Source organism: Neobacillus vireti, from assembly GCF_036962465.1.
Lineage (GTDB): Bacteria > Bacillota > Bacilli > Bacillales > Cytobacillaceae > Neobacillus > Neobacillus vireti_B.
This window is the reverse complement of sequence record NZ_JBALNF010000042.1, coordinates 2,753-54,162: the sequence shown is the minus strand read 5'-3', so window position 1 is coordinate 54,162 and position 51,410 is coordinate 2,753. Positions and strand designations below refer to the sequence as shown.

Genomic DNA, 51,410 nt, shown 5'->3' with positions numbered 1-51,410 from the left:
GAGGAGGAGGAGGAGGAGGAGTAACTAGTCAGGATGTGGGAGGCTACCTCCAATATGACTTTTGCCAATTATTCTTAAAGGTTAGAAAAATAGAGTCATTCTTTAAAGAAAACAAGAAATCCACCCAGTGACTCGTTATTAGGTAACTTTACAGGGTGGCAGTTTTAGTTTAAGCCCGCTCCCTCATTCGGTCGGGGAGATTTTGGATCGACTGGACGACTAAATCTAATTTTGACTCAATGCGATATAACAGATAAAGGGACACGACAATCGGAAATCCCACTTCACTTATGAGGGGAATGATTTGTTCCACCATACTCATCTCCTTTCTAATGAGACTGTTGAATAAAGAAGAGGCCGGCTTCAATGCGAATCCGGCCTCCCGTTATTAGGCAAGTTCATAATCTGTTACGTCACGGTTGATCACCCTAGCTCCTTTTGAAGCCACTAATTTGCCGCTTCCAGTTGTGAAAACATTCGCAGCAATAATTTGTGCCATCGATAACTTAACCACTTCCTCATCAATCGGCTCCTTTGGATTATCAACCGAGATGCGGGCTGTCTTACCGTACTCCGTTCCAAATTGCAATTCCAACGTCTTTGCCATACTACTCACCTCCTTTTCCTCGTACAATAGTTATTAATGGTGTTAACAGTATACTCGGTATCCTTGGTGTCATTAGTGAAATTAGTGTCATTAGTAAAAATGGTGACAGGCACTGAACGTGGACACTGTCTATCTCAGGCGGACACCTCGTTCTGCCTTCAAGTTACTCCGCAACGAAGGCTTAGCCTAGGATTTCGAGGTTGTCGGTGCGTTCTACACTGTTTAGTGGGTCTTTGCATAGTGCTGAGATGGCTTGTGCTGCTTGATATAGCTGGTCGACGGTTGACTCCTTTTTGATGTTGTTGAATGTTCTTGATTTAAGGATAGGGTTTCCTTCATTATCGATGCCTCCATCAAATACCAAGCGTAATTTTGTTCCTTCTAGTAATGCTTCTGCCATGTTTATCACCTCCTTTCGCCTTATATATATAGATTTAGAGGCCAAAAGGACAGGCCGGGATAAAAAAAGATTAGATCGTTTGGCCCCTCACTGCCTGTTTCTAAAGCTGCTTAGTAGGGTTTAAGGACTATGTTTACCATGAAATTCCTGCTAGAATAATAGATATCTTCCATATTTGGTAATTTAGTTAAGGAAAAATTAATTTTTAATTGTTTAATTAATTAATAAAGAGAAAGATAAGGAGTGGGTCAATTGAATCGTTTGAAATTTAAATTCATCTCATCAGCGATTGCTTTTGGGATCATCAGTGCGGTCAGTTTTCTATTACCTGCTGCCTCTTATGCGCAGTCAACACTGAACGTACCGCTTATCTCGCAATTACCTGAATTGAAAAATGGCTGTGAGGTTACGAGCTTAACCATGCTGCTTCGGTACAAAGGAATTAATGTAACCAAAATGGGATTAGCCAATCAAGTGAAAAAGGACCCGACACCTTACCGAGCTTCTGGAAGCACGATTTACTGGGGAAATCCCAATACCGGCTTTGTTGGGGACATTACCGGGCGAAAGATCGGTTATTCTGTCTATCATGGCCCCATTTATCAATTAGCCAATCGATATACCAATGCCATTGATCTTACTGGAAAATCATTCGATGTGATTTTAAAACAATTGAGTAAAGGCAAACCGGTCTGGGTCATTTCAACTAGTACCTTCAACACGGTCCCGAGCAGTCAGTGGAAAACCATCCAAACACCAACAGGGCCAATACGAATGACCTTTCATGAGCATAGTGTCCTGCTTACTGGTTATGATTCAAACTATGTCTACTTTAATGATCCACTTGCTATTATTAAAAACCGCAGGATATCCCGAACCTCCTTCATTAGAGGCTGGGAGCAATTTGGCAGACAGGCGATAACCTACGGATCCTCAAAAGGTTACCTCGATAAACCTGGTCAAGGTATATCCATCAATGAAACTTACAATCTATCAGGCTGGTTTTTAGATGAGAGTGATGTGTCAAAAATTGAAGTAGTAGTCGATGGAAAAGTAATCGGCCAAGCCTCCTATGGTGACGCAAGAGCGGATGTGAAAAAGGCTTATCCTGATTACAACAATGGAAATGCTGGATTCCATTATGGATTGGACACAAAGAAATTGAGTAATGGGACACATACGATTACGGTTAAGGAAACAGGGAAAAATGGCTGGACGGATACATTGTCTGTAAGGGTTGTCACGGTTTCCAACGCAAAAGGAGCTTTAGAAACTCCGGTAACAAAGGAACTAACTAAGGGACAATATAACGTAAAAGGATGGTATTTGGACCAAAGCCATGTTGCCAAGATTGAAGTACTGGTAGACGGGAAAGTAGTTGGTCTAGCTTCCTATGGCGATATAAGAGCAGATATAAAAAAGGCCTATCCTACATACAACAATGCCAATGCCGGTTATCATTATCTTCTCAATACAACAAAATTAGCCGATGGAGTCCATTCTATTACGGTTAGGGAAACAGGAAGAAACCGTTTGGTTTCCATATTACCGACAAAAACCTTCACGATTTCGAATGTCAGAGGATATCTTGATCAGCCGGCAGCCAATACTACGATCAGTGGAAGCAAAACGATATCAGGCTGGTTTTTAGATGAAAACATCGTCTCCACCCTTGAGGTTCTAATGGACGGGAAAGTCGTCGGCCGGGCGGATTACGGAGATGTAAGAGCAGATGTGAAAAAACTGTATCCAGAATTTAATAATGGGAATGCCGGCTACCATTTTGTGCTGAACACGTTAGGATTTAGTAACGGCAAACATACGATAACCATAAGGGAAACGGGAAAAACCGGCAAAGTCAAGACGCTGCCGGGAAGAGTTTTCACGATCTCTAACTAAAAAGAAGGAGACAGAGGCGAAATGGCCTCTGTTTCTTTTTAAAATATTTAGTACAACGCAAGACTTGCCCGCAGTTTCTTAAGGGCACTCAGTTTCCACTGTTTCACAGCCGAAACTGAAACCTTTTCCCGTGCTGCCATTTCCTTAACAGACAAATCCTCTACAAAGGCAGCCACAACCCATTTGGTTTCCTTTTTCGTTAAACCTTCACAATAAGATAACAGCTGCTCCCGTTCCAGCGGAATATCGGAGTAATCGCCTTCGACTACTTCCCAATATTCTTCATTCGGATACACGTTTCCGGCCTCATACCGACTGCTCTTTGTCAGCTCAAGTAATAACTTCCCTTTGATATAGCTGTAAGCATAATTCGTAAAGCTTCCCTTTTGGGGGTCAAATCCTAGTTGTGCTTCCCAGAGTGCAATTAACGCTGTCTGATGGAATTCATCTTTGTTACGGTAAATCGAAAGAGAGTGTAAGATTCGATGAATCATAGGTGTGTATTGTTCTACTAATTCCTCAAAGTTATCCACTACAAAAACCTCTCGAGGACCCGCGCACGTTCCAATCAAATTCCTAGGTAGCTTTACCATATCGAGAAATGAGGTTTACGGCGAATTCCACAATTACCAATTTTAAGGGAAATAGAAGCTTATCCGATTGTTTTGGCTATTAAAATGAAATATTTGGAGCCGCTTTTGGGTAAATTCAGTCGAATTTACTATGATTTGATTGTTTAATTTTATTATTTTAAAAAATAATCTCCGTTTTTGTTATAAGGAGCAAATTCGCATCTATATACCAATTTTTTACAATTGTGTTGTAAGATAGAGGCGAGGTGATTTTTATGTTAACAAAAATGGAAGGTGCTTTAGTGGGGTTCGCCATCGGTGATGCTTTAGGCGGCACCACAGAATTTTTAACGAAAGAGGAAATACAAACGCAATATGGGCAATTACAAGAAATCAGCGGCGGCGGAGTTTGGAGCCTGGAAAAAGGGGAGACCACGGATGATACGGCCATGACAATCGCAGTTGCCAAAGGGATCTTGAAGAATCCCAGAGACCCAATCGAGGCAATCGGTAATGAGTTTTTAAAATGGTATCGTTCACATCCAAAGGACATAGGCATTATTGTGCGGACTGTGTTGGGTTCATTTAACGGAAACTGGTTTGAGACGGCTAAAAAGGCTCACTTTGAGTATCTTGACGAATTGTCAGCGGGAAACGGTACTTTAATGCGCTGTTTACCAGCAGCTTTAGCTTATAAGGACCTAGATGAAATCGAAGCTGTGACGAGAAAACAATCAAAAATGACGCATTATGATTCGAAGGCAGATGATGCTTGCTTCCTATACAACCGAATCGCTTACCGTGTTCTTCAGGGGGCAGAGTTAAAAGAAACGATTAGTGCAGAGGTAAAAGGAACAATCTATGAATCTGTCCTCAATGGTCAAAGGCCAACGTGCCTTCCTAGTGGTTATGTCGTGGATACCATGAACTGGGTCCTCTATTGGCTGTTACACGCTGAAACTTTTACAGATGTCGTAGTGGGAGCGGCAAATGAAGGTCATGATAGTGACACAGTGGCTGCGATTGCTGGGGGTCTCGCGGGAATGGCCTGTGGATTCGAGGGTCTGCCGCGTAAGTATGTTGATGTATTACTTCAAAAAGAGGAATTAATTGAATTGGCTCGTGAATTAAAGAATCTTAGGACGAGATAATAGAGGGGGCGGACCATGATTACCATTATGAAGATGTTTGAGCATTTGAATTGGGCAAATCAACAAATCCTTGAGGCGCTGAAAACTATAGGGGACCGGAACCACCAGTCTAAACGATTCTTCTCCCATCTCCTGCTTGCGGAAGAGGTATGGTTTAATCGTCTTCAAGGTTTAGACAGCAATCCTCAGGCAATCTGGACAGAGCTTACGATTGAGGAGTGTTCCAACCTGGTGAAAAAAAATAAACTAGGCTTTGCAGGATTTCTTGCAGGTTTGACTGAGACGACCTTGGAAGATTTAATCATGTATAAGAATAGTACCGGACAGAAGTTTTCAACGTCAGTCGGAGATATCCTTACGCATGTAGCACTTCACGGTCAGTACCACCGAGGCCAAATTAATCGGCAGCTGCGAGAAGACGGATTCGAACCGGTAAATGTGGATTTTATTACGTTTGTCCGCTAAGGTGGGGCGCGAAGGCATTTCTATTGGACAGTTTGCGAGGGGGACTTGAATATTTAGTCTATTAGAAGGTGGCTATTTGACAGTATGACTAGTCACCTTCGTAATTTGTCCAATAGAATCCGTCTAAAGGACAAAACGCGAAGAAGCCCGGCGAGTATTGTCTAATAGAGTCCGTCTAATGGACAAATAACGCAGGAGACAGGGGGATTTTGTTCAATAGAATCCGTCTAAAGGACAAAACACGAAGGAGACCGCCGGATCCTGTCCAATAGAGATGGTCTAATGGACAAATCATGCAGTAGGCAGGAGGATTTTGTCCAATAGAATCCGTCTAAAGGACAAAACGTGAAGAAGCCCGGCGGGTAGTGTCTAATAGAGTCCGTCTAATGGACAAATAACGCAGGAGACAGGAGGATTTTGTTCAATAGAGTCCGTCTAATGGACAAATAACGCAGGAGACAGGAGGATTTTGTCCAATAGAGTCCGTCTAAAGGACAAAACGCGAAGAAGCCCGGCGAGTAGTGTCCAGTAGAACCGGTCTAAAGGACAAAACGCGAAGAAGCCCGCCGGGTACTGTCCAATAGAGCTCATCTAATTAGACAACTCATGTAGCTGACCCACGGGTTATATTCAATAACATATTTTTTGTCAAAAAACGCCCCCAAAAAGTGACATTTCAAACAGTAAAAACGTGGATCATTCGCTATGATAAAGATGTATCTCCACATTCCGCTGAAGGGAGCCCTCTATGAGAAATCAAGGCAAGCACTCCGATTTAAAGACTTTTATCCGATCCTTTAAGTCCATTCTGTTAAATCTGCCATTTCCCTGTTACATTCTCGACCTAGAAGGCACCATTGTCCTTTCAAATGAGGCTGCTATACGTCTCACCGGGTACCCAAGAGAAACAGAGTTCAAAAGAAATTTCATCTCTCAACTAGACGATGATTACATTGAACAAGCCATTCACCATCTTAAAAGTGTTCTTTCAGGAGAACAAATGCAGCTGCAACTTTCCATTCGTCATAAAAATGGCTCCAGTATCCCTGTCCAAATCCTGTCCATTCCACTTGAAATCGGTGGGGGGATCCAAGGAATTCTCGGCTTTATGTTCGAACAGCCTGAACAAATGGAATGGATTCCTGCAACAGCTAACACCCCTCGATGGGAAAAAATCCTTAATGACATGAACATCTGTTTATGGTCAGTCGATGCCAGAACAATGAAAACCGTGGCGATATCCTCAGCTTGCCAACCTATTTTAGGTTATACCAAGCAGGAATTAACTGAAAATACCTGCTTGTGGGAGGATATCCTCCATCCAAGTGATAAAAACCAAGTCCTGCAACAGCTGCAGTCCATCGAAAGTGGCCGCTCTGCCAAACTAGAATACAGGATTCGTACACAGTATGGTGGCTATAAGTGGATCTCAGATTATATTACCCCCGTTCATGATGTCCTCACAAATAGCCTTATCCGTTATGACCGAGTCATTGTGGATATCGACCATCGAAAAAAGACCGAAGAAGAGCTGGAGTATATTGCCTTTCACGATTCCCTAACAAGGCTTCCGAACCGAAGAAAAATGGATTTGGAGCTACAAAAAGCCTTGATTGAGGCGACCGAAAAGAATCATTTTGTCGGGATTTTATTTATCGATTTGGACCGCTTTAAAGACATCAATGATTCATTGGGACACAAAATGGGTGATAAATTTATTCAAATGATGGCCGGAAGGTTAAAGGAAAATCTACGGTCGGATGATATCCTCTCGCGTCAGGGCGGGGACGAGTTTGTCATTTTATTAAAAAATCTTCCCAATAGCCAGGCAATAGATGAAATGGCTGCGCGAATCAGCAGTGTCATGGCCCAGCCCATTAAGATACTGGACCAAGAATACCGGCTTAGTGTCAGCATTGGGACCAGTATTTTTCCTGACCATGGTCAAGAAGCGGACGTGCTCATGATGCGGGCCGATCATGCCATGTATCTGGCAAAGGAAAATAAAACAGGAATCCAGCAATATCAAACGGGCATGTCCAAAAGTCTTTCAAGAAAAATGCTGCTCGAGCAATATCTTCACCAGGCAATCGAACATCAGGAGTTGTATTTAGAGTACCAGCCGATTATGGATGTCAATACGAACGAGATTATTGGTTTGGAGGCACTGCTGCGCTGGGCACATCCGACATTGGGAAATATTCCTCCAGGGGAATTTATCCAAATCGCGGAGGAATCGGACCTTATCATAAAGCTAAGTAATTGGGTGTTATATACCGCCTGCAGCCAACGGCGGCGTTGGATGGATCAGGGCTTAGCTCCATTTTATATTTCGATTAATGTTCCAGCCCGGCAAATTCATCAAGATAATTTCATTGAAACCATTAAACGTGCGTTAAAACAGTACAAGTTACCAGCAGATTTTTTAAAAATAGAAATTACGGAACGGACCGCAATGACGAACGTTAAGAAAACCTTGAAGACGATGAGAGAGTTACAGGAATTTGGGGTTGATATCATTTTAGATGATTTCGGCATCGGTTATTCTTCGATTAGTTACTTGGTTCAGTACCCGTTTAATACAATCAAGATTGATAAATCCTTTATCCAAGACCTTAACCATAATTCCAGTCAAAAGTCGGTTTGCCGCTCTTTGGTGGCAATGGGGAAGAACCTCGGGATGAATGTGGTGGCAGAAGGGGTGGAGGAGCTCGAGCAATACGATTACTTATGCAGCATTGGCTGTCATAAAATGCAAGGTTACTATTTAGTAAACCAATTTCGATGGAGTTGGTTGAGAATTTTACTAGACAAATCTACACCGTATAATGTTTTTTTAAATAGAAATACCTGCTGAAGAGGAGTAGGTATTTTTGTTTTAACTTAAAAAATATTCTTGTATTGTCATTTTTCTGGGATTATTATAAAGCATGATTATGCGAAACTATTAAAATGATTCTGGCAGGGAGACGTTTACTATGCGAAGTTATCTCATTTTGGGGATGTGCGCCTTATTCTTAGTTCAATATTTTGCAGAGCTCAATTGGCTTCAGTTCGTCGTCGTCGGACTTTCGATATTGGCATTCTTGGGCAGTGCCTTTAAAGCAGACCGGTTTCCGCGCTGGCTTGGCATCATCATGATGACGGCGGGAATCGTTATCGAATGGCATAAAGGAACGGGGGTCCAGGGAATTAGTGACGGTATTTTTCTAATTCTGCCATTACTTTGTTTGTTGACACTTGCACCGCTTCTATCGGTTCCTTTAAGGCTGAGTGGACACTTTGGGTCCATTGCTGCTTTATTAAGAAACCTCATGCATCAGCCGAGAAAGTTATACGCAGGTATTACCGGGACTCTTTTTTTATTAGCGCCGGTCCTCAACTTAGGTTCGGTCCGAATATTAAATGAGTTTATGGAGGAAATTAAGCTGCCATCCACCATGTCAGCCAAAAGTTACCTAGTCGGCTTTTCAACAGCCGTCATGTGGTCACCCTATTTTGCATCGGTTTCATTGGTCCTTCACTACTTGAATATTCCCTTTGAAGAGTACATTCTCTATGGAATAGGCTTGTCGGTCTTGTCACTAGTGGTTGGAAATGTGTTGTTTGCTCTGTGGGAAAAAGGGAATCCGCTGTCTGACAGGTCGGCAACAAAGGCTCCGCTTGAAAAAGAGCATCGCCGGCAGATGATTAAGCTTGTTCTATTTGTTGTCATTTTAATGAGTGCCTGCTTGGTGGTGGAGAAGTTCACTCATTGGTCAATGATCGTTATCGTCTGTTTGATGTCAATCCTAGTCCCTTTAGGATATGGAGTAGTGTCGAAAGATTGGAAGCGAATGGCTGCTCCATTAGTGGACCTTCGCGACCGCACCGTACCGATGTTGAATAATGAAATCATGCTGTTCATGAGTGCGGGGATGCTGGCGTTTGCGATAAAAGGGACGAGCGCCGCGAATGGGGTTAGTACACTCCTTGTCCACTTGGCGGACCGGTCGTTTATCTTGTTTGCACTCGCCGTGATGCTGATTGTTTTAAGTATCACCTATATGGGGATCCACCAAATTGCGGCCGTGGGTGCGCTTGCTATGCAATTGAATCCTGCCGAGATTGGGATAAGTAATATTGGCTTGGCCTTATTGCTCCTGCTTACCTGGTCGATTTCCACCGCCCTTAGTCCTTTTTCAGGATTAAATCTGATGGTCAGCCGTTTTGCTGGGATTTCAGGAGTCCAAACAGGCCTCCGCGCCAATGGACTGCATTTGTCCATCCTTGCACTGATTGGAATTGCGATTATCTCCTATATCGGATAAAAAAAACAGCCTCTATGGCTGTTTTTGCATTTTATAAAGAATATACCCTGTGAAAAGCTGGAACAAATCCATAAAGTTTTTCGGATTTTTATTGGTCAAGACTTCAATTCTTTGTAATCGATAGGCCAAGCTGTTCCGGTGAATATGAAGTTCCTTCGAAATGGCATTCATGTCACCCGAATTTTTTATATAACAAATCAAGGTCTCAATCAGCTCTTGCCCTTTAGGATTTTCAGCGTGTTCCTTATAAAAATCAGTGATTTCGTTAAAAGAGATATCTTTATTTGTAAGGTAATCAATGAATTTTAGCTCCTGATAATGGCAAATGGTCTGTGGAAGATCCATCCGCTCTACAATTTCAATCGCACGACGGGCCTCATGCACGGACTTAGACACAATCGTATAGTTACTGCCAAGTCCCACTCTAACTTCATTCGGCGAATGGCCGGCTTCAATTCTTTTGATTAGATCGCTCTCACTTGGAACCACATAAAGAATGCTGTCTTGGTTGAGTCTAAAGGAAAATTCCTGTTCTAGCAGATAAGGTTCCTTATGGTGGCGTCCCTTCACGACAATTGCTTTTCGCTCTAGATCAAGATTAATGCCAAGCGCCTCACCGCTGCTCTTTATCGCGGTATCATATTCCTCACAACGGAATACCCATTGATATAAAAATTCCTCTTTCATCTGCTCTTGAATACGTCGTTCCCTAAAAAGAAATTCCTGGTTGATTAATAGATCGGCAGTAACTCTGACTAACTCCGCAAACGGTCCGACAATATTAGGATCACCACTGATTCCAATAACGCCCATAATTTTATTGCGAAAATGGATGGGCATATTGACACCTGGCTGGGAGCCCTCCTCTGATTGATAAATCGAAACAATTGTTCCCTGCTCAATCGCGGATATTGCTCCCTGATGGTAGGTGCCAATCCGTTTCGGGTCTCCGCTCCCAATAATTAAACCAATCTCATCCATGATGTTTACATTATAGGGAATAACATTCATTACTTTATCGGCGATTTCCTGTGCTAGGGCTTGATACATTTTCATCCGATTTCCCTCCGGTCCTTGTCTGTCTTTAAAATAGTAAAAAGAGTATTTGTTTATTTGCCCAAAAAAGTATACTTATTATTAGCGATTTGAATGATGATTTATTTGTAAGACAATTATACAATAAAAATGTAAACGGTTACTAAAAAATGAATAAAAAAGGTTTACTACGTTTGGTAAAATCGTCACTAATTAGTCACTTGACTAATATTCATTCATATTTCTTACACATTTAAAAGGGATTTTGGTCAAATGACTAAAAACATCTAGAAAAAATTTATCAAATTGAACGAAGCTATTTTCAGCGAAACCGTTTACGATAGGTATGTGAAATGATTCACGAGTGCAAAATATGTAAATCAACACATATCATTAATTTGTCATACCATTCACATACTTGTTTACAGAATATAGGTTATTATGATTACGAGGTTTAAAATATGTTTAACGTAATAAATAATAATCTTTTATAAAAACAAAGTATGTGAATAGATTCACAATGAATCATTTTTCAGATCTTCTTGTCCAAAAGCAAGAGTCTAAACAGCTGGGAGGAGTTAAAAAATGTTTAAGCCAAAAGGGGTCATCCCCGCATTAGTCACACCATTAGATAAAAACGGTCAATTGATGGAAGAGGCATTACGAAAAGTCATCGACTACACCATTGCAGGCGGTGTCCACGGATTATTTATTCTAGGGTCGAGCGGTGAAATTTACGGTTTAACCCCTGAGCAGAAGCGCCGTGTCGTGGAAGTAACAGTGGATCACACGGCTGGAAGGGTTCCTGTTTATTGTGGGGCTAGTGAAATCACCACGAGAGACTGTATCCAAACAGCTCAAATGGTTGAGGAAATTGGCGGTGTTGCAGCACTATCTGTCCTTACTCCGTATTTTATGTCACCAACGCAAACTGAGTTAGCGGATCACTTTAAGGCGATTGCCAAGTCTACGAATCTACCGATCATCCTTTACGGGAACGAAGCCCGTACCCAAGTAAAAATTGATGTGAAGACTTGCGAAGAGCTTAGTAAGGTTGACAACATTATCGGAATAAAAGACTCAAGCGGAGATTTTACAAAAACGGCTGAGTACTTGCGAGTAACTCCGCGTGAATCATTCTCTGTTTTACTAGGACGCGACACACTCATTTATGCAGGTCTATGTCATGGTGCAACTGGTGCCATCGCTAGCACAGGAAATATCGCTCCGAAATTAGTAGCAGATATTTACAATACGTTTGTTGCTGGCGACTATCAGAAATCACTAGAACTGCAATTTAAACTTGCTCCATTACGCTTAGCGGTGGACAAAGCAACATTCCCAGTTGTATTAAAAGAAGGTTTAAGAATGGTAGGAATTGATGTGGGCTATGCATTTGGGCCTGCAGCGGAGATGAATCCGGAGAGCAGAAAGCTTTTGGAAAATGTTTTAAAAGATTTAGAACTTTACCAAACCTATTAATTTCCTAAGGGAAAGGAAGAAATAACATGCCATTATTGTATGTTGCCTTAGCAGTTATCCTTTTACTCGTTTTAATGATTCCGCTAAAAATGAACGGTTTCATTGCACTTCTCTTAACTTCTATATTTGTCGGTTTGCTTGTCGGAATGCCACTGGATAAAATTTGGGAAACCATTGGTGATGGTCTTGGAGGTCAGCTGGGCGGGACGGCTCTTATTGTTGGCATCGGGGCTATGCTTGGAACCGTTATGGCTGATGCGGGAGCCGCACAGCGAATTGCAACTAGTTTAGTAGACAAAATGGGAATTAAACGGATTCAAGCTGCAATCTTAATCGCTGCATTTGTTCTTGGGATTACGATGTTTTTCGAAGTCGCTTTTGTCTTGTTGATTCCGCTTGTATTTGTTATTGCTCGTCAAACAAAGTTAAACCTATTATGGGTTGCTTTACCAATGTCAATCGGTTTATCAACATGCCATAGCTTTCTTCCGCCGCATCCGGGACCTGCAGCAGTTGTTGGCGTCTTCCATGCCGACATGGGATTAACCCTTTTATACGGCTTGATTATTGCGATCCCAGCAGCTACTTTTATCGCCTATACCTGGACTAGATTTCCATTTATTAAAAAGATTAACCCAATCATTCCAGATGGGCTTATTACGAACAAAACGTTTAAAGAAGAAGAAATGCCATCCTTTGGATCAAGTATTTTCGTTGCCCTTATTCCAGTGGTACTAATGGCTGCTGATGCGATTTGTACCTTATTTTTACCAGAAGGTAACGGTTTTAGGCACGTTATGGATTTCTTCGGTTCATCTGAAATGGCTTTATTACTTGCTCTCTTAATCTCTATGTGGCTGCTAGGACCTAGAATTGGCCGCCCACTTAAAGATGTTATGCAGTCTTGCTCCAATGCGGTTAAGCCAATGGCCATGATCATTTTGGTTATTGGTGCAGGCGGTGCCTTTAAGCAAGTACTTGTTGACGGTGGAATTGCTGACTACATCAAAGATATAACATCAGGCTGGAACATGTCTCCAATCATCCTAGCTTGGATCATTGCGGCTCTCTTACGGGTTGCTCTTGGTTCTGCAACAGTTGCGGTAATGACTGCTTCTGGAGTGGTACTACCGATTGCGCAAAGCTCAGGAATTAGCATGGAATTAATGACACTTGCCGTTACATGCGGAAGTATTGCTTTCTCTCACGTAACCGACCCAGGGTTCTGGATGTTTAAGGAATACCTCAATTTATCGGTTCCTGAGGCTATTAAAATAAGAACAACCTATACAACCGCACTTGCCATCATTGGTTTAATCGGTGTATTAATTCTCAATATGTTTGTAGGATAAAAACTTCTTTTGAGTCAACCGGGCAGTAAACAGGTATGTGTACCAATTAAGTTGAGTTTGCTGCCCGCCATGGTGTCAAAAATAAAAAAACTTCAGCGACCGTCTAGCTGCTGGTCGCTGAAGCTAGACAAATCTCATCTTATAAGGATAGTACAATTTTGTACTCTCTTTAAATAAAAAAATTTGTAGGAGTGTTGTAGAAATGAAGAAAATTGGATTTATTGGACTAGGAATTATGGGTAAGCCGATGAGCAAAAACTTAATCAAAGCGGGCTATCAGTTAATCGTTAGTGATTTTAATAAAGATGCAGTGCAAGAACTTGAACAACTAGGTGCAGAAATAGAAACAACGCCAAAAGCAATCGCTGAAAAAGCAGATATCGTTATTACGATGCTTCCAAACTCTCCAAACGTTAAAGCTGTTGCACTCGGAGAAAACGGACTGATTGAAGGTGCACATGAAGGATTAATCTATGTGGACATGAGCTCAATCGCACCTGCAGCTTCACAAGAAGTGTATCGTGCATTAGTAGAAAAAGGTGTTGAAATGTTAGATGCGCCTGTTAGCGGCGGCGAACCAAAAGCGATTGATGGCACGATCTCTGTTATGGTTGGCGGTAAGAAAGAAGTTTTTGAGGAAGTTCAAGATGTATTAGCAGCAATGGCTGGATCCGTAGTCCATGTTGGTGACATCGGTGCAGGTAACGTCACAAAGCTTGCCAATCAAGTAATCGTTGCCTTAAATATTGCGGCTGTATCAGAAGCATTCGTCTTAGCGCAAAAAGCTGGTGTAAACCCAGAAGCTGTATACCAGGCAATCCGCGGCGGTTTAGCAGGAAGCACGGTTCTAGATGCAAAAGCACCGATGATGCTGGACCGCAACTTCGACCCAGGGTTCCGAATTAACTTACACATTAAAGATTTAACAAACGCAATGGAAACAAGCCATGAGTTCGGTGCTCCAGCTCCATTAACTGCGGCAGTGTTAGAGATGATGTATGCTTTGAAGGTTGATGGACATGAATTTGAAGATCACAGCAGTCTATTAAAATACTATGAAAAATTAGCTAACGTTGAGATTTCTCGTTAATTATTTTTGAAAAAAGAATAGAGAACGCAGCATCATGAAGCCCTGCGTTCTCTCCTAAAAGGAGATCATCCCCATGAACACAGTTGAGAAAGTTATTAACGCTACTCCAGTTGTAACAGAAATGGAAGTCTATCCAGTTGCTGGCCGTGACAGTATGCTATTAAACCTTAGCGGCGCACACGGAGCTTATTTTACAAGAAATATTGTCATCTTAAAGGACAGTAATGGAAATGTCGGCGTTGGGGAAGTGCCAGGCGGCGAAAGTATCCGCAAAACGCTTGAAGATGCACGAGAAATAGTAGTTGGTTCATCAATTGGTAATTATAATAATATCTTAAATAAGGTACGACAAGAATTTGCGGGCCGCGATTCAGCTGGCCGCGGTTTGCAAACATTTGATTTACGGATTACGATCCATGCTGTTACGGCTATTGAAGCAGCATTACTTGATCTTTTAGGAAAGCATTTAAATGTTCCAGTTGCTGCACTTTTAGGCGAAGGCCAGCAGCGTGACAAAGTAAAAACGCTTGGTTACTTGTTCTATGTTGGCGATCGCAATCGCACAGATCTTCCATATTACAGCAATCCTGATTCTGAAGTGGAATGGTACCGAATCCGCCACGAGGAAGCCTTAACTCCGGAAGCAGTGGTCCGTCTTGCCGAAGCATCACAAGCGCTTTATGGCTTTAAAGACTTTAAGCTAAAAGGCGGCGTCTTAGAAGGTAAAGAAGAAATCAAAGCGATTAAAGCATTAAAAGAAAGATTCCCTGATGCAAGAATCACTCTTGATCCAAACGGTGCCTGGTCATTAAAAGAAGCAGTGGAGCTTTGCAAAGATATGCATGGAATTCTAACCTATGCAGAAGATCCATGCGGCGCAGAAAATGGTTTCTCTGGCCGTGAAGTAATGGCTGAATTCAGAAGACAAACAGGTCTTCCAACCGCAACTAATATGATTGCGACTGACTGGCGTCAAATGGGTCACACGATTTCCCTGCAATCAGTGGATATTCCGCTTGCAGATCCGCATTTCTGGACGATGCAAGGTTCTGTCCGTGTCGCACAAATGTGTAATGATTGGGGTTTAACTTGGGGGTCACACTCCAATAACCACTTTGATATTTCACTAGCGATGTTTACCCACGTGGCTGCGGCTGCTCCTGGTGAAATTACGGCGATTGATACTCACTGGATTTGGCAGGAAGGCATTGAGCGTTTAACGAAGGATCCATTCCAAATTGTCGATGGCCACTTGGCGATCCCTGATAAGCCAGGATTGGGTGTGGAAGTAGATATGGAGCAAATCATGAAGGCTCATGAATTATACAACAATATGGGATTAAACTCTCGTGATGATGCTGTTGGTATGCAGTTCTACATTCCAGGCTGGAAGTTTGATAACAAGCGCCCTTGCTTGGTTCGTTAATTAATATACTAGTATAGTCAAAACTATAGAGGGTGACGTTGTTGTCACCCTTCTCCTATTAAATACATTATTTTTTTCAATTAACCGTAAAGGACAGATCGTTATGAAGTTTGTGCTAGCGCCTGATTCATTTAAAGAAAGTATGACGGCGAAAAATGCTGCCCTTGCAATGGAAAAAGGAATTAGGAAAGTTTTTCCTGATGCAGAATGTGTGATTGTTCCCATGGCTGACGGCGGGGAAGGCACAGTCGATTCTCTCGTCAGTATGACGAATGGAGAAATAATTAAGACTGAGGTGCTCGGGCCTCTCGGCAAAAAGGTCATCGCAGAATACGGTCTCTTAGGTGAGGGGCAAACTGCTGTTATTGAGATGGCAAGTGCCAGCGGATTGGAATTACTTAAACCTGACGAGCGCAATCCTTTGTTAACCACCACTTATGGAACCGGACAATTAATTAAGCATGCATTAGACAAAGGTGTCAGCCGGTTTCTAATTGGAATTGGCGGGAGTGCGACAAATGATGGTGGAGCAGGCATGCTTCAAGCACTTGGTATTTCGTTTAAAGATGAAAACGGCGAAGAGCTGCCACTTGGCGGCGGTGCTTTGGGCCGCCTGCATACGATTGATTTAAGCGGCTTGGATGAAAGAATGAAAGGTGTCAAAATCGATGTGGCCTGTGATGTTACCAATCCGTTAATCGGCGAAAACGGAGCTTCTGCTATTTTTGGACCGCAAAAGGGAGCAACTCCGGAAGTGGTAACGGTGCTTGATAATAATTTAGCTCATTACGCTGAAGTGATGAAAGCGCAGCTGAATAAGGATATAGCCCATATGGAGGGTGCCGGAGCAGCCGGTGGACTTGGTGCCGGGTTGATGGCTTTTTTGAATGCTCAGTTGCGAAAGGGTATTGACCTTGTGATAGAGTATACCGGCCTTGAGGAGCGCATCCAAGGTGCGGATTATGTGTTTACAGGGGAAGGCAGTATTGATGGCCAAACGCTTTTTGGTAAAACACCATTTGGTGTAGCGACGATTGCCCAAAAGTATTCTATCCCTGTGATTGCGTTTGCCGGCCGGGTTGGCAAAGGTGTGGAGCCTTTGTATGAGAACGGATTTACGGCTATTATTGGCATTTTAACCGGAGTGACCTCTTTGGAGGACGCGTTGGAATCTGGAGAAACAAATATTGAGTTTGCAGCAGAAAATATCTGCCGTATATTAAGGGTATAACCAAAGTGGATGCTGCCAAGTTTTCTTGGCAGCTATTTTAGTTGGAATTAGATGTCTGGCTGCATGCAGCGCCAAGGGTCTCGGTAGGTATAAGCTTATCCAATACACTTGAACCTTTTTTCATTTAAGGTAATAATGGAAGAGATTACAAATTAGATTGTGACTCGAGGAGCCTGGAGATGAAAGATTCTTCTAAAAAAATAAATATTGAATACGTTCAACGAAATACGTTATCAAAGCAGGTGATGGAAAGTATTGTCCAGCTATTAATTAGCGGCCAGCTAAAACCAGGGGATAAGCTTCCCACGGAAATGGAGTTATTGGAGATTTTAGATGTCAGCCGGCCGGTGCTGCGTGAGGCGCTTAGTTCGCTGGAATCATTAGGTGTGATCACACGGAAAACACGTGAGGGAACATTCTTTAATAATAAGATTAGCAGTCATCCCTTTTCCGTTATGCTAGCGTTAGCACATGATAACCTGCAGGCAATGGTAGAGGCACGGATGGCATTGGAATTGGGGCTAATCACGATGGCAGCTGAGAAGATTAGTGAGGAAGAGCTGGTAAGATTAAAGGAGACGATTGATTATATTGAGAATAGTCAAGATGGGGAATACGGGGAAGCCGATATTGAATTTCACCGCATTATTGCTTTGAGTGCGGATAACCCAATTGTTGAAGGGATGATTGATTCCTTAATTGTGACACTGGTAAAGATTAACAATGAAATCAAGGTGCGAGAACCAGAGCGGACGGTCCGCCATCATACCGCAATCTATCAAGCACTCGCCGCCGGAGATCCATTCGAAGCCTTCCACCAAATGTACCTCCACCTCGATTACGTCCGCCAAAAAGTCATAAAAGACACTAAAAAGTAGAAAGACTAAAGGTGACAGGCACCATGTGAATAATTCACATGGTGCCTGTCACCTTTAGTTATATTGGCACGGTAATTTAATTGAATACTTATTTCTTCTCCATCAGCCACTTAGTAACGACTCTCGATTCCTCATCTGTTAAAAGATGCCCTGGCATTTTATCGGATCCCTCAGTGATCATCTTAAATAATTCATCTTCCGAGTATTTACTGCTCATATTTAAAATAGGCGGTCCCACAGCGCCTTTTAAATTGCCTCCATGACAGGCTGAGCACTTATTTCCATATAGTGTCTCTCCATCCAAGGCTTCCTTTTTATCGGCAGCATGGGATGAACAGCCTGCTAACAATAAAAGCGATAGTATTGCTACTGTCCAGAGTTGCTTCATCATCTTAAACCTCCCTCATCATCATTAGAAAAATACGGCTCCTAACATGATTATAAAGTGTATAAAGATGGAAATAGGGTTTAAAAGATGAAAGTTTTCGGACAGTTGAAGGACCGCTAAGAGATACCGAGCTCTTCGACTGGTTGCACTTCTGATTCATGTACCAGCTGTACATTAAATCTGCTGTCCTTCTCTCTAATTTCCCAATAGCCGGAACTATATTTATAGATTACAATAAAAAGTTTCCCGTCATAACGCACCTGTTCTGTCTTCATTTCACAATCACCCTTATCTATTAGTTGAGTGATACTATTTATATTCCATCATTCGCTAAAGTATGACGACATCCTTCGGAAAATAGCAGGTAGAGTTGACAATTAACCATAAACATAGTCAAAAACGGAATATTGGTGTCAGGCACCATGTGAAGAACTGAGCATTCAAAATTAATAGATTTGGTAATTTTCCCAAGTTCGCCAAATTCCGAGGGACTTCGTTAAGGATTAAAAGTATTATCGAGCCCTTTACTATTATCCTAACAATTATCACCATGATGAGCATAAAAAGTGTCGATATTTGATGATGAAAACTATTTCCATGTATTCGCTTACAACTAGTAAACTTAATTCACAGGTAGTTTTAATATAAGGGGTTATCGAAAATGAAGAATGAGGATCTATTTTTACAAATTGAAAATCTACGATTAAAAATGATAACAGTAGGGCTGTCAAAAGGCTTTACCTCCGCCGAAACGGTAAGACTTAGTGAAAGACTTGATCGATTAATCAACCTGCAAATGGGTTTAATAGAAGAACTAACCGCATAAGTTTTAACATTCATGAAGTTTTTTTCCCAACATCATAGCAAGTCATAAAAAAGGTCAATCGTATTTTCTAGTAAAGGCATGTAACTAAAATGGTAGAGGGCCAGGCCCTCTTATTTTTTTTGCTCTCATTTCTAAAAGAGATGAGAGTAATTTCACAATAAAAGGTTTCAAATAAACAAAACGCCCAGTTTGCGACCACACATGCAAACTGGGCGTTTTCATCTTTTTTAATAGTATGGGTAACCGCCATATCCGTATCCATAGCCAGGATAGCCGCCGGTTAGGGCACCGGCCGTTAACCCGCCAAGGAATCCGCCAACAAATGGTGAACCGAAACCACCGTAGCCTCCATATCCATATCCATAACCAGGATAACCACCGTGAAAATATCCATGATGATGGTGATATCCTCCAGGGTAACCGCCATGGAACCCTCCATGATAGCCGCCGTATCCTCCAAACATACGCATACATCTCCCTTTTTCTGTAATCAGCAGCAAGAATAGTTTCTTACTACCTGTAATGTATGCAGGATAGATGTCCAGTGAATGGGCGAGGATCAGCCCAGCCGCAAAAAAACAGGGCGCTTGCGCTGTTCTATTTTTGTTGCTGCAGCTTGCCATGTAATCGATTTAATTGCTCCATGAGCTGCTTATACTCATCAAACTCAATATTACAGGCCTCAATTTTTCCGCTTACCTTTTTGGTAATAGCCTGCTTTTCCTCGAATGCCTTCTTTTCTAAAAAAATATATACCTTTCTTTCATCTTCAGTGGAACGCTCCTTCCGCAGCCAGCCGTTCCCCTCCATTCTTGCAATCATCGGCGTTAAGGTTCCGGTCCCAAGCGTTAATTTTTCGCCTAAGTCTTTAACTGTAACACCATCATTTTCCCACAAGGCTAATAGAACTAAATACTGTGGGTAGGTTAACCCGAAGGGTTGAAGAACAGCCGTATACAGTTTGGTAAATTCACTGGCCGTTTCGTAGATGGCAAAACAGAGTTGATTATTTAACGTAAAAAAGTCTTTCAAATGATCACCTTTATGAAAATAATTTTTGGACATTCTGCTCCATTCGGCGTGGATCGACCGTTGGGGCATAGCGCTCGACGACCTGTCCATTAGCATCGACAAGAAACTTTGTGAAATTCCACTTAATATTCCTCGAAAGAAGTCCTTTTTTCTGATCTTTTAAAAAAGTAAATAAAGGATCTGCCTTCTCTCCGTTCACATCAATTTTGGCAAACATCGGAAAGGTTACACCATAGTTTACTTGGCAAAATTGAGTGGTTTCGTCAATATCGGCAAATTCCTGATTGTTAAATTGATCGCAAGGAAAACCTAAAACCATAAGACCCTGATCCTTATACTTTTCATATAATTCCTGAAGACCCTTAAACTGCGGTGTAAACCCGCATTTACTCGCTGTATTGACAATAATTAACGGTTTTCCTTCATATTCCTTCAATGATTTCATTTCCCCATTGGTCCTCGCTACACTAAAATCATAAACGGTTGTCATGTTCGTTCCTCCCCATTTTATCAAAAATAAATCGTGTACGACTCAATCGTACGCGATTAAATTGATTTTAGCAACTATTTTCGCCTGCGTTGTTTCGACTTTCTGATTTTCATGATTTTCGTGGAGGGCTGTTTACGGATCCATTTGATAAAACTAGCCAGCTTTTCATCCGCTCTAAGTTCCGGTAATGTAGTAATCCGGGCAGCAATTTCCTCATTCGTATAGAGGGCATGAATTTGTTTGTGACAGGGAATACAAAGATTCGCGGTTTCTCCGAAAGTGCCGCCCATTTCTTTTGGAAGCAGGTGATGGACAGTTGTTTCTACCTCTTGTCGTCCACAAAGTTCACAAGTCCCCATAGTTTTATCCCTCCTGTAATTTTGGTACTATTATTTACAAGAACGTAATTCAAGATTCCAGTTTGGCTGGGAGGGAGCATTTTATGCGTTATTTATTTTTATTGATCATTGCGATACCGGCAGCGGATATTGGATTACTGATTTTATTCGGGAAATCCATCGGCTTTTGGCCTACTTTGCTGTTGATTATTTTAACAGGTGTCCTTGGTGCTTATTTAGCGAAAAGGGAAGGGCTGCAAACGATTCGGAAGGTCCAGGAGCAGCTAAGCCGCGGTCAGCTTCCAGGGGATGCGGTATTAGATGGGATTTGCATTTTAATCGGCGGAACTTTCTTATTAACACCAGGGTTTGTTACCGACATTATCGGCTTTTTAATGCTTTTTCCACCGACAAGGAAGTTATTTAAGGCTTTAATTCTATATTTATTCAAAAAGAGGATTAATAGAGGTAATCGGAAAATCATCAAATAAAAAAAGGTTGTATCCCCTGGATTGTGGACAGGGATACAACCTTTTTATTATTTCACAGCTGTTTTAGGAACAAAACCAGTTAATTTTCCATAACTGATTCGATACCATCCGCCGCTTGTTGAAAGAATCGTAACCGTTTGGTTTTTCTTTATGACGCCAATTATTTTTGCTTTTGACGAAGCAGAAGTACGCACATGTAATAAGGAAACAATCACTTTAGCTGTTTTCAGCTTTTTAACTTCAAATGAAGCAGCAGCTGAAGACTTGTTATTACTTGGATCTACAGCATTGATTCCAACTGTATATTTGCCGTTCGCATAGGGAGCCGTGCTGTATGGCAGAGTTAATGTGCCAGCTTTTGTTAAGGCGTCCTTTTTCAAATAAGTGAGGATTTTTCCTTTGCTGTCTTTTACATATACGGTTAATTTCGCAGTCTCATTTGAAGTAAAAATGAGTGTACCTTTATTACTGGTGTTATTGACACTAACTTTTATGCCGGTTAGTTTTGGAGCAGTTGTATCTTTTACTGGAACGATCTTCTTCACGTCAAAAGATGGCAGTGTTGAGGCCTGGTTATTGGACACATCGATCGCGATAATCCCAACAAAATATTTGCCATTTGCTAAAGGAGAAGTACTGTATTCCTTTGTAATCGTGCCACGTTCCGTTAAAACGCTTTGAGCTAAATAGCTCAAAATCTTCCCATTACTATCTTTAATATAGACGGTAATTTTAGCTTTCTCATCCGTATTAAAAGAAATAGCTGCTTTATTTTTTACATTATCGACACTAACTTTCACACTGCTTATCTTTGGTGCGATTGTGTCAGCTGTTGGATTTTCCACTACAGTTGGCAAAGCATCACTTGGTGGAGTTCCCACTCCAGGCGGGGACCCGGCATCACTTGGTGGAGTTTCCAGTACAGGTATGGTCGCAGCATCACCTGACGGAACGGCCCATTGCGGCCTTTCCGTGTATTCTTTCGATAAAGTTGTGCCATCATAATAAAACGCGAGGATTTCATTATATTTCTGGCCCGCATCTGCCCGGTTTTTCGCACCCCATTGGCTTAAGCCAACGCCATGACCATCACCGAGGCCTGAAACGGTGGTCATTTCGGTTGTTTCGGTTATAGTTGTTACCAAATAACTTAACATGGTCCGAATGCCAACCATAGCTCGTATCTGAGAAGCAGGTACATTTTTGTACTCCAGTTTTTGCGGTGTGAATAGACCACTCGGATCTACTTTATCTTTTGTTAAAAATTCAATCGTTATATTCCCTTTTGATACACGGCCGCCCGAGGTCGGTGTCGTCAAGGACAAGACAGGAATCGCCGTAATCTTGATGTCTTTCCCTGCGTATCCGTGTGTCAGCATCCAAGTTTTAATCGAGGACGTTAACGAAGTATCGGCTTCTTTCATTTGGTCCCAAACGATTATGGATGGATTAATTTGTTGCTTTTTGACTGAAAACGTCCAAGGGGTTTTAGCGTCAAATTCATCTGTTTTGATGGTCAAATAGGCAACAGGTGATGTTCCCCATACATTTGTATTTGACTCGGTTTTCCCGCCATTGCTCGCAGAGAAAACAGCACTGATCAATCGGCCGTTTGATTTTAATACTTCACCCTTCGTCTCGTCTACAGCTGCGGTACTGTTTGGGTGCCAAGCATAACCGCCGTAAACTTGATAATTGATCGTGTCATCTATCACTTTATTTAAATAGGATAGGGCATATGTTCTCGCTGCTACTGCCTGGGATTTTAATGCTTCTTTATTCCAGCTGGCCATCATTTCAAAAGGTACAACACCTTTTACATAATCCTCCATAAAAACGTCATTGATCGGCCGAACATATTTTCCATTCTCGGGGATAAAATGAAAGGAACCTAAATAGGCACGTTTGTTAATCGTTAAATAGTTCATTTCCGCTAGAGGGACTAGATTTAACGAATCTGTTTGGAAAAGCAAGGTTGAACCTTCTACTAATGAAATTTTACTATTATCGAATTTTACAAGATAAGACTTCCCGCTTGTTAACTGAATGTTCGCCTCTTCAACCAGATAATCCCCTGTAGGCGTAATGGTTAATTGTGACTGATTTCCAATATAATTAACCAGTTTAACCTGCATCTTTGGTTCCAAGGTAGCTGCGGATGTACCGGTAATAGAAAGATTTACTAGTAAGAAAAAGGAAATAAAACTTACTAAAACTTTCTTCAATTATTCTCCTCCGTCCATGAAAATATACTCACAAAAAAATAATACTTTATCAGATTAATAGTTTACAATGGGGATTTTTGGGAGATACACACAATAGATCAACCTGGCATAAATTGAATTAGGAAATTTAACAGAAAAGGATGTTCAACTATGTCATTCATTCCGCCAGTCAGTATTAATATCGTGAGCGGAGGGGTCGTGCAATTTGGTGGCGCGGTGTTTGTTTCTCCAAAAGGCTCAGCTAAAACCGCACAGGGCTCAGGTGGTAACAATACGGGTGCACAAGTAATCACCATAAGCGGATTTAATTCCACCAATACAGCTGTAACTGACGTCATTGACCAGCCAATTGTTCAGGATGCCTAATGTAACCGCAAAAGAGGCTGTCATGAATGTATGACAGCCTCTTTTTTTCATCTATTAATATTCAACGAGTTTCATGCTATGGAAATAATTTAGCAATGTGGATGATCCTATTTATTGCTATATTAAGTATAAATATATTAAAATAAACTATTTATATTCTATTCATAATGGAGAAATAGTCGTATATTAAATCTATACTATCTAAGGTTTTTGGGGGGAGCAGCTTGGCAGTCAGCTTGGGGTTATCACTAATCATTCTTCTGTCGATTGTAGCGTTTAAAATTACCATAGTGGTTGCCAAAAATGTAACCAAACGGAAACAAACAGAACATGAATTAATCACAGAAATGAATAGCCTCCAAGAGAAAATTAAGATGAGTGAACAACGGTATAAATCACTGTTTGATTACCATTCCGATGCGGTTTATTCGCTGGACTTAGCGGGAAGATTTACGAGTGCAAATGTTGTTTGCGAAACCCTATCAGGTTATAGCCCGCAAGAACTGCTTGATAAGAATTTTTCGGAACTCATCTATGAAGAGGATTTGGCTGAAACCATCCGAATTTTCCATTTAACCATTCAGGATGGAGGAAGCCAGCAAAATAATCGATTCCGGCTGAAGCGGAAAAATGGAGAGAACATTCATCTGGATACTACGACGATTCCGATTATAGTCGATGGACAAACTGTCGGTATGTATGGAATTGCGAAAGATATCACCGAGCAAATCAAGAATCAAGAGATGATACAGCATTTGGCTTATCATGATTATTTGACCGGTCTTCCTAATCGAAACATGTTAGAGGCTCTTCTAGCAAACGAGACGATTAAGATTGAAGAGGTTGCAATCCTATTTATTGACCTTGACCGCTTCAAGATTATTAACGATACATTAGGTCATTCCATGGGTGACTTACTCTTAAAAAAGGTCGCTGAACGGATAAAATCATCCCTTGGGGAAAAGGATCTCATTTTTCGGCAGGGCGGAGATGAGTTTATCGTCATTTTAAAAGAGGCTGACCGGGACCGAGCGGGTGCGGCAGCTAATCAAATCCTCGAAGCCTTGTCCACACCGTTTAAATTGAACACGACGGAAGTGTATACTTCTCCGAGCATCGGTATCAGTTTATCACAGGAGGATGGCGAAACCGTTGCTACACTGATTAAGCATGCGGACTTTGCGATGTATCAGGCAAAGAAGGCCGGGAAGAAGACGTATCGTTTTTATTCTTGTATCAAGTATGAAGGTGATTTTGATCCATTAACATTGGAAATGGAACTTCATAAAGCCATTAAGCAAAATGAACTGTTCCTTCATTATCAGCCCAAAGTGAATTTACTAACAGGGAAAATATTCGGAGCTGAAGCTTTACTACGATGGAATCACTCCAAAAGAGGAATGGTCTCGCCGGAAAAGTTTATCCCAATAGCAGAAGAATCGGGTCTAATCATTCCAATTGGGGAATGGGTAATCAGGCAAGCGTGCAGTCAGAATAAAGAGTGGCAGGAGAACGGATTACCGCCGATGGTTATCTCTGTTAATCTATCTGCTCGTCAGTTCTCTCATGCAGGCATTGTAGCGACAGTTGAAAAAATTCTGCGCGAAACCGGTTTGGAGCCGCATTATTTAGAGCTTGAGATTACCGAAAGTATGACGATTAATATTGAACATACGATTTCTACTCTTCATGAATTGAAGAAGCTGGGTGTTCTGATTAGCATTGATGATTTTGGAACAGGCTTTAGTTCTTTGAATTATTTAAAACAGTTTCCTGTTGATACTTTAAAGATTGACCAGTCTTTCGTAAGGGAATTAAAACATAATCATGATGTCACGATTGTCAAAACGATTATATCAATGGCACACCATCTTCAATTAAAAGTAGTGGCTGAGGGGATAGAAACAAGGGAACAATTAGTCTTTTTACAGCAGCATCTTTGTGATGAGGGACAAGGATATTTCTTTAGTAAAGCTGTTCCTCCTGAAGAGTTAATTGAAGGTTGGACAAGGATGGAGCGGCTCGTCGTGGAGTTCGGTATTTCACAGGACGTCAAAGAACAAATATGGGAAGAAGAATCCTCCCGCATTGCCAGACAGGAATTACAGGATACACTAAGCCGTCAGAAGGGATTAACATTGAAGTTTAAACAAATTGATGGCCAGTTTATTCATACGTGGTGTGAAGGCAGTCTCCTCTATAGGCTTGGTTTAACGCAGGATAGAATTGTAGGAAAACGATTAGATGAAATCATTCCGCTGAAAGATGCTACAGAAAAAGCTGAAATTTACAAAAAAGCATGGGATGGCGAAGAGAATTTAACCTATGAAGCAGAAATCAACGGTGTTCATTATTTAGCTGCATTAAGTCCGATAAAAAGAATCGGAAAGGTGGTCGAGGTGATTGTTTCCTGCATTGACATCACACCGTTAAAAGAGACTGAAAAGGCACTGCGTGAAAGTAGTGAATTGTATCGATTAATGGCAGAAAATATGACGGATTTGATTACTATCTTTGATTTAACAGGAAGAGTAATCTATGCTTCCCCGTCTCATAGCACCATTCTCGGACTTCCACCTAGTTATTATGAGGGCAGGACATTCGTTTCTGATTTAGCGCCTGGGGATCAAGCTGATTTTCCTGCCATAATAAATGAAATCTTAGTGAGAAAGCAGCCATACCATCTTGAATTTAACATGTCCTACAAGAATGGTGGTTATAAGTTATTTAAGGCCATGTTAACCCCTATAATGAATGATGATAGGGAAGTAAAGCATATTATGGGTGTGGCAAGGGACATTACTAATAGGAATCAGGCAGAGACAATTGGCATGGGAGAATGAAAATGACTTCCATTCTGAGAATCATCAGCATTAAAAAAAGGACGCACCTAAGCGTCCTTTTTCAATCCAATCATTTAATTAGTAAAATTACTTTCCTTGACGACTTCAGGGATTATTTTTTCCTGTTTTTTTGTCAAAAAGAAAAAGACGCCAACTAATACGAGCAGTCCGCCGACAATTTGCCAGCCTGCCAGGTTTTCATCCAGTAAGAAGAACGCTAAAATGGTCGCACCGACAGGCTCTCCTAAAATACTCATCGATATCGTTGTTGCATTTACATAGTTTAATAGCCAGTTATTGATGACGTGACTTACAGTCGGTACGGATGCGAGTAATAGAAAAATCCCCCATTCCTTAGCGGGATATCCGGTTACGGCCACACCTGCCGAAAGATTATAGATGGTCAGTACAATCGCTGCGGATAGGAAAACGCAAAAACTATAGAGCCAATGAGAGACCTTTTTAACAGTCGATTGACCTATTAACAAGTAACCCACGACGGATATCACACTCAAAAATGAGAGAATATCCCCCATAATCGCCCCTTTACTCAGAGCCAAATCACCCCAGCCAATCATCATCGCCCCTATGATGGCAATACCCATGGTCATGAGGGCAGAAAGGGTGGTGCGTTCTTTATACAAAAAGAATCCCCCCGCCAATGAAACAATCGGCTGCAGCGCTAGAATAATGGTAGAACTTGCGACGGTCGTCAACTTTAACGAACCGAACCAGAGAACAAAGTGAAACGCTAAAAAGAGGCCGGAAAAAAATAAAAAATACCAATCTCGTTTAACGATCTTTTTAAATTCAAGCCGCTTTTTCCAAACGATTGGCAACATCAAGATGCTGGCAAACCACATCCGGTACATACTAAGGATAGAGGCCGGTGCGTCTGACCATTTCACAAAAATAGCCGAAAACGAAATCGCAATGATGGAAATCGTCAGCGGCAGGGCAATTGATCTAGAACCTTCCTGTTTCATGTCTTCCTCCTATGATGCGTAACGTAACAAATGTCAAACTCCTTTCTATTATACTCGTGATTTTTTTCTGTCTCAACGTCTTTCCAAAATGTAACCAAATCATAGACAGGTTAAGTCAGTTCACCGGTTTCCGTAACGATTTTAATTTTTTAAAGGTACTATTTATATATAGGTAAAACAATAGATAAATACATAAGGTGAGTAGATAAACGGGGTAGGAGAAGCAGAAATTCCAACTATAATACTTAAACATATTAAATTTCAGACTAATCCATTCAACCATCATGGCAATCAATGACCAGGCGAGAATGTACCAGAATATTTGCAGACCCCGAATGGCCCACTTATCAAAGAAATAAACAAAAAAATAACCAAACGGCGGGTATATGAACCAGCCAATCCAATCAAACCACTCATATTTTCCATAGTCATTAATATCATACATATTATAACTGATCCCCGCTAAAACGTGGTCCGTTACCTGAACATAGGCCATCCCGAAAAAAAGAATTAGCAATGTTATCGTGAAAGGGAATCTCTTAGGAAGTTTTAAAATCATGAAATAAGTTAGGAGAAATGAAATGATAATAAACCATTCATTTTGGTCGAATTTTTTCGGTAGTAATAACATTAGTGATCCAACTCCTTCAGGACTAATTTGCGGAACAGATAATGAAGGAAGAAGGTAATCATATAGATACAGAGCCATTGAAGTAAATCAAGCGACCAGTTCCAGTTTTTATAGGTGAGCACTTGTAAGTACTTTAATCCATTTTCCAGTCCGACGATTGAAAAAACTGCTAAGAGTATCAGTAGAACTTTTGCAAACCCAGCTTTAACTTTCCTGAGATGGTCTAAACTGCAGGCAATGATTAACGGATATAATACGATAAACGAAAGGTAAAAGGTGAAACGGTCCGAGCTTGTTTTTCCCAAAACAATTCTGTCTAAATTTAACATGACCAAATCCATCACATTACTGTCTAAGTACATAACTACAAGGAAAATCATCGTCAGTTCTAACGTATTTAATATTTTGGGCCTAACCGTGCAATAAATAATGGCGAATAAACTAATGGTTGAATAAATGGTAAAAGACATGCTGCCTCCCTTTTATCCGACATTATTATTTATTATGTCCCACAAAGTTAGAATCATTTGCATAAATTGTTATTTATTCATCTTTTCATGCATAATAATCACATGGACACTTAAAGGAAGATGTGATCATATGAAATTTAAATATCTTGTCATAACCCTTTTTTTAATTGCTCAAAGCTGTTCCATTAGCTCAAAAATGGGTGTAAGGCATACTAGTGCCGAGACCCAGAAAGTTCAAGAAAAGATTCATGCTTATCTACTTTCCAAACATGTCAATGGGAGCATTGCTGTAGTGAAGAAAAAAAAGCTGATTTTTAACGAGGGTATTGGTTTAGCCAATCGAGCTGCTGGGAGAGTAAACCTGCCTTCGACGACTTTTCCGATTGGATCCATCAGTAAGGTGATTGTAGCAGCCTGTATTTTGCAGCTTCAGGAAAAGGGAAAGCTGAGCACGGAGGATGCCATCTCAACGTTTATACCTAACTTTCCAAATGGCAGCCGTATTAAACTAATTCATTTATTAAACCATACGTCGGGAATAGAAGAGAATCTATTCTTCCATGGAAAATCAAAAGATATGCTGAAAGGGATCAGCGTTAAATTTCCTGCAGGTAAGAAGTGGGACTACAATGATATCAATTATTTCGTGTTAGGACTAGTCGTTGAAAAGGCATCAGGAGAATCATTACATAACTATATACAAAAGAATATCTTTGACAAAGCCTCGATGAAGCATTCCGGATTTATGACGCAAAGCAGGCCGGTGCCCTATACTTCGAAAGGATATATACAGACGGGAAATTATGCGCTTCCAGTCAATACACTGAATTTGTCCAAGCTATTTGGTTGTGGGGATATTTATTCCACGGCTTTGGATCTATGCTTGTTTGATGAAGCATTACTAAGCGGGAAGCTCCTATCTAAACGGAGTTTACAGGAAATGCTGACGCCTGGATCTCCATCAAAGTATGGAGAGGGTGTCTACATTTACGACAATCAGGTTTTTAGCAGGGGCGTAGTTGGCGGGTGGGAAACGCTGCATATATTTTTTAAGGATCAAACGATCATGGCGATTTTGCTGAATGTTCGTGATAAGGACATCAATATTCATCAGCTTTCAAGTGATATAAAGAATATCATTCACTAAAACCATTAGGCTGCATTGTTTGCTGAATTTCCGGAGAGGGAAAAATAGCTTTAAAAATTTAAGTTAATGGGGCATAGCTGCCCCCATTTTTTTGTATTTATTTGACAAAATTTTTGGTAATATAGATGTAGTTTGTAAGAAGATAGTGATTTAGAAGGTTTTTAGAAAGCCGAACGAGGGAGAGATTATATGGCAGTGTTAGTAACTGGCGGAGCTGGATATATCGGCAGCCATACGTGTATAGAACTGTTAAATGCCGGACATGAAATTATTATCGTTGACAACTATTCAAACAGTAAACCGGAATCCTTAGAAAGAGTAAAAGAGCTTTCAGGTAAGGATTTTGCTTTTTATGAGGTTGATTTGCTTGACCGGGTTGGCCTTGAGAAAGTCTTTGCGGAAAATCAAATTGAAGCGGTCATTCACTTTGCAGGTTTAAAGGCGGTGGGTGAATCGGTATCGATCCCACTTCATTATTACCATAATAATATCACCGGAACACTGATTCTCTGCGAGGTCATGAATCAATATGGGGTCAAAAATCTTGTGTTTAGTTCCTCAGCAACCGTATACGGAATGCCGGAGCGGGTGCCAATTTCGGAGGATTTTCCGCTAGGGGCAACCAACCCATATGGCCGAACTAAGCTGATGATTGAAGAGATTTTACGAGACTTATATGTGTCTGACCCTGAATGGAGTATTGCGTTATTGCGCTATTTCAACCCGATTGGGGCCCACGTTAGCGGTAGAATCGGTGAAGACCCGAACGGAATTCCTAACAACTTAATGCCGTTCATTACTCAGATAGCAGTCGGGAAGTTAAAGCAATTGCAAGTGTTTGGCAGTGATTACCCAACCGTCGATGGGACAGGGGTCCGCGATTATATTCATGTCGTCGATTTAGCAATCGGCCATTTAAAGGCACTTGAAAAAATTCTGCCTGCAACAGGTGTTGAAGCTTATAATCTTGGAACGGGTACCGGTTATAGTGTACTTGAAATAGTCGCTGCATTTGAAAAGGCAGCCGATGTAACCATTCCATATAAAATTGTGGACCGCAGACCAGGGGATGTAGCTGTTTGTTACGCTGACGCCTCTAAAGCAAAAAATGAGCTTGGCTGGACAGCTTCTAAGGGAATTGCGGAAATGTGTGAAGATTCCTGGAGATGGCAGAAAAATAATCCGAACGGGTATGAGGACTAACACTAACTAGGGACGGAGTTAGCAAGCGGGGAGATTTTTATGTTAATAAAAATTGATGATTTAACCGGACCCGAAGTGGCGGAATTGATTAGGGAACATCTACATGGAATGACATTGAATTCACCGCCTGAGAGTATTCATGCGCTGGGGTTAGAAAAGCTGCGTCAACCGGAAATCACATTTTGGAGTGCTTGGGAAGATCAGGCGCTGCTTGGATGCGGGGCCCTGAAAGAATTGGATCATAAGCATGGCGAGGTAAAATCGATGAGGACATCTTCAAAGCATTTACGAAAAGGTGTTGCTAGAGCAATGCTTCAGCACATTATCGAGGAAGCGAAGCGGCGCGGTTATCGGCGTTTGAGTTTGGAAACAGGATCGATGGATGCTTTTCTGCCTGCCAGAAGATTGTATGCTATGTTTGGCTTCCAATACTGTGAGCCGTTTGCAGATTATACTGAAGACCCTAATAGCGTTTTTATGATGTTAGAATTATAGAAAAAGGCAAGCTCGTCCAAAATATTTGGGCGAGTTTGCTTTTTTTATGTTTCCAAGCTTATTCAGTAAACCAAATGGATATTACACCGTATAAGAGGTAAAAATACGAATGAATTGAAAATATAAACATTCTCTTAAATAGGAGCGATTATTCCAACAGTTGGGGGTTTGTAATGAAACAAAAATGGAAAATGTATATATTGCTAATTCTACCTTGGATATCCTTATTTAAGTTTGGAAAATCTTCATTCATTCGGTACCTGCCTACTATTGTTTTTAGTGACTTGATGATAGCGTTAATAAGCGAGCTATCCCGGGAATTGAAATGGTGGAAAGTAAAAAATCCTATTTTTCCAAAGCTGGCAACAGATGTATCATTCGTATTTGGTCCATTTACAATCCTAAACTTATGGATATTCAAATTAACGTACAAAAGATTCTGGCTATATTTGTTGACTAATCTTTTTGCTGACTACTTATTTGCATATCCATTAACAACGATTGCAGAAAAAATAGGAGTTTACAAAATGGTAAGAATGAGCCGCAAACAGCTTTTCTTTCTTAGTGTTGTGGTTGCCATTATTAATTACTTGTATCAATTCTTTATGGTTGAACCTTTAAGAAAAGAAAAAACGGTATTGAAAGTTCCTCATAATAAATAAAAAAAGATGGCATGTGGATTTACACGCCATCTTTTTATGTCTTGAATGGTCCGGAAAACGGACCCAGCTTTTCCTTATTCTACTTCTACCTTGTTCGCATGTATATCAGCAGCATATACGCCCTTTGACTCAATAAATCGCTGAATTCGTTTGAGTGCTTCCTGAAGTTGTTCCATGGAAGCGGCGTAACTGCAGCGAATATAGCCTTCACCGCTTTCCCCAAAAACATCACCTGGAACAACGGCTACTTTTTCCTGCATTAACAGTTCCTCGGCAAATTGTGCTGAACTTAGGCCTGTTGCGCGAATGGATGGGAATACGTAAAATGCGCCGCCAGGAGTGTGGCAATCGAGACCCATTTTGTTCAGGGTCTGCACCATATAATTTCGTCTGCGGCGATAACTGTTCCTCATCGAGATCACTTCATCATACGTATTTCGAAGGGCTTCAATTGCGCCATGCTGCAGCATATGCGGTGCACACATTGTGGTATATTGATGAAGTTTTAACATAACTTCCACAAATTCGACTGGTCCAGCGAGGAAACCTAATCTCCAGCCTGTCATCGCAAACCCTTTGGAAAAACCATTTATTAAAATCGTCCGTTCATACATGCCATCGATTGCGGCAACACTACAAAATTCTTCATCATAGGAAAGCTCGGCATAAATTTCATCCGATACCACGAGTAAGTCGTGCTTCTTGATAATATTGGCGATTTCAATTAGTTCACTTTTTGTTAGCATACTGCCAGTAGGATTGTTTGGCGAGCACAGTAAGATCGCTTTTGTTCTTGGTGTAATCGCCGCTTCGATTTGTTCCGGTGTAACTTTAAAGCCGTTTACTGGTGAAGTGGAAACCGGAACGGGTTTCCCTCCAGCAATCGCCACTAATGGACCGTAGGAGACGAAGGCAGGCTCAACAATTAAAACTTCATCGCCCTGGTTTAAAATAGCACGGAAGGCGAGGTCGATGCCCTGGCTTGCTCCGATCGTAACAATTACTTGGTCTTTCGGATTATACTGTACCCCGAATCTTGTAATTAAGTAGTTGGTTATTTCTTCTCGTAACTCGAAGAGACCTGCGTTCGCTGTGTAAGACGTGTAGCCTTGCTCGAGTGAAAGAATGGTCGCTTCCCGAATGCTCCATGGGGTGGTGAAGTCTGGTTCACCGACCCCTAATGAAATGACCCCTTCCATGCTGGCAGCAAGGTCGAAAAACTTTCGTATCCCTGAGGGCTGCAGTTCTTTGGCTGTTTGGGAAAGATAGTGGGCAGGTTCGTGCCTCATGGTGTAACCACCATCCTGCGGTCTTTATCATCATTTTCACTTTTAAAAATAACGCCATCATGTTTGTATTTTTTTAACATGAAATGGGTGGTCGTCGAGATGACGTTTTCGATGGTTGATAGTTTTTCGGAAACGAAATTGGCAATTTGGTGCATGGATTTACCTTCAACAGTGATTGAAAGGTCGTAGGCACCGGACATGAGGTATAGGGATGATACCTCAGGGAAACGGCCGATTCGCTGTGCTACCTCATCAAAGCCTACGCCGCGTTTTGGCGTTACTTTTACATCAATCATCGCGATGACGTTTTCTTGCCCTTCCACTTTGCTCCAGTCGATTAAGGTTGGGTAGCTGATGATGATTTGCGATTGTTCTAATTTTTCTATCGTCGCTTTCACCGTTTCTTCACTGCACATGGCCATTAAGGCGATGGATTCTATGGGTAATTTGTGATTTTCTTCAATGATTTTTAAGATTTCAATTTCCTCACTGCTAAGATGCATGTGGATGTCCTCCTATTTCTTTAAACATTAATTGTAGGCTTGCTTGAACACCTGATAAAGGGGTTTGCACTGTCTAGCTCCAGCGCCTAGCCCCTCGAGGTCATAAGCTTATCCAGTTGCGGCTCCTTGGGACTGAAAGTCATAAGCCACCCCCTGACCAAGGCGCTTCCGCTTTTCTCGCTTATTCATGATTTTAATCCTATTTGCGAAGTCTGTCACGTGAAGTTGAAAAATATTTTGTATTTTTCTGAAAGAAAGGGGTTATGAGGTAAGGAATAGTTTTTTATAAAAATCGAAATTTTCTAAGGCAAATTTATCATTTTTCTAATGTAAACGTCATCATGGGAAATCAGTAAAATCTTACGTCAAAATTGGAGTATAATAGGAAATAGATTATCGCAACAGGAGTCGTGAATAGTGGAAAAACAAACTAGCAAATATAGATGGGTCGTTTTTGCCTCGGTCTTATTTACCTATTTTTTAATCGTCAGTCAGCGGACAGCACCGGGATTAATTTCAGACCAGTTAATGAAGGATTTCAATTTGACGGCAGCCACGATTGGATTGCTGACAAGCATACAATTTCTAGCCTATGCAGGCTTTCAAATTCCAATTGGCATTTTGTCTGACCGGTACGGGCCCAATTTCTTCCTTATTATTGGTGCCTTATTGAATGGGATCGGTACCTTAATTTACAGTATCGCGCCGAATGCGTTTTTTCTCCTATTGGGGAGATTATTGGCGGGATTAGGGGATGCGACCATTTGGGTAAACCTTGTCTTAATTTTAAGCCAATGGTTTAAAGTAAGAGAATTCGTCGGCTTACTCGGCATTGCCGGAATGGCCGGAAGCTTTGGGTTTCTGCTCGCAACCGTTCCTTTTTCCGCATGGATCTCGTTGTCAGGCTGGCGCATGCCATTTTTTATAACCGGAATTGTTTTAGTTTTAAGCGCTGTGCTATTATATGTTGTCCTTGAGAAAAAATCTAAGCAATTATTTAAAAATGATGCTGTAAAAGTGAAACAAAAGAAACCGCGCGAAAAAACCATCGTCGTGCTGAAGCGGATTTTTTCAAGCCGTCAGGCATGGGCTGCCTTCTTCTGTCATTTTGGATTAGTGGGCACCTACGTTGGATTTATTGGTTCATGGGCGGTTCCTTATGGGATGCATGTATATGATATGACCCGTTCAGAGTCAAGTCAGCTCATTATGATTGGTTTAATTGGCGCTTTAGTGGGGGCACCGCTGACAAGCTGGATCTCAAGCCGAATTGATTCGATTAAGCTTCCGTTTATCGTGGTCCATGTGATGGCGTTTGTCAGCTGGCTGTTGTTATTTTACAGCGGAAAGCCGCCTTACTATATGCTCGTCATTCTCTTTTTACTGATTGGTTATGGAAATGGCTCCAGCTCGTTAACATTTGCGGTCGTTCGAAAGTCGTTTGATATTAAGGAAGTCGGTGTCGTTTCGGGCTTTGCCAATACAGGGGGCTTTTTAAGTGCGGTACTCCTGCCGAGTATTTTTGGTAAAGTATTAGATCATTTTCATGCATCGTCCGCAAGTGTCGGGTATCATTATGGATTTCTGATTCCCGTTACTTTCTCACTTCTTGGGTTAATCGGTGGAATGATCATAAAAGAGGAACGACAAGAAGCAAAAAAGCCAAGTGAAATTACAGCATAAAAAGAGTCCGGATTTCTTAAGATGAAATCCGGACTCTTTTTTTACGTCTAGCCTTGGTCAAGGCGCTTACGTTTGGATTTAATGCTGCAAAAATGCCAACTGAATAAAGAACAAGACGGCAAATACATAAAGTAAGGGATGAATTTCGCGCCATTTCCCTTTCACCAATTTTAAAATTGGAAAACTAATAAAGCCTAGAGCTATCCCGGTCGAGATACTGGAGGTCAGCGGCATGGCTAAAACGGTGATGAAGGCAGGAAAGGCTTCATCTAATTCACTCCAATTAATTTTCGCGATACTGCCCATCATTAAACTCCCGACAATGATCAGCGCGGGTGCCGTAATGGCAGCAATCCCTGACACGGCGCTCACAAGCGGGCCAAAGAAAGCGGAAAGGACAAACAAGGCAGCAACCGTTACAGAGGTTAAACCCGTACGGCCGCCTGCCGCTACACCAGAAGTCGATTCAATAAAAGCAGTGGTCGGGCTTGTTCCAAAAATCGACCCAACCATGGTCGCAATCGAATCAGAGAGCAAGGCCTGTCTGGCACGCGGAAGCTTATCCCCCTTCATTAACCCTGCTTGATTCGCTACCCCGATCATCGTACCGGTGGTATCGAAAATCGTCACTAGGATAAACGAAAAGACAACAGCATAAAGACTGTGGTGAATGACATCGCCAAATGCAGTAAACGGATTTCCAATCATCAATCCTTTTGGAAGGGATGGAAGGGACATCAATCCTTTTTCGAAGGAAAGCTGACCAGTAAAGAAAGCAATTACTCCAGTGACAATCATCCCGAAAAATAATGCCCCATTGACTCTAAGGACCATTAAGATCAACGTAACCGCCAGCCCGATAATTGCTAAAACAGCTGAAGGGGAATGAAGGTCACCCAAACCCACCAAATTAGATGGATGAGCTGTAATGATCTTGGTTTCACGCAGGCCGATAAAGGCGATAAATAAACCAATCCCCGCGGTAATTCCGTGTTTTAAATTATCTGGAATGGCCTCAATCAATTTTTCCCGAAACGGTGTTAACGACAAGATGACAAAAATAATTCCAGCTACGAAAACGGCAGCGAAGGCTGTCTGGTAACTAATTCCCTGATGGCCGCCAACGACAGAATAAGCAAAGTAGGCGTTCAATCCCATTCCCGGGGCGATAGCAATTGGATAATTGGCAAACAATCCCATCCAAAGGGTTCCGACTAAAGCAGCGATGATGGTGGCCGAAAAGACTTGTTCAAAAGGGACGCCAGCATCTGCAAGGATGACAGGATTGACGACTACGATGTAGACCATCGTGAAAAAGGTCGTTATTCCAGCTATTAATTCTGTTTTTGTATTCGTATGATTTTCTTTCAGTCTAAACATAAGGGATCCTCCAAAATACGAACGATTTTTAACAACTTTACTATAATATTCGTTTTTTAGACGACAATCAATAGGTAATCTATATTTTTTCCTATTTTTCCTCAAGCTACGCAAGGTTAGGGACATAAAAAATTCAAAATTGGCAAAAGAAAAGCCCTTCATCATGGGAATAAAGGACATTTGTTCAAAAAAATTATTCTGCATTAATGGAGGTATGAGTACTACCGGTCCGCTTAGCTCGTCTAAACGAGCTAAAGCATTATCTGTCCTTGATAGACGACCCAAACAAGAATGAAAAACCAAAGACGGTAGCCAAGGGCCTTGATTGACGACCTAAACAGGAATGAAAAACCAAAGACGGTAGCCAAGCGCCTTGATAGACGACCCAGACAGGAATGTAAGACCAAAGACGGCAGCCAAGCGCCTTGATAGACGAACCAGACAGGATTGAAAGACCAAAGACGGTAGCCAAGGGCCTTGATTGACGACACAAACAGGAATGAAAAATCAAAGACGGCAGCCAAGCGCCTTGATAATGCCAAGATCGGCTAAAGGCCGGTGATTTTTTGTAAAGTATAGCAACAAGAATAATAGGCTGCTTATAAACCAATAAAGATACTCTTTTTGCGGATAGACCATTTCATGGTTCCTTCCTCCTGAGGTAACAAGTTCACATTTCGTACCATTATGTTACGTTTCCTAACTTAAGTCTTTATTAATTTTTAAGAGTGACTGTTTTAGCGAAAATTCAGAATATAAAAATTGGTTAAAAATATTAATTGACGCATGGGGGCAGAATGTTATATATTTTATCATATTGATGTTAGGAAATATAACATGGAGGTGTTTCCATGAAGAAAATAGAGGCAATCATCAGACCTGAAAGGCTGACGGAGACGATTAAGGGGCTAAAAAGTATCGGAATCACAGGTTTTACCGTTTCGCAGGTCGTGGGACGCGGCAAACAAAAGGATACAAAAGGTGTGTATCGCGGGAAAAATTACCAGGTCACGCTGCATCCTAAAGTGAAATTAGAAATTATTCTTTCCGATTATTTAGTGGAATCAACAATTCAGACGGTTGTAAAAGCGGCACAGACCGGTGAGGAAGGCGATGGGAAAATCTATGTCTATCCTATTCTTGAAGCCTATAACATTCGGACGGGAACATTTGACGATGATATTGACGATTTAGTAAACCGAGGGGAGGGACTTTAATGGTACTCACGTATATCAATACAGTTTGGGTGGTTCTTGCGGCGGCAATGGTATTGTTTATGGAGGGTGGTTTCAGCTTACTTGAAGCCGGTTTTGTACGGACGAAAAATGCCGTTAATGTGACAATGAAAATCTTTGTGGATTTAACGATTGGAGCTTTAGCGTTTTGGATGGTTGGTTTTGCGGTAATGTTCGGTAAGGATGCCTTTGGAATGATTGGAACAAACTTGTTTGGCAGCCCGGAAAAAATGACGCTCGCAGTCCATTTGCCAAGTGTTGCCTTTGTTCTTTTTCAAATAGGCTTTGCGGTCGCGAGTCTTTCGATTATTTCAGGCGCAGTTGCAGAACGAATGAATTTTAAAGCTTATGTAGTGACAGCCGCAATCATTTGTATGGTAGTCTATCCGCTGTCCGGCCACTGGATTTGGAATCGTGATGGCTGGTTAGCGAATCTTGGCTTTAAAGATTTCTCCGGCTCGGCAGCCATTCATGCGCTAGGCGGCTTTTCTGCTTTGGCGATGGCGAAATGGCTCGGGCCAAGGAAGGGCAGGTTTAATTCCGATGGCAGTGTGAATGTATTTGCCCCAAGTAACATTCCATTAGCATCAGCAGGGGCCTTCATCCTTTGGTTTGGCTGGTTTGCCTTTAATGCCGGAAGTACATTGGATGCATCTAATCCGGCACTGGCAACGATCGCGATTAATACGATGCTTGCTGGAGCGAGCGGCGGTGCGGCTGCCTTATTTTTAACGATGAAAAAGTTCGGTACCGCTGACCCGAGTATGACCATTAACGGAGTGTTGTCCGGATTAGTAGCCATTACTGCCGGCTGTGCGACTGTTTCCGAGTGGTCCGCTGTCATCATTGGCGCGGTAAGCGGGCTATTAGTGATTTATGCCACACTTTTGGTCGACTATTTAAAGGTGGATGATCCAGTCGGTGCTGTGGCTGTTCATGGGTTCGGCGGGGTTTTTGGAACGCTTGCGGTTGGGTTGTTTGATCAGACGGACGGTTTATTAACCACTGGTCATGTGTCACTCCTTCTTGTTCAGTTGTTGGGCGCGGTTGTTGTAATGGCATGGGGACTGCTGGGCGGGACGTTGATAGCAAAGGTTTGCGAAAAGACTGTCGGTTTCCGCGCCACCGAGCGTGAGGAAGAAGAGGGCTTGGATATGTCGTATCATGGTATTCCGGCATATAACGAATTGGAGCGGTTCACGGATTTGCCGACGAGCTTGTATAATTTTGAAGAAACGACAGGAATTACGGTGGCACCGCCCTCTAGTAATAAAGTAAAAACAGGCAATTCATTCTGAGTAAAAGCTGGATTCATATGGAATCCGGCTTTTTTTGTGTGTGGAATGAATTGGTAAATTACCTTTAGAAGCTGTTTTTTAAGAATAATGTTATAATAATGAAGGTTTTTAATTCTAGCTAAGGGGAAATGAATATGATTCTCGTCGTTGGCGGAGCTGGTTATATTGGTAGCCATCTCGTTAAGGAATTAGTAGAAAAAGAGGATGTTGTCGTGTTGGACAACCTATCAACAGGCCATCGTGAGGCTGTTGATAAGCGAGCCATCTTTATAAAAGGGGACCTCGGTAATGAAGACGACCTGCAAATGGTGTTTAGAAGTTATCCGATTAAAGCCGTTATGCACTTTGCGGCCTATAGCTTGGTCGGAGAGTCTGTTATTGATCCATTAAAATACTATGAAAATAATGTGGCGTCTACCTTAACATTGCTGAAAGTCATGATTAAATTTAAAGTGAAAAACTTTATTTTCTCTTCTACAGCTGCTACATATGGAATTCCAGATGTGGAATTGATTGATGAAGAGAGTAAGACTGCTCCTATTAATCCATATGGACAATCCAAGCTGATGGTTGAGCAGATGCTGGCTGATTTTTCAAAATCCTATGGGCTAAACTATGTAGTGCTTCGTTATTTTAACGCGGCGGGTGCCCATCAATCAGCGGCTATTGGTGAAAGTCATGACCCAGAAACTCATTTAATTCCGATTATTCTGCAGCAGCTATTAGGTACTCGGGAAAAAATTTCTGTGTTTGGATCGGATTACGATACGGCTGATGGAACATGCATCCGTGATTATATTCATGTAACCGATTTGGCGCAGGCGCATATTCTTGCCTTAGAAGCTTTATTGTCAGGGGAGAAGTCCACTGAGACGTATAATTTAGGCAATGGACTTGGTTATTCTGTTAAAGAAGTGATTGAGACATGTGAACGAGTAACGGGGATCAAAGCAAACGTGGAAATGGACGAGCGTCGTCCGGGAGACCCTGCTAGATTAGTAGCTTCGTCAAAGAAAATTTACACTGAGTTAGGCTGGAAAGCAGAGCGCAGTCTTGAAAAAATTATTGCCGATGCTTGGAATTGGCATCAAAATCAATTATATTAATTTTTAATGAAAAGCAATGCAGCTTCAGAGGTGCATTGCTTTTATTTTATATCCTTTCTAACGGACTGCATTTCAGATATTGGAAGATGTCTGGTTATTGATGGTCATAGTGGTTTAGGTTACACTTAAGGAAAATGGCTGCAGGTTGGAAAAGGTGGGTCAGTATGGATGAAATCGTGGAAAAAAATGAAGAGCAATTCTCTAAAATGGACAGGCTGAAAGAACGCCTTAATATGACCCTCGCTTTCTGCAACAGGTATCATATGTCAGCGGCTGTTTGCTACCTTCGAATCCATATTCCACCGGAATTGTTAATCTCTAAAAATCATGGGGCTGAGTCTGTCCTGCTGCGAAAAATGGTCGCTAGGCTAAAAAATTCGATTCGTGAGCTTGATACCGTTATAAAAGTAAATGATGCTGATTTTGCGATCTTCCTGCTCGATATCACCGAGTATGACTGCAAGGTCATCTGTGAGCGGATTATTCGTATTGTCTCCGAACAATATACTGTAGACTTTCATCAGATGTCGGTTGGCAGTAATATGGGAATCTGTATGTATCCATATGGAGCCGCAGAAGTCGATGATTTAATGTCGTTTGCAAAGGTACAAATGTATGAGGCCGAAAGGGGAGGAGAAAATACCTTTTCTTTTTACAAAGGTAGTTTTGACCCAACGGCCTATCGGCAAATGTTAATTGAGAATGATCTCCCCTATGCCCTAAAGAAAGGTCAGCTTTATGTTCAATACCAGCCTCAGTATAGTTTGGCTGATAAAAAAATAACCGGCATCGAGGCATTAATTCGTTGGAACCACCCGAGTTTAGGGATGATTACCCCGGGAGAATTTATTGACCATACGGAACTAGCTGGTATAGTCAATGGTTTGTTTTATTGGGTTTTTGAGGAATGCTGCAAAAATATTGCTAGTGGCACAGACCAACTGTTGAAATATTCGATTAACCTGTCAGTAAATCAACTGTTACTAGATAACTTTTTAAGAGAAACGTCCACTATTCTTACCAGATATTCAATCCCGGCGGCGCAGATTACATTGGAAATTACCGAGAATATTGAAATTTACACGGTAAAACACGTGAATGAAACATTGTTTGCGCTAAAAGAAATGGGGTTCACAATTGCCTTGGATGATTTTGGGAATGGCTATTTTTCATTTTCCGATTTCCTCAAGCTTCCGGTAGACTATATAAAACTTGACCGTAATTTTGTCTCAAGTTTAATGAAAAATAAAAAGCATATCGGCGTGATTTCCCCTATTATTCAGATGGCCCACAATCTGGGGCTGCAGGTTATTATTGAAGGAATTGAGGAGCAGGCTCAGTTTTTTGAATGGGCAGGGTTGGGGTGTGATTTAATTCAAGGCTATTTTATCAGCAGGCCGATCCCATTTGAGGAATTGACTCATTCTATTATAGAGATTGAGCGAAGGATTGCGGAAGGCTATTGTTAAAAGGTCTGTGACAGGCTGAATATGATTCCGAGGACACGGTCGGAGTGGGTAGGGCGTACAATGAAGAATCAGACGGAGTAGTTTTGAGGTAAATGTCTTCGGATTGTTTATACCAATAAAATGGATGCTGTTGAATTTAACATGGTATAATGGTTTATAGTTATTGTCATTCATTGGGGAAAGATAAAAATATTGTCACAATTTTACATATGAGTGAAAATTGAAGGAGAGATCGTCTGTGAAAAAGGTTCGTAAAGCAATTATCCCGGCGGCTGGGCTGGGGACACGATTTTTACCAGCGACTAAAGCAATGCCGAAGGAAATGCTGCCGATTGTGGATAAGCCGACCATTCAATATATTGTTGAAGAGGCAATTGCTTCAGGGATTGAGGATATTATTATTGTTACCGGTAAAGGGAAACGTGCGATTGAGGACCACTTTGATTTCGCCCCTGAGCTTGAGAAAAACTTAATGGAAAAAGAAAAATGGGATTTATTAAGCAAAGTAAACTATACCTCCAATCTTGCGGATATTCATTATATTCGTCAGAAGGAGCCGAAAGGGTTAGGTCATGCCGTCTGGTGTGCCAGAAACTTTATTGGCGATGAACCCTTTGCGGTTTTGTTAGGTGATGATATTGTCCAAAGTGATACACCTTGTTTAAAACAGCTCATTGATCAGTATGAAGCGACTTTCTCCTCCATTATTGGAGTTCAGCATGTTCCTGAGAATGAGACACATCGTTATGGGATCGTTGATCCGATGGAACCAGAGGGAAGACGCTATCAGGTTAAACATTTCGTTGAAAAGCCAGCGCCAGGAACGGCGCCATCTAATCTAGCGATTATGGGAAGATATATTTTAACACCTGAAATCTTTATGTTCCTTGATTCTCAAGAGACAGGTGCTGGCGGTGAAATCCAGCTAACAGATGCCATCCATAAGCTCAACCAGATCCAACGCGTATTTGCATATGATTTCGAAGGAAAACGATTTGATGTCGGCGAAAAAATCGGCTTCGTCAAAACAACCATCGAATTTGCACTGCAACAAGAAGAACTCAACGAAGAACTGATTCAATTCCTAAAAGAACTCATCAAAGAAAACGAAAACCAACAGAAAATCAACATCCAAGAAGTGTAAATGGTGTCATTTAGTGGTGCCATTAAATGGTGTCATTAAAGGTGTCAGGCACCATCAGTGTACATTTGTCCGCGCCTGGTGGACATAAAAATCTGAATAGGCCGGGGCTTAGTTAGGGGTGTTCCCTTGCAGCCGCGGCTTTTTGATTTTGATGGGTCCAGTGGGGTTGTCTGGGGAAACACCTAATTGCTCATGAAACATAGAATGTATAATGAACAATTAGGAGGTTTCCCTATGTTTCCTTTTACCAATTATTACGATGCCGTCTTTAGACAGACGAATACCTTGATTCAAGAAATTGAACAAGCAATTAATGGTGAATATAGTGCGATAGAATGTTATGCGAGGTTGGCCAATTTGGCTTCGAGTAAGAAAGAGCGGGAGCGGATCTTGGAGATTCGTGAGGATGAAGTCAGACATTATCAGCAGTTTGTTCATATCTATCAACGATTAACGGGAAGGCCGCCTCAGCCGAAAATTCTAGAAGAATGTCCTAATAGTTATAAAAAAGGCTTAAAGTTTGCGATTGAGGATGAGCAGAAAACAGTGGATTTTTATATGGAAATAGCCGATAAAGCCACTGACCCGATGGTTCAAGGGGCGTTCAGAAGAGCGGCGCTAGATGAGCAAAATCATGCTGTTTGGTTTTTGTATTTTTTTTCAAAAGAGAAATCATAAAGGAAGTGCCCCCAGTTAACTTTTATTGGGGGCCTTTTTGTGACTTGTTTGCTTAACAGGACAGGCTGGTTCTAGTCTCCGCTTTCCCCAGCGGAATTGTGGCTCTCGTAGGAATGGTCATGTGTGGAGGGTGATTCGGGATAGTGGTCATAATCGTCATGATGACTACTTTGGGCATTTTTGTTTAGACTGGGAAAAATTAGGAAGGCTAGGATAATTAAGATGGTACCAAAGAACTCCTGTGTACCGAATATAAGGTAGACTCCGTACACAAGGAGGAGTACACCAATTATTCGCTGAAGCATTCTGACAATTTTCAGAGACATTCCTCCTTTGTTGTAAATCGTGTGAGTAACTTCCGCTGCCTTATAAATAAATATTATGACGCAGGACCTTTTATACATTTATCGTGAAATCCAGCTTGACCGTCTTTCTCGGCCAAAAGCGCCCTTAAATTTGAACCATGCTATCTTTAGGGATACCCGACCAACTTTGAACATTTTGTTACCATCCTAATTAATAGAGGGCTTGGATGGAAAATATTTGTATAATGGAAAAGAGAGAAAAGGTGCCAGAGAAAAGGTGCCTGTCACCGATTAAGGTATTTTCATCATGCAAATTGACGAAAAGGTGCCTGTCACCGAAAGCACTATTTTCATCTTGGATTTATATTTATTAAGGATAAGGGAGTGATTGTATTGGTTCGAAGTGTGCGTTTGTGGTTTGCGGGTGCGAAGTATCATGTGACGAGCAGAGGGAACCGAAAGAGTTCGCTGTTTTTTGAGGAGGAAGATTACGAGAGATATCTGGAACTTGTCGCAGAGACACAAGTGCGTTACCCTTTTCATCTCCATACCTACTGCTTGATGACCAACCATACCCACCTCCAGTTGGAAACCCTTGAAACCCCTCTAAGCATCATTATGAAAAACCTCAATATGAAGTACGCCAAATATTTTAACAAAAAGTATGAATTTACTGGTCATGTGTATGAAAAACGTTATGGTGCAGAGCTTCTCAACTCTCGGGAGTATGAGATTGACGTCAGTAAATATATTCATCTAAACCCGGTAGAGGCCGGGATTGTTTCATCCCCCGAAGATTATTCCTGGAGCAGCTATCGAAGCTATGTTTATGGCGAAGTTCATCCACTTATTGACCCCAAACCGATTCTTTCTTACTTTCCCGATCCTCCAGCCCAAAATTACCAACAATACATGAATGCTTCGGCCGATGATAAATTTTTCTGGGAAGACGGCAAACTTCTAAAGCAGGAAGGGGAATGGTTCCGGTGTGGGCTCGAGTAACGAGTCAGTGGAAGGATGCTTCCGGCAGTGGTGGCTGCTCGAAAGTTAGGAATTCTGAGATTATATCTCCCTTTAGATGCCCTATTCCCCGAGCTAGAAGATTATGCTTCAAAAGAGTACTCTGTACCGGAATCCACGGTGTTTTTTTGACGTGTGAATCTTTTCGAACCTGTCAAATAAGATATTAGGATAATTTATGTCCGAAATGACTTAAGAATTTTTTATTTCATGGCATTGGAGAAGGGTAATTAAAAAAAGTACAGAATTATTATGTGTATAAATAAACAGGGAATGATTTGATGGAAAAACAAATCATAGAAATAAAAAAGAGTAAACAAGATATTCTGGAAGAGATCAAAAAGCTTTTCCGAATTAATCCATTAACTGAGGTAATTGTTTTCGTTGTAACTGCATGTATTTTAGGAACAATTTTTCATGTGATTAAAGATTTTGGAATGCAACTGACCTCAGATTTTATGAGTGCCTTTATCAATTTGTTCTTTGCGTGGAATTTGGGATTTGGCCTTTTTCAAGGGGGGTGGCGATTATACAACTCTAGAAAAGTAAACAAAGTGCTTATCCCAAAACTTGAGCAGTTTATTGGGGAAAGTGAAGAGAAGAGCTATGCTGAGATTGAAGCAGAAGTTTATGAAATGGTGAAAGTTGGATATGCGGAGTACACAGAGAAATATAATAAACTTCAAAGAATTTACTGGACAAGTTTCAAACTAAGTTTTGCTTTACCACTTATTGCACTCGTTATTTGGTTTGTTCTTCAGTAGTTTTAGTGTAACTTAGACAAAACAAATATTAGGGTACTATTCAAATGCTGTAATGCAAATGTATACATTTCATTTTGTGGATGATTAGATAATAAAAAAGATGGTGGATTTATGGCTTTATTCTTATATAAATTCAATAAGCGTATATTTAAAAGTAGAATAAAGCCTTTTGTGATTATACAGCTAATCCTTCTAGTGGCTTATCTAATTATAAGTATTTATTCTTTAAAAAATCATGAAGTAAATTATTTCTATGAAGGACTTAGTCAGATTATTTTAGCTGTCTTTTGGCTTTTAATTGGGATGGAGCAATTTATTTTAAAAAAGAAATTGCTCTGTATTTTCGGCATGGTTCTATTTGTAATAGGTATATTTTTAGCGATAAACAGTTTCTCTTTATTAAATATAAAGGGATAAAAGATAAATTTGAAAATCAAATATGAACTTAATGAAACCATCTTTTTTTAAGGTGGTTTTTTGGGGGAGAAGTTTGTTAGATGCGAGGTTTCTAGAAAAAGTGATCTTCGCAATATATTAAAAAGGCAGAAAGGAAGGACAAGACCACAAAATAGAAGGGTGTAGCAATAACACTACACCCTTGTTAGAAATGGTGACAGGCACCATTATTCTTCGTCTTTTTTCTGTTGATTTTTCTGGTGTTCTTGGAGGGCGAGGAGAATGTCTTGGACGTCGATTTTGCCATCTTTATTTAGGTCTTGTAGTGTATTTTCCAGTGCAGACGGCGTGGCTGGTGTAGGTGCCGGTTCTGCGGAAGGTGTTGATGCAGCAATTGCACCAGCAGCAGAACTTTTGGATTTGCCCCCAGTGAACGTAAACACTAAAAGAATGAGGACGAGCAATCCTGCTATACCATCAATGATATAAAATATAGTTGCGTAATCAGACCATAGCGTTTTACTGCTGTCGACCTTTTTCTCAGCATTGGCAATATATTGTTTGATCTCAGAATGATTTGGATATATCCGCTGAACTGCTTCAAATTTTTCTAAAGCATGTTTATAATAACCGCCCCAGTATAATTCCAAACCTTCCTGATAAATCTTATCTGTTTCGCTCCCCGTATTTCTTACTCCGGCTTGGTTCACAAATTCCTTTACAGTGTTTACCGGTACGGCAAAATTAAAGCCTTGAACCTCTTGACCATTTACCGTATCTCCTCTAAAGGTTAATAGTCCAATGATCTCCCCTTTGTCATTAATGACAGGGCCGCCGCTATTTCCGTGGGTTGCGGCTGCATTAAGTTGAATAACCGGGCTTCCTTGTTCTGTCTTTTTCGAGGTAGCGGAAATTTGACCGGCGTTCATCGAGGATACTAAGGATGAATCCGGTGATAGAATGTCAGAATCAGCTGCCGCTGGGTAACCGATGACCCAAATATTATCTTGGTTTTGAATTTCATCTGAATTTCCAAGTGGTACAGTAGGCAAGTTTTTTCCTTCAATTTTTAGAACGGCGACGTCTTTCCCTTCATTAATAGGGGCGCCGTAGCTCTTCACTTCCCCATCGAGGACATCTCCACCGGGTAAAACCACCTTTAATACTCTTTTGATATCTGTATATTGGGTGTACTTCACCATATAATTATAGGCAGTTTCATAATCCACTTTAAAATAATCTGCAACCGTGGTGACTACCTGTTCGAATGCTTCATTGGCAATGTCTTCATCTTTCTTTTGTGTGGCTTCTACCACATGGGCATTTGTGACAATATAGCCATCAGAGCTTATGATGGCACCGGAACCAGATCCGCCCACTATCGATTGGTTGTGAAGCTGTTCAAGGATGGCGATCACTTCAGGATCATTAGGGTTAGTAAACTGCCAAGTGACGACAGCATAATCGACGACTCGGACGACCGCAGGCTTCGTGAATTCAGCAAGCTTTTGTGCTCGTGCAATTTTTCCTTCTGCTGGTTGAATATTTAGTAGGAAAAAGGAGGCAATAATTACGGCAATAAGCAGTATACTAATCGGTATCGTAAAAAAGGCCCTTTTTTTCAAAATATCACCTCGTGGTTGATTTTAAAATTTACTCTGCAATATATTCGGTGTGAGGGGATTGGGAAATTGTCTTAATTTTATTATTAAGATTTGATGAAATTTTTGTGGTGCTAAAGAACTAGAAAGCTAGCCATACTGCCACAGGATGCTTTTCGCTCTAGGAAAGATTTGTTATCATGGTAATGAATTGTTGTCAGTATTGGTGTCATTTGGTGTCAGGCTCCACTCGTGGACACTGTCCACCTTGAGAGGACAGTACTTTGATTGGCAATTGGCTAAAAGTTAACTTAATCCGCCTGTTCATGTAGAGGCAGGGGGGCTTTTTTATTGTCTTAAATGTAAGGGAGTGTAAAACACATGAAGCTAAAGAAGATTCATCACGTCGCCGTAATTTGTTCAGATTACCAAAAATCAAAAGACTTTTATGTACGAATTTTAGGTCTAACTCCGATTAGCGAAGTATATCGTGAGGAAAGAGGTTCCTATAAGCTGGATTTAGAAGTCGGAGGGCACTACCAAATTGAATTGTTTTCCTTTCCAAACCCGCCTGCAAGACCGAATCGCCCAGAGGCGGTTGGGTTAAGACATTTGGCTTTTGAAGTGGAGGATATCGAGACAGAAGTAGCAGAACTAGAAAAGCATGATATTTTAGTAGAACCGATTCGAATAGATCCGATTACCAACAAAAAATACACCTTCTTTGCCGATCCGGATGGATTGCCACTTGAACTGTATGAGGGGTAAAAGAGTAGCAGTTATAGCGGCAGGGAGGAAAACCTCACTGCCGTTTGTGGTGCCTGTCACCATTAGCACTACAAACACTAAGATTACAGGTGAATCCCGTCCGCCGCACAATCCCATCCCAACCCAATCCATCTCCCAAAAATGTAACCTTTTCTAGCATAACTACGTCTTAAGTCGTAGATTTATTTCCGTTTGTGGTCTATGGCGGGAAGGAGTTTTTTCGTGTATTGTGGAAATAGTGAATGTCATATTCTTCTAATTCAAAGAGTTTTTGAAGGATGTGAAACATTTATTTACTTATTTCGTATCTATATAAAGGATTATTAAGTCAGGAGTCGATCCAATATGAACCCAATTGTTGCATTCCTAATTCGCTCGTTTGTGGCCGTTCCCGTCACTGTCATTACATGGTTAATCTGCTTCTTTCCGCTCAATTTTACATTCTGGTCCTCGACCTTATTTGCAATCCTTGGAGGGGCGCTTACCCATGTTATTCTGTCGTTATTTCAAAACACCGGGTATTTGAAAAAGCATCAACTGACAAGGAAGGAATACCGTTATATTCAGAAAAACCTAAAAGAGGCAAAACAGAAAATCAGGCGCTTAAATAAAAGCATCTTTAAAATTCGTGATATTTACTCCGTAAAACAACGAATTGACATAAATCGAATCACTAAAAAAATACACAAGATGACAATGAAAGAACCGAAAAGATTTTATCAAGCAGAGGAATTTTATTTTTCACACCTTGACTCACTCGTTGAGCTCACCGAAAAATACAGTTTCCTTTCATCGCAGCCGAAACAGAACGGAGAAATCAGTCAATCTCTTATTGAGACGCGAAGAACATTAAATGAATTATCTAAAGTAGTAGAAGAGGATTTATATCGAGTCATCTCTGATGATATCGATACATTAAATTTCGAAATAGATGTCGCAAAACATACCATTCAAAAGAAAAAAGAATTGAAATTTCCTGAAGAAAATAGGTGGCTAAAATGAGTGAACAAAATCCAATACCAAAAACTAGCGGCTTACTAGATGATATTCTTGCCAATCCGTTTGGCGATTCCGAAACGTTAGATCTTGCCAAAAAGCAGACACTGTCAACAGGCGAACAAAAACCAGTCAAGTTAATTGATGTTATCCCTGAGGAAAATCGGGAAAAGGCTTACCAGCTTGCCGAACAAATCGACCCGACCAATCATCAGGCGATGATTTCTTACGGCACCCAAGCGCAAGGGAAACTGTTATCGTTCTCGCATACGATGCTGGAACATGTCCAGAAACAGGATGTGGGTGAAATAGGCGAAATCATTAACGATTTGATGAAACGGTTAAATGAAGTCAATCCGGATGAATTAAAGGATGGGAAGCCATCCTTGTTTGCACGTATGTTTGGAAAAATTTCAACCTCCATTCAAGAAGTTCTGTCCAAATACCAAAAAACAGGAGCGCAAATTGACCGAATTAGTGTGAAGCTTGACCGTAGTAAAAATGTGCTTCTATCAGATATTAAATTGCTCGAACAGCTTTATGAAACTAATAAGGAATATTTTCATGCCCTTAATATTTATATTGCAGCAGGAGAAATCAAGCTTGAAGAAATGGAAGCCAAGATTATCCCTCAGTTGAAAAAAGAAGCAGAAGCAACTAATGACCAAATGAAGTTTCAAGAGGTCAATGATATGATTCAATTCGCGGATCGTTTAGACAAGCGTCTCCATGATTTGAAATTAAGCCGGGAAATTACGATTCAAAGTGCACCACAGATTCGTTTAATCCAAAATACAAATCAGGCGCTGGTGGAAAAAATCCAATCGTCGATTATGACGGCCATTCCATTATGGAAGAACCAAGTAGCCATTGCGTTAACATTAATCCGTCAACGCCATGCGGTTGAAGCTCAGAAACAGGTATCAAAGACCACCAATGAACTCCTATTAAAGAATGCAGAAATGTTAAAAACGAATACCATTGAAACCGCCAAAGAAAATGAACGCAGTCTTGTGGATATTGAAACATTAAAGAAAACACAGGAAAGCTTAATCTCCACGTTAGAAGAAACGATGCGAATCCAAGAAGAAGGCCGCCACAAACGCCGGCTGGCCGAACAAGCACTTGCTAACATGGAAAACGACCTGCGCCTAAAACTCTTAGAAATAAAGGGAAACAAATAATAAAAGAAAACGGGGGTCCTCACTGCAATAAACATACACGCAGCGGGGGCCCCCGTTTTTTACGGTGCCTGTCACTATTATTCCTATCTAGGCGATACTA

52 protein-coding genes are annotated in these 51,410 nt (G+C 41.2%); 32 read left to right on the top strand and 20 right to left on the bottom strand.

Annotation, left to right across the window (positions count from 1 at the left end):
- Nucleotides 1-169: 169 nt before the first annotated feature.
- From V7077_RS18085 to V7077_RS18075, 3 genes are all read right to left on the bottom strand, one after another.
- Nucleotides 170-313 carry a YvrJ family protein gene (locus V7077_RS18085; RefSeq protein WP_335504464.1) on the bottom strand — a complete coding sequence of 48 codons (144 nt, stop codon included), beginning with the start codon at nt 311-313 and terminating at the stop codon, nt 170-172.
- 75 nt (nt 314-388) lie between these two features.
- Complete coding sequence (locus V7077_RS18080; protein ID WP_215047260.1) at nt 389-607, bottom strand: DUF2922 domain-containing protein; 219 nt, start codon at nt 605-607, stop codon at nt 389-391.
- 181 nt (nt 608-788) lie between these two features.
- Nucleotides 789-1,007 (bottom strand): DUF1659 domain-containing protein, encoded by a 219-nt coding sequence (locus tag V7077_RS18075; protein WP_335504462.1) that lies wholly within the window; start codon nt 1,005-1,007, stop codon nt 789-791.
- Nucleotides 1,008-1,259: 252 nt separating this feature from the next.
- Here V7077_RS18075 and V7077_RS18070 point away from each other — a divergent pair, with 252 nt between their 5' ends.
- Nucleotides 1,260-2,906 (top strand): C39 family peptidase, encoded by a 1,647-nt coding sequence (locus tag V7077_RS18070; RefSeq protein WP_335504460.1) that lies wholly within the window; start codon nt 1,260-1,262, stop codon nt 2,904-2,906.
- A 47-nt stretch (nt 2,907-2,953) separates the two neighbouring features.
- Here V7077_RS18070 and V7077_RS18065 read toward each other — a convergent pair whose 3' ends face one another.
- A complete protein-coding gene (locus tag V7077_RS18065; RefSeq protein WP_335504458.1) occupies nt 2,954-3,439 on the bottom strand; it encodes a sigma-70 family RNA polymerase sigma factor in 486 nt (161 codons plus the stop codon).
- Between the two features lie 314 nt (nt 3,440-3,753).
- Here V7077_RS18065 and V7077_RS18060 point away from each other — a divergent pair, with 314 nt between their 5' ends.
- The 4 genes from V7077_RS18060 to V7077_RS18045 all read left to right on the top strand — a co-directional run bounded on the left by V7077_RS18060 (nt 3,754) and on the right by V7077_RS18045 (nt 9,404).
- The gene (locus V7077_RS18060; protein WP_335504455.1) at nt 3,754-4,629 is read left to right on the top strand and encodes an ADP-ribosylglycohydrolase family protein; all 876 of its coding nucleotides are present in this window, start codon (nt 3,754-3,756) and stop codon (nt 4,627-4,629) included.
- Nucleotides 4,630-4,644: 15 nt separating this feature from the next.
- Nucleotides 4,645-5,094, top strand: a complete 450-nt coding sequence (locus V7077_RS18055) for a DinB family protein (protein WP_335504453.1) — start codon at nt 4,645-4,647, stop codon at nt 5,092-5,094.
- Nucleotides 5,095-5,842: 748 nt separating this feature from the next.
- Nucleotides 5,843-7,951, top strand: a complete 2,109-nt coding sequence (locus V7077_RS18050) for an EAL domain-containing protein (RefSeq protein WP_335504451.1) — start codon at nt 5,843-5,845, stop codon at nt 7,949-7,951.
- Between the two features lie 121 nt (nt 7,952-8,072).
- Nucleotides 8,073-9,404 (top strand): hypothetical protein, encoded by a 1,332-nt coding sequence (locus tag V7077_RS18045; protein WP_335504448.1) that lies wholly within the window; start codon nt 8,073-8,075, stop codon nt 9,402-9,404.
- Nucleotides 9,405-9,416: 12 nt separating this feature from the next.
- Here the strand turns inward: V7077_RS18045 and V7077_RS18040 are convergent, their stop codons facing one another.
- Nucleotides 9,417-10,460, bottom strand: a complete 1,044-nt coding sequence (locus V7077_RS18040) for a CdaR family transcriptional regulator (RefSeq protein WP_335504445.1) — start codon at nt 10,458-10,460, stop codon at nt 9,417-9,419.
- A 564-nt stretch (nt 10,461-11,024) separates the two neighbouring features.
- On the opposite strand from V7077_RS18040, the gene dapA reads away from it, so the two are divergent.
- The 6 genes from dapA to V7077_RS18010 all read left to right on the top strand — a co-directional run bounded on the left by dapA (nt 11,025) and on the right by V7077_RS18010 (nt 17,898).
- Complete coding sequence (gene dapA, locus V7077_RS18035) at nt 11,025-11,921, top strand: 4-hydroxy-tetrahydrodipicolinate synthase (RefSeq protein WP_335504444.1); 897 nt, start codon at nt 11,025-11,027, stop codon at nt 11,919-11,921.
- Nucleotides 11,922-11,947: 26 nt separating this feature from the next.
- Nucleotides 11,948-13,273 (top strand): gluconate:H+ symporter, encoded by a 1,326-nt coding sequence (locus V7077_RS18030; RefSeq protein ID WP_335504442.1) that lies wholly within the window; start codon nt 11,948-11,950, stop codon nt 13,271-13,273.
- A gap of 202 nt (nt 13,274-13,475) precedes the next feature.
- On the top strand, nt 13,476-14,363 hold the full coding sequence (gene garR, locus V7077_RS18025) for a 2-hydroxy-3-oxopropionate reductase (protein ID WP_335504440.1): 888 nt from the start codon (nt 13,476-13,478) through the stop codon (nt 14,361-14,363).
- Nucleotides 14,364-14,436: 73 nt separating this feature from the next.
- Nucleotides 14,437-15,789 (top strand): glucarate dehydratase, encoded by a 1,353-nt coding sequence (gudD, locus tag V7077_RS18020; protein WP_335504438.1) that lies wholly within the window; start codon nt 14,437-14,439, stop codon nt 15,787-15,789.
- A gap of 103 nt (nt 15,790-15,892) precedes the next feature.
- A complete protein-coding gene (locus tag V7077_RS18015) occupies nt 15,893-17,020 on the top strand; it encodes a glycerate kinase (RefSeq protein WP_335504435.1) in 1,128 nt (375 codons plus the stop codon).
- Nucleotides 17,021-17,199: 179 nt separating this feature from the next.
- Complete coding sequence (locus V7077_RS18010) at nt 17,200-17,898, top strand: FadR/GntR family transcriptional regulator (RefSeq protein WP_335504433.1); 699 nt, start codon at nt 17,200-17,202, stop codon at nt 17,896-17,898.
- A gap of 88 nt (nt 17,899-17,986) precedes the next feature.
- Here V7077_RS18010 and V7077_RS18005 read toward each other — a convergent pair whose 3' ends face one another.
- Nucleotides 17,987-18,289: a c-type cytochrome gene (locus V7077_RS18005; RefSeq protein ID WP_335504431.1), complete on the bottom strand. Its 303-nt coding sequence runs from the start codon at nt 18,287-18,289 to the stop codon at nt 17,987-17,989.
- Nucleotides 18,290-18,402: 113 nt separating this feature from the next.
- A complete protein-coding gene (locus V7077_RS18000) occupies nt 18,403-18,561 on the bottom strand; it encodes a hypothetical protein (protein WP_335504429.1) in 159 nt (52 codons plus the stop codon).
- A gap of 386 nt (nt 18,562-18,947) precedes the next feature.
- Between V7077_RS18000 and V7077_RS17995 the strand changes: the two genes are divergently transcribed.
- On the top strand, nt 18,948-19,112 hold the full coding sequence (locus V7077_RS17995) for an aspartyl-phosphate phosphatase Spo0E family protein (protein ID WP_335504427.1): 165 nt from the start codon (nt 18,948-18,950) through the stop codon (nt 19,110-19,112).
- A 227-nt stretch (nt 19,113-19,339) separates the two neighbouring features.
- Here the strand turns inward: V7077_RS17995 and V7077_RS17990 are convergent, their stop codons facing one another.
- The 4 genes from V7077_RS17990 to V7077_RS17975 form a co-directional block, all read right to left on the bottom strand.
- Nucleotides 19,340-19,582: a spore coat protein gene (locus tag V7077_RS17990; RefSeq protein ID WP_420489671.1), complete on the bottom strand. Its 243-nt coding sequence runs from the start codon at nt 19,580-19,582 to the stop codon at nt 19,340-19,342.
- A 127-nt stretch (nt 19,583-19,709) separates the two neighbouring features.
- Nucleotides 19,710-20,144: a MarR family winged helix-turn-helix transcriptional regulator gene (locus tag V7077_RS17985; protein ID WP_335504423.1), complete on the bottom strand. Its 435-nt coding sequence runs from the start codon at nt 20,142-20,144 to the stop codon at nt 19,710-19,712.
- Nucleotides 20,145-20,154: 10 nt separating this feature from the next.
- Nucleotides 20,155-20,634 carry a glutathione peroxidase gene (locus V7077_RS17980; RefSeq protein ID WP_335504421.1) on the bottom strand — a complete coding sequence of 160 codons (480 nt, stop codon included), beginning with the start codon at nt 20,632-20,634 and terminating at the stop codon, nt 20,155-20,157.
- Between the two features lie 74 nt (nt 20,635-20,708).
- Nucleotides 20,709-20,993: an HNH endonuclease gene (locus V7077_RS17975; RefSeq protein WP_335504419.1), complete on the bottom strand. Its 285-nt coding sequence runs from the start codon at nt 20,991-20,993 to the stop codon at nt 20,709-20,711.
- A gap of 83 nt (nt 20,994-21,076) precedes the next feature.
- Here V7077_RS17975 and V7077_RS17970 point away from each other — a divergent pair, with 83 nt between their 5' ends.
- Entirely contained in the window at nt 21,077-21,463 is a 387-nt protein-coding gene (locus V7077_RS17970) for an FxsA family protein (protein ID WP_335504417.1), read from the top strand.
- A gap of 47 nt (nt 21,464-21,510) precedes the next feature.
- Here V7077_RS17970 and V7077_RS17965 read toward each other — a convergent pair whose 3' ends face one another.
- A complete protein-coding gene (locus V7077_RS17965; RefSeq protein ID WP_335504415.1) occupies nt 21,511-23,688 on the bottom strand; it encodes a SpoIID/LytB domain-containing protein in 2,178 nt (725 codons plus the stop codon).
- 150 nt (nt 23,689-23,838) lie between these two features.
- On the opposite strand from V7077_RS17965, the gene V7077_RS17960 reads away from it, so the two are divergent.
- The gene (locus V7077_RS17960) at nt 23,839-24,054 is read left to right on the top strand and encodes a spore germination protein (RefSeq protein ID WP_335504413.1); all 216 of its coding nucleotides are present in this window, start codon (nt 23,839-23,841) and stop codon (nt 24,052-24,054) included.
- 224 nt (nt 24,055-24,278) lie between these two features.
- Entirely contained in the window at nt 24,279-26,897 is a 2,619-nt protein-coding gene (locus tag V7077_RS17955; protein WP_335504411.1) for an EAL domain-containing protein, read from the top strand.
- 74 nt (nt 26,898-26,971) lie between these two features.
- Here the strand turns inward: V7077_RS17955 and V7077_RS17950 are convergent, their stop codons facing one another.
- The 3 genes from V7077_RS17950 to V7077_RS17940 all read right to left on the bottom strand — a co-directional run bounded on the left by V7077_RS17950 (nt 26,972) and on the right by V7077_RS17940 (nt 28,984).
- On the bottom strand, nt 26,972-27,883 hold the full coding sequence (locus tag V7077_RS17950; RefSeq protein WP_335504409.1) for a DMT family transporter: 912 nt from the start codon (nt 27,881-27,883) through the stop codon (nt 26,972-26,974).
- A 115-nt stretch (nt 27,884-27,998) separates the two neighbouring features.
- Nucleotides 27,999-28,514: a hypothetical protein gene (locus V7077_RS17945; protein WP_335504407.1), complete on the bottom strand. Its 516-nt coding sequence runs from the start codon at nt 28,512-28,514 to the stop codon at nt 27,999-28,001.
- A complete protein-coding gene (locus V7077_RS17940) occupies nt 28,514-28,984 on the bottom strand; it encodes a hypothetical protein (RefSeq protein ID WP_335504405.1) in 471 nt (156 codons plus the stop codon). The genes V7077_RS17945 and V7077_RS17940 overlap by 1 nt, the downstream gene beginning before the upstream one ends.
- Before the next feature lie 130 nt (nt 28,985-29,114).
- Here V7077_RS17940 and V7077_RS17935 point away from each other — a divergent pair, with 130 nt between their 5' ends.
- The 4 genes from V7077_RS17935 (at nt 29,115) to V7077_RS17920 (ending at nt 32,491) form a co-directional block, all read left to right on the top strand.
- Nucleotides 29,115-30,131: a serine hydrolase domain-containing protein gene (locus V7077_RS17935; RefSeq protein WP_335504403.1), complete on the top strand. Its 1,017-nt coding sequence runs from the start codon at nt 29,115-29,117 to the stop codon at nt 30,129-30,131.
- A 189-nt stretch (nt 30,132-30,320) separates the two neighbouring features.
- Nucleotides 30,321-31,334, top strand: coding sequence for a UDP-glucose 4-epimerase GalE (galE, locus tag V7077_RS17930; protein WP_335504401.1), 1,014 nt, complete (start codon nt 30,321-30,323; stop codon nt 31,332-31,334).
- A 39-nt stretch (nt 31,335-31,373) separates the two neighbouring features.
- A complete protein-coding gene (locus tag V7077_RS17925) occupies nt 31,374-31,829 on the top strand; it encodes a GNAT family N-acetyltransferase (RefSeq protein ID WP_335504399.1) in 456 nt (151 codons plus the stop codon).
- A gap of 173 nt (nt 31,830-32,002) precedes the next feature.
- Nucleotides 32,003-32,491, top strand: coding sequence for a hypothetical protein (locus tag V7077_RS17920; RefSeq protein WP_335504398.1), 489 nt, complete (start codon nt 32,003-32,005; stop codon nt 32,489-32,491).
- Nucleotides 32,492-32,565: 74 nt separating this feature from the next.
- Here the strand turns inward: V7077_RS17920 and V7077_RS17915 are convergent, their stop codons facing one another.
- Both V7077_RS17915 and V7077_RS17910 read right to left on the bottom strand, forming a co-directional pair.
- Nucleotides 32,566-33,780, bottom strand: coding sequence for an aminotransferase (locus tag V7077_RS17915; protein WP_335504396.1), 1,215 nt, complete (start codon nt 33,778-33,780; stop codon nt 32,566-32,568).
- Nucleotides 33,777-34,283 carry an Lrp/AsnC family transcriptional regulator gene (locus V7077_RS17910; protein WP_335504395.1) on the bottom strand — a complete coding sequence of 169 codons (507 nt, stop codon included), beginning with the start codon at nt 34,281-34,283 and terminating at the stop codon, nt 33,777-33,779. The genes V7077_RS17915 and V7077_RS17910 overlap by 4 nt, the downstream gene beginning before the upstream one ends.
- A 417-nt stretch (nt 34,284-34,700) precedes the next feature.
- On the opposite strand from V7077_RS17910, the gene V7077_RS17905 reads away from it, so the two are divergent.
- Nucleotides 34,701-35,966 (top strand): MFS transporter, encoded by a 1,266-nt coding sequence (locus tag V7077_RS17905; protein WP_335504393.1) that lies wholly within the window; start codon nt 34,701-34,703, stop codon nt 35,964-35,966.
- Between the two features lie 78 nt (nt 35,967-36,044).
- Here the strand turns inward: V7077_RS17905 and V7077_RS17900 are convergent, their stop codons facing one another.
- Nucleotides 36,045-37,346: an NCS2 family permease gene (locus V7077_RS17900; protein WP_335504392.1), complete on the bottom strand. Its 1,302-nt coding sequence runs from the start codon at nt 37,344-37,346 to the stop codon at nt 36,045-36,047.
- An 851-nt stretch (nt 37,347-38,197) separates the two neighbouring features.
- On the opposite strand from V7077_RS17900, the gene V7077_RS17895 reads away from it, so the two are divergent.
- The 6 genes from V7077_RS17895 (at nt 38,198) to V7077_RS17870 (ending at nt 44,276) form a co-directional block, all read left to right on the top strand.
- On the top strand, nt 38,198-38,563 hold the full coding sequence (locus V7077_RS17895) for a P-II family nitrogen regulator (protein WP_335504390.1): 366 nt from the start codon (nt 38,198-38,200) through the stop codon (nt 38,561-38,563).
- Nucleotides 38,563-39,879: an ammonium transporter gene (locus V7077_RS17890; RefSeq protein WP_335504388.1), complete on the top strand. Its 1,317-nt coding sequence runs from the start codon at nt 38,563-38,565 to the stop codon at nt 39,877-39,879. The genes V7077_RS17895 and V7077_RS17890 overlap by 1 nt, the downstream gene beginning before the upstream one ends.
- A gap of 134 nt (nt 39,880-40,013) precedes the next feature.
- Nucleotides 40,014-40,985 (top strand): UDP-glucose 4-epimerase GalE, encoded by a 972-nt coding sequence (galE, locus tag V7077_RS17885; RefSeq protein WP_335504386.1) that lies wholly within the window; start codon nt 40,014-40,016, stop codon nt 40,983-40,985.
- A 164-nt stretch (nt 40,986-41,149) separates the two neighbouring features.
- A complete protein-coding gene (locus V7077_RS17880) occupies nt 41,150-42,454 on the top strand; it encodes a putative bifunctional diguanylate cyclase/phosphodiesterase (protein WP_335504384.1) in 1,305 nt (434 codons plus the stop codon).
- Between the two features lie 238 nt (nt 42,455-42,692).
- The gene (gene galU, locus V7077_RS17875; protein ID WP_335504382.1) at nt 42,693-43,598 is read left to right on the top strand and encodes a UTP--glucose-1-phosphate uridylyltransferase GalU; all 906 of its coding nucleotides are present in this window, start codon (nt 42,693-42,695) and stop codon (nt 43,596-43,598) included.
- A 234-nt stretch (nt 43,599-43,832) separates the two neighbouring features.
- On the top strand, nt 43,833-44,276 hold the full coding sequence (locus tag V7077_RS17870; RefSeq protein WP_335504379.1) for a ferritin-like domain-containing protein: 444 nt from the start codon (nt 43,833-43,835) through the stop codon (nt 44,274-44,276).
- 71 nt (nt 44,277-44,347) lie between these two features.
- Here the strand turns inward: V7077_RS17870 and V7077_RS17865 are convergent, their stop codons facing one another.
- Nucleotides 44,348-44,602: a hypothetical protein gene (locus V7077_RS17865; RefSeq protein WP_335504377.1), complete on the bottom strand. Its 255-nt coding sequence runs from the start codon at nt 44,600-44,602 to the stop codon at nt 44,348-44,350.
- Between the two features lie 372 nt (nt 44,603-44,974).
- On the opposite strand from V7077_RS17865, the gene V7077_RS17860 reads away from it, so the two are divergent.
- From V7077_RS17860 to V7077_RS17850, 3 genes are all read left to right on the top strand, one after another.
- On the top strand, nt 44,975-45,583 hold the full coding sequence (locus tag V7077_RS17860; RefSeq protein ID WP_335504375.1) for a transposase: 609 nt from the start codon (nt 44,975-44,977) through the stop codon (nt 45,581-45,583).
- Nucleotides 45,584-45,882: 299 nt separating this feature from the next.
- Nucleotides 45,883-46,365, top strand: a complete 483-nt coding sequence (locus V7077_RS17855) for a hypothetical protein (protein ID WP_335504373.1) — start codon at nt 45,883-45,885, stop codon at nt 46,363-46,365.
- Nucleotides 46,366-46,476: 111 nt separating this feature from the next.
- Nucleotides 46,477-46,782, top strand: coding sequence for a hypothetical protein (locus V7077_RS17850; protein ID WP_335504371.1), 306 nt, complete (start codon nt 46,477-46,479; stop codon nt 46,780-46,782).
- A 206-nt stretch (nt 46,783-46,988) separates the two neighbouring features.
- On the opposite strand, the gene V7077_RS17845 is transcribed toward V7077_RS17850, so the two are convergent.
- On the bottom strand, nt 46,989-48,386 hold the full coding sequence (locus tag V7077_RS17845) for a S1C family serine protease (RefSeq protein WP_335504369.1): 1,398 nt from the start codon (nt 48,384-48,386) through the stop codon (nt 46,989-46,991).
- 357 nt (nt 48,387-48,743) lie between these two features.
- Between V7077_RS17845 and gloA2 the strand changes: the two genes are divergently transcribed.
- The 3 genes from gloA2 to V7077_RS17830 all read left to right on the top strand — a co-directional run bounded on the left by gloA2 (nt 48,744) and on the right by V7077_RS17830 (nt 51,310).
- Nucleotides 48,744-49,130 carry an SMU1112c/YaeR family gloxylase I-like metalloprotein gene (gene gloA2, locus V7077_RS17840; RefSeq protein ID WP_335504367.1) on the top strand — a complete coding sequence of 129 codons (387 nt, stop codon included), beginning with the start codon at nt 48,744-48,746 and terminating at the stop codon, nt 49,128-49,130.
- Nucleotides 49,131-49,475: 345 nt separating this feature from the next.
- On the top strand, nt 49,476-50,132 hold the full coding sequence (locus tag V7077_RS17835) for a 5-bromo-4-chloroindolyl phosphate hydrolysis family protein (protein ID WP_335504365.1): 657 nt from the start codon (nt 49,476-49,478) through the stop codon (nt 50,130-50,132).
- The gene (locus V7077_RS17830) at nt 50,129-51,310 is read left to right on the top strand and encodes a toxic anion resistance protein (protein ID WP_335504363.1); all 1,182 of its coding nucleotides are present in this window, start codon (nt 50,129-50,131) and stop codon (nt 51,308-51,310) included. Before V7077_RS17835 ends, V7077_RS17830 begins: the two co-directional genes overlap by 4 nt.
- The last annotated feature ends 100 nt before the right edge of the window (nt 51,311-51,410 follow it).

Bases quoted from the DNA above. Each gene is read 5' to 3' on its own strand.
- V7077_RS18080 (WP_215047260.1), bottom strand. From the start codon at position 607: ATGGCAAAGACGTTGGAATTGCAATTTGGAACGGAGTACGGTAAGACA.
- V7077_RS18075 (WP_335504462.1), bottom strand. From the start codon at position 1,007: ATGGCAGAAGCATTACTAGAAGGAACAAAATTACGCTTGGTATTTGAT.
- V7077_RS18060 (WP_335504455.1), top strand. From the start codon at position 3,754: ATGTTAACAAAAATGGAAGGTGCTTTAGTGGGGTTCGCCATCGGTGAT.
- V7077_RS18055 (WP_335504453.1), top strand. From the start codon at position 4,645: ATGATTACCATTATGAAGATGTTTGAGCATTTGAATTGGGCAAATCAA.
- V7077_RS18050 (WP_335504451.1), top strand. From the start codon at position 5,843: ATGAGAAATCAAGGCAAGCACTCCGATTTAAAGACTTTTATCCGATCC.
- V7077_RS18045 (WP_335504448.1), top strand. From the start codon at position 8,073: ATGCGAAGTTATCTCATTTTGGGGATGTGCGCCTTATTCTTAGTTCAA.
- V7077_RS18040 (WP_335504445.1), bottom strand. From the start codon at position 10,460: ATGAAAATGTATCAAGCCCTAGCACAGGAAATCGCCGATAAAGTAATG.
- dapA (WP_335504444.1), top strand. From the start codon at position 11,025: ATGTTTAAGCCAAAAGGGGTCATCCCCGCATTAGTCACACCATTAGAT.
- V7077_RS18030 (WP_335504442.1), top strand. From the start codon at position 11,948: ATGCCATTATTGTATGTTGCCTTAGCAGTTATCCTTTTACTCGTTTTA.
- garR (WP_335504440.1), top strand. From the start codon at position 13,476: ATGAAGAAAATTGGATTTATTGGACTAGGAATTATGGGTAAGCCGATG.
- gudD (WP_335504438.1), top strand. From the start codon at position 14,437: ATGAACACAGTTGAGAAAGTTATTAACGCTACTCCAGTTGTAACAGAA.
- V7077_RS18015 (WP_335504435.1), top strand. From the start codon at position 15,893: ATGAAGTTTGTGCTAGCGCCTGATTCATTTAAAGAAAGTATGACGGCG.
- V7077_RS18010 (WP_335504433.1), top strand. From the start codon at position 17,200: ATGAAAGATTCTTCTAAAAAAATAAATATTGAATACGTTCAACGAAAT.
- V7077_RS18005 (WP_335504431.1), bottom strand. From the start codon at position 18,289: ATGATGAAGCAACTCTGGACAGTAGCAATACTATCGCTTTTATTGTTA.
- V7077_RS18000 (WP_335504429.1), bottom strand. From the start codon at position 18,561: ATGAAGACAGAACAGGTGCGTTATGACGGGAAACTTTTTATTGTAATC.
- V7077_RS17995 (WP_335504427.1), top strand. From the start codon at position 18,948: ATGAAGAATGAGGATCTATTTTTACAAATTGAAAATCTACGATTAAAA.
- V7077_RS17990 (WP_420489671.1), bottom strand. From the start codon at position 19,582: ATGCGTATGTTTGGAGGATACGGCGGCTATCATGGAGGGTTCCATGGC.
- V7077_RS17980 (WP_335504421.1), bottom strand. From the start codon at position 20,634: ATGACAACCGTTTATGATTTTAGTGTAGCGAGGACCAATGGGGAAATG.
- V7077_RS17975 (WP_335504419.1), bottom strand. From the start codon at position 20,993: ATGGGGACTTGTGAACTTTGTGGACGACAAGAGGTAGAAACAACTGTC.
- V7077_RS17970 (WP_335504417.1), top strand. From the start codon at position 21,077: ATGCGTTATTTATTTTTATTGATCATTGCGATACCGGCAGCGGATATT.
- V7077_RS17960 (WP_335504413.1), top strand. From the start codon at position 23,839: ATGTCATTCATTCCGCCAGTCAGTATTAATATCGTGAGCGGAGGGGTC.
- V7077_RS17950 (WP_335504409.1), bottom strand. From the start codon at position 27,883: ATGAAACAGGAAGGTTCTAGATCAATTGCCCTGCCGCTGACGATTTCC.
- V7077_RS17945 (WP_335504407.1), bottom strand. From the start codon at position 28,514: ATGTTATTACTACCGAAAAAATTCGACCAAAATGAATGGTTTATTATC.
- V7077_RS17940 (WP_335504405.1), bottom strand. From the start codon at position 28,984: ATGTCTTTTACCATTTATTCAACCATTAGTTTATTCGCCATTATTTAT.
- V7077_RS17935 (WP_335504403.1), top strand. From the start codon at position 29,115: ATGAAATTTAAATATCTTGTCATAACCCTTTTTTTAATTGCTCAAAGC.
- galE (WP_335504401.1), top strand. From the start codon at position 30,321: ATGGCAGTGTTAGTAACTGGCGGAGCTGGATATATCGGCAGCCATACG.
- V7077_RS17925 (WP_335504399.1), top strand. From the start codon at position 31,374: ATGTTAATAAAAATTGATGATTTAACCGGACCCGAAGTGGCGGAATTG.
- V7077_RS17920 (WP_335504398.1), top strand. From the start codon at position 32,003: ATGAAACAAAAATGGAAAATGTATATATTGCTAATTCTACCTTGGATA.
- V7077_RS17915 (WP_335504396.1), bottom strand. From the start codon at position 33,780: ATGAGGCACGAACCTGCCCACTATCTTTCCCAAACAGCCAAAGAACTG.
- V7077_RS17910 (WP_335504395.1), bottom strand. From the start codon at position 34,283: ATGCATCTTAGCAGTGAGGAAATTGAAATCTTAAAAATCATTGAAGAA.
- V7077_RS17900 (WP_335504392.1), bottom strand. From the start codon at position 37,346: ATGTTTAGACTGAAAGAAAATCATACGAATACAAAAACAGAATTAATA.
- V7077_RS17895 (WP_335504390.1), top strand. From the start codon at position 38,198: ATGAAGAAAATAGAGGCAATCATCAGACCTGAAAGGCTGACGGAGACG.
- V7077_RS17890 (WP_335504388.1), top strand. From the start codon at position 38,563: ATGGTACTCACGTATATCAATACAGTTTGGGTGGTTCTTGCGGCGGCA.
- galE (WP_335504386.1), top strand. From the start codon at position 40,014: ATGATTCTCGTCGTTGGCGGAGCTGGTTATATTGGTAGCCATCTCGTT.
- V7077_RS17880 (WP_335504384.1), top strand. From the start codon at position 41,150: ATGGATGAAATCGTGGAAAAAAATGAAGAGCAATTCTCTAAAATGGAC.
- V7077_RS17870 (WP_335504379.1), top strand. From the start codon at position 43,833: ATGTTTCCTTTTACCAATTATTACGATGCCGTCTTTAGACAGACGAAT.
- V7077_RS17865 (WP_335504377.1), bottom strand. From the start codon at position 44,602: ATGTCTCTGAAAATTGTCAGAATGCTTCAGCGAATAATTGGTGTACTC.
- V7077_RS17855 (WP_335504373.1), top strand. From the start codon at position 45,883: ATGGAAAAACAAATCATAGAAATAAAAAAGAGTAAACAAGATATTCTG.
- V7077_RS17850 (WP_335504371.1), top strand. From the start codon at position 46,477: ATGGCTTTATTCTTATATAAATTCAATAAGCGTATATTTAAAAGTAGA.
- gloA2 (WP_335504367.1), top strand. From the start codon at position 48,744: ATGAAGCTAAAGAAGATTCATCACGTCGCCGTAATTTGTTCAGATTAC.
- V7077_RS17835 (WP_335504365.1), top strand. From the start codon at position 49,476: ATGAACCCAATTGTTGCATTCCTAATTCGCTCGTTTGTGGCCGTTCCC.
- V7077_RS17830 (WP_335504363.1), top strand. From the start codon at position 50,129: ATGAGTGAACAAAATCCAATACCAAAAACTAGCGGCTTACTAGATGAT.